General features: G+C 57.8%; 51 protein-coding genes and 1 riboswitch (2 of these 52 cut by a window edge). Of the genes, 35 read left to right on the forward strand and 16 right to left on the reverse strand.

The annotated features are described in order from the left end of the window. The 11 genes from MWU51_RS15670 to ggt form a co-directional block, all read left to right on the forward strand. Window positions 1–870, forward strand: partial view of an ABC transporter ATP-binding protein gene (locus tag MWU51_RS15670; RefSeq protein ID WP_247039031.1) — the 3' portion only. 234 nt of this gene lie to the left of the window's left edge; the window shows 870 of its 1104 coding nt (coding positions 235–1104); its start codon lies off the left edge, out of view; the stop codon is at window positions 868–870. Beyond that, window positions 870–1739 carry a sugar ABC transporter permease gene (locus tag MWU51_RS15675; RefSeq protein WP_247039033.1) on the forward strand — a complete coding sequence of 290 codons (870 nt, stop codon included), beginning with the start codon at window positions 870–872 and terminating at the stop codon, window positions 1737–1739. Before MWU51_RS15670 ends, MWU51_RS15675 begins: the two co-directional genes overlap by 1 nt. 3 nt (window positions 1740–1742) lie before the next feature. Continuing rightward, on the forward strand, window positions 1743–2591 hold the full coding sequence (locus MWU51_RS15680) for a carbohydrate ABC transporter permease (protein WP_247039035.1): 849 nt from the start codon (window positions 1743–1745) through the stop codon (window positions 2589–2591). 24 nt (window positions 2592–2615) lie between these two features. Beyond that, window positions 2616–2888, forward strand: coding sequence for a DUF2160 domain-containing protein (locus tag MWU51_RS15685; RefSeq protein WP_247039037.1), 273 nt, complete (start codon window positions 2616–2618; stop codon window positions 2886–2888). Window positions 2889–2976: 88 nt separating this feature from the next. Next, on the forward strand, window positions 2977–4689 hold the full coding sequence (locus tag MWU51_RS15690) for an ABC transporter substrate-binding protein (protein WP_247039039.1): 1713 nt from the start codon (window positions 2977–2979) through the stop codon (window positions 4687–4689). Window positions 4690–4776: 87 nt separating this feature from the next. Then, window positions 4777–6255: a glycerol kinase GlpK gene (gene glpK / locus MWU51_RS15695; RefSeq protein ID WP_247039041.1), complete on the forward strand. Its 1479-nt coding sequence runs from the start codon at window positions 4777–4779 to the stop codon at window positions 6253–6255. Between the two features lie 15 nt (window positions 6256–6270). Next, the gene (locus tag MWU51_RS15700) at window positions 6271–7422 is read left to right on the forward strand and encodes an iron-containing alcohol dehydrogenase (protein WP_247039043.1); all 1152 of its coding nucleotides are present in this window, start codon (window positions 6271–6273) and stop codon (window positions 7420–7422) included. Window positions 7423–7546: 124 nt separating this feature from the next. Beyond that, complete coding sequence (locus MWU51_RS15705) at window positions 7547–8473, forward strand: LysR family transcriptional regulator (RefSeq protein ID WP_247039044.1); 927 nt, start codon at window positions 7547–7549, stop codon at window positions 8471–8473. Between the two features lie 143 nt (window positions 8474–8616). Then, window positions 8617–9438, forward strand: a complete 822-nt coding sequence (locus MWU51_RS15710; RefSeq protein WP_247039047.1) for a DUF481 domain-containing protein — start codon at window positions 8617–8619, stop codon at window positions 9436–9438. A 268-nt stretch (window positions 9439–9706) separates the two neighbouring features. Next, the gene (locus MWU51_RS15715; RefSeq protein WP_247039049.1) at window positions 9707–10900 is read left to right on the forward strand and encodes a multidrug effflux MFS transporter; all 1194 of its coding nucleotides are present in this window, start codon (window positions 9707–9709) and stop codon (window positions 10898–10900) included. Window positions 10901–11050: 150 nt separating this feature from the next. Next, the gene (gene ggt / locus MWU51_RS15720; protein ID WP_247039051.1) at window positions 11051–12775 is read left to right on the forward strand and encodes a gamma-glutamyltransferase; all 1725 of its coding nucleotides are present in this window, start codon (window positions 11051–11053) and stop codon (window positions 12773–12775) included. 95 nt (window positions 12776–12870) lie between these two features. On the opposite strand, the gene MWU51_RS15725 is transcribed toward ggt, so the two are convergent. After that, a complete protein-coding gene (locus MWU51_RS15725) occupies window positions 12871–13497 on the reverse strand; it encodes a Crp/Fnr family transcriptional regulator (protein ID WP_247039053.1) in 627 nt (208 codons plus the stop codon). 194 nt (window positions 13498–13691) lie between these two features. On the opposite strand from MWU51_RS15725, the gene MWU51_RS15730 reads away from it, so the two are divergent. Further along, window positions 13692–14321 (forward strand): nucleoside/nucleotide kinase family protein, encoded by a 630-nt coding sequence (locus MWU51_RS15730; RefSeq protein ID WP_247039055.1) that lies wholly within the window; start codon window positions 13692–13694, stop codon window positions 14319–14321. Between the two features lie 15 nt (window positions 14322–14336). On the opposite strand, the gene MWU51_RS15735 is transcribed toward MWU51_RS15730, so the two are convergent. Continuing rightward, window positions 14337–14648: a metalloregulator ArsR/SmtB family transcription factor gene (locus tag MWU51_RS15735; protein WP_247039057.1), complete on the reverse strand. Its 312-nt coding sequence runs from the start codon at window positions 14646–14648 to the stop codon at window positions 14337–14339. 201 nt (window positions 14649–14849) lie between these two features. Here MWU51_RS15735 and MWU51_RS15740 point away from each other — a divergent pair, with 201 nt between their 5' ends. Together MWU51_RS15740 and MWU51_RS15745 are read left to right on the forward strand one after the other, a co-directional pair. Then, the gene (locus MWU51_RS15740) at window positions 14850–15764 is read left to right on the forward strand and encodes an efflux RND transporter periplasmic adaptor subunit (RefSeq protein ID WP_247039059.1); all 915 of its coding nucleotides are present in this window, start codon (window positions 14850–14852) and stop codon (window positions 15762–15764) included. After that, window positions 15761–19000 (forward strand): efflux RND transporter permease subunit, encoded by a 3240-nt coding sequence (locus tag MWU51_RS15745; RefSeq protein ID WP_247039061.1) that lies wholly within the window; start codon window positions 15761–15763, stop codon window positions 18998–19000. The genes MWU51_RS15740 and MWU51_RS15745 overlap by 4 nt, the downstream gene beginning before the upstream one ends. Here MWU51_RS15745 and MWU51_RS15750 read toward each other — a convergent pair. Together MWU51_RS15750 and MWU51_RS15755 are read right to left on the reverse strand one after the other, a co-directional pair. Continuing rightward, window positions 18997–20169: an MFS transporter gene (locus MWU51_RS15750; protein WP_247039063.1), complete on the reverse strand. Its 1173-nt coding sequence runs from the start codon at window positions 20167–20169 to the stop codon at window positions 18997–18999. The genes MWU51_RS15745 and MWU51_RS15750 overlap by 4 nt on opposite strands. A gap of 67 nt (window positions 20170–20236) precedes the next feature. Beyond that, the gene (locus MWU51_RS15755; protein WP_247039065.1) at window positions 20237–21145 is read right to left on the reverse strand and encodes a cation diffusion facilitator family transporter; all 909 of its coding nucleotides are present in this window, start codon (window positions 21143–21145) and stop codon (window positions 20237–20239) included. 215 nt (window positions 21146–21360) lie between these two features. Then, window positions 21361–21572: riboswitch (cobalamin riboswitch) on the forward strand. 121 nt (window positions 21573–21693) lie between these two features. Here MWU51_RS15755 and MWU51_RS15760 point away from each other — a divergent pair. The 5 genes from MWU51_RS15760 to MWU51_RS15780 are packed head-to-tail and all read left to right on the forward strand — an operon-like array spanning window position 21694 to window position 25116. Further along, window positions 21694–22479 (forward strand): DUF4198 domain-containing protein, encoded by a 786-nt coding sequence (locus MWU51_RS15760; RefSeq protein ID WP_247039066.1) that lies wholly within the window; start codon window positions 21694–21696, stop codon window positions 22477–22479. A gap of 10 nt (window positions 22480–22489) precedes the next feature. Next, window positions 22490–23107: a cobalt transporter CbiM gene (gene cbiM / locus MWU51_RS15765; protein ID WP_247039068.1), complete on the forward strand. Its 618-nt coding sequence runs from the start codon at window positions 22490–22492 to the stop codon at window positions 23105–23107. Further along, entirely contained in the window at window positions 23104–23694 is a 591-nt protein-coding gene (locus MWU51_RS15770; protein WP_247039071.1) for a cobalt ABC transporter permease, read from the forward strand. Before cbiM ends, MWU51_RS15770 begins: the two co-directional genes overlap by 4 nt. Continuing rightward, on the forward strand, window positions 23691–24479 hold the full coding sequence (gene cbiQ, locus MWU51_RS15775) for a cobalt ECF transporter T component CbiQ (protein ID WP_247039073.1): 789 nt from the start codon (window positions 23691–23693) through the stop codon (window positions 24477–24479). Before MWU51_RS15770 ends, cbiQ begins: the two co-directional genes overlap by 4 nt. Next, window positions 24466–25116 (forward strand): ABC transporter ATP-binding protein, encoded by a 651-nt coding sequence (locus MWU51_RS15780; RefSeq protein ID WP_247039087.1) that lies wholly within the window; start codon window positions 24466–24468, stop codon window positions 25114–25116. Before cbiQ ends, MWU51_RS15780 begins: the two co-directional genes overlap by 14 nt. Before the next feature lie 3 nt (window positions 25117–25119). Here MWU51_RS15780 and MWU51_RS15785 read toward each other — a convergent pair whose 3' ends face one another. Genes MWU51_RS15785 through MWU51_RS15800 form a run of 4 tightly spaced genes read right to left on the reverse strand, consistent with a single transcriptional unit; the run spans window position 25120 to window position 29294 of the window. Continuing rightward, window positions 25120–25752: an ATP-binding cassette domain-containing protein gene (locus MWU51_RS15785; protein WP_247039089.1), complete on the reverse strand. Its 633-nt coding sequence runs from the start codon at window positions 25750–25752 to the stop codon at window positions 25120–25122. Next, window positions 25745–27448, reverse strand: coding sequence for an ABC transporter permease subunit (locus MWU51_RS15790; RefSeq protein WP_247039091.1), 1704 nt, complete (start codon window positions 27446–27448; stop codon window positions 25745–25747). Before MWU51_RS15790 ends, MWU51_RS15785 begins: the two co-directional genes overlap by 8 nt. 8 nt (window positions 27449–27456) lie before the next feature. Further along, a complete protein-coding gene (locus MWU51_RS15795) occupies window positions 27457–28662 on the reverse strand; it encodes an ABC transporter substrate-binding protein (RefSeq protein ID WP_247039099.1) in 1206 nt (401 codons plus the stop codon). Beyond that, complete coding sequence (locus tag MWU51_RS15800; protein WP_247039100.1) at window positions 28659–29294, reverse strand: CDP-alcohol phosphatidyltransferase family protein; 636 nt, start codon at window positions 29292–29294, stop codon at window positions 28659–28661. The genes MWU51_RS15795 and MWU51_RS15800 overlap by 4 nt, the downstream gene beginning before the upstream one ends. A 191-nt stretch (window positions 29295–29485) precedes the next feature. On the opposite strand from MWU51_RS15800, the gene MWU51_RS15805 reads away from it, so the two are divergent. Both MWU51_RS15805 and MWU51_RS15810 read left to right on the forward strand, forming a co-directional pair. After that, window positions 29486–30496 carry a glyceraldehyde 3-phosphate dehydrogenase NAD-binding domain-containing protein gene (locus MWU51_RS15805; RefSeq protein WP_247039102.1) on the forward strand — a complete coding sequence of 337 codons (1011 nt, stop codon included), beginning with the start codon at window positions 29486–29488 and terminating at the stop codon, window positions 30494–30496. A gap of 12 nt (window positions 30497–30508) precedes the next feature. Beyond that, window positions 30509–31273, forward strand: coding sequence for an NAD(P)-binding domain-containing protein (locus tag MWU51_RS15810; protein WP_247039104.1), 765 nt, complete (start codon window positions 30509–30511; stop codon window positions 31271–31273). A 129-nt stretch (window positions 31274–31402) separates the two neighbouring features. On the opposite strand, the gene MWU51_RS15815 is transcribed toward MWU51_RS15810, so the two are convergent. The 4 genes from MWU51_RS15815 to MWU51_RS15830 form a co-directional block, all read right to left on the reverse strand. Beyond that, window positions 31403–31660 carry a hypothetical protein gene (locus tag MWU51_RS15815; RefSeq protein ID WP_247039106.1) on the reverse strand — a complete coding sequence of 86 codons (258 nt, stop codon included), beginning with the start codon at window positions 31658–31660 and terminating at the stop codon, window positions 31403–31405. Window positions 31661–31966: 306 nt separating this feature from the next. Then, entirely contained in the window at window positions 31967–33523 is a 1557-nt protein-coding gene (locus MWU51_RS15820; RefSeq protein ID WP_247039108.1) for a S8 family serine peptidase, read from the reverse strand. Window positions 33524–33536: 13 nt separating this feature from the next. After that, complete coding sequence (locus MWU51_RS15825; protein WP_247039118.1) at window positions 33537–34496, reverse strand: phosphatase PAP2 family protein; 960 nt, start codon at window positions 34494–34496, stop codon at window positions 33537–33539. 22 nt (window positions 34497–34518) lie between these two features. After that, the gene (locus MWU51_RS15830) at window positions 34519–36303 is read right to left on the reverse strand and encodes an SARP family transcriptional regulator (protein ID WP_247039120.1); all 1785 of its coding nucleotides are present in this window, start codon (window positions 36301–36303) and stop codon (window positions 34519–34521) included. Between the two features lie 753 nt (window positions 36304–37056). On the opposite strand from MWU51_RS15830, the gene MWU51_RS15835 reads away from it, so the two are divergent. The 4 genes from MWU51_RS15835 (at window position 37057) to MWU51_RS15850 (ending at window position 42156) form a co-directional block, all read left to right on the forward strand. Continuing rightward, complete coding sequence (locus MWU51_RS15835) at window positions 37057–37323, forward strand: hypothetical protein (RefSeq protein ID WP_247039122.1); 267 nt, start codon at window positions 37057–37059, stop codon at window positions 37321–37323. Between the two features lie 167 nt (window positions 37324–37490). Further along, on the forward strand, window positions 37491–39233 hold the full coding sequence (locus tag MWU51_RS15840) for a type I secretion system permease/ATPase (protein WP_247039124.1): 1743 nt from the start codon (window positions 37491–37493) through the stop codon (window positions 39231–39233). Between the two features lie 3 nt (window positions 39234–39236). Continuing rightward, complete coding sequence (locus MWU51_RS15845) at window positions 39237–40553, forward strand: HlyD family type I secretion periplasmic adaptor subunit (RefSeq protein ID WP_247039126.1); 1317 nt, start codon at window positions 39237–39239, stop codon at window positions 40551–40553. Between the two features lie 202 nt (window positions 40554–40755). Then, a complete protein-coding gene (locus MWU51_RS15850) occupies window positions 40756–42156 on the forward strand; it encodes a TolC family protein (RefSeq protein WP_247039128.1) in 1401 nt (466 codons plus the stop codon). 123 nt (window positions 42157–42279) lie between these two features. On the opposite strand, the gene MWU51_RS15855 is transcribed toward MWU51_RS15850, so the two are convergent. The 3 genes from MWU51_RS15855 to MWU51_RS15865 all read right to left on the reverse strand — a co-directional run bounded on the left by MWU51_RS15855 (window position 42280) and on the right by MWU51_RS15865 (window position 45234). Then, entirely contained in the window at window positions 42280–43677 is a 1398-nt protein-coding gene (locus MWU51_RS15855) for a hypothetical protein (protein ID WP_247039136.1), read from the reverse strand. Between the two features lie 31 nt (window positions 43678–43708). Continuing rightward, on the reverse strand, window positions 43709–44299 hold the full coding sequence (locus MWU51_RS15860; protein WP_247039138.1) for a polysaccharide biosynthesis/export family protein: 591 nt from the start codon (window positions 44297–44299) through the stop codon (window positions 43709–43711). A 245-nt stretch (window positions 44300–44544) separates the two neighbouring features. Beyond that, window positions 44545–45234, reverse strand: coding sequence for a sugar transferase (locus MWU51_RS15865; RefSeq protein ID WP_247039140.1), 690 nt, complete (start codon window positions 45232–45234; stop codon window positions 44545–44547). A 282-nt stretch (window positions 45235–45516) separates the two neighbouring features. Between MWU51_RS15865 and MWU51_RS15870 the strand changes: the two genes are divergently transcribed. The 5 genes from MWU51_RS15870 (at window position 45517) to MWU51_RS15890 (ending at window position 50050) form a co-directional block, all read left to right on the forward strand. Then, window positions 45517–45699, forward strand: a complete 183-nt coding sequence (locus MWU51_RS15870) for a hypothetical protein (protein WP_247039142.1) — start codon at window positions 45517–45519, stop codon at window positions 45697–45699. 63 nt (window positions 45700–45762) lie between these two features. Next, window positions 45763–46701 carry an AAA family ATPase gene (locus MWU51_RS15875; RefSeq protein ID WP_247039143.1) on the forward strand — a complete coding sequence of 313 codons (939 nt, stop codon included), beginning with the start codon at window positions 45763–45765 and terminating at the stop codon, window positions 46699–46701. Window positions 46702–46796: 95 nt separating this feature from the next. Next, window positions 46797–48338 carry a lipopolysaccharide biosynthesis gene (locus MWU51_RS15880; RefSeq protein WP_247039145.1) on the forward strand — a complete coding sequence of 514 codons (1542 nt, stop codon included), beginning with the start codon at window positions 46797–46799 and terminating at the stop codon, window positions 48336–48338. Between the two features lie 40 nt (window positions 48339–48378). Beyond that, window positions 48379–49197 (forward strand): CpsD/CapB family tyrosine-protein kinase, encoded by an 819-nt coding sequence (locus MWU51_RS15885; RefSeq protein WP_247039147.1) that lies wholly within the window; start codon window positions 48379–48381, stop codon window positions 49195–49197. Beyond that, entirely contained in the window at window positions 49184–50050 is an 867-nt protein-coding gene (locus tag MWU51_RS15890) for a glycosyltransferase (protein ID WP_247039156.1), read from the forward strand. The genes MWU51_RS15885 and MWU51_RS15890 overlap by 14 nt, the downstream gene beginning before the upstream one ends. Here the strand turns inward: MWU51_RS15890 and MWU51_RS15895 are convergent. Then, window positions 50047–50712, reverse strand: a complete 666-nt coding sequence (locus MWU51_RS15895; protein WP_247039166.1) for a rhomboid family intramembrane serine protease — start codon at window positions 50710–50712, stop codon at window positions 50047–50049. The two genes, MWU51_RS15890 and MWU51_RS15895, sit on opposite strands and share 4 nt — an antisense overlap. A 139-nt stretch (window positions 50713–50851) precedes the next feature. Here MWU51_RS15895 and MWU51_RS15900 point away from each other — a divergent pair, with 139 nt between their 5' ends. From MWU51_RS15900 to MWU51_RS15920, 5 genes are all read left to right on the forward strand, one after another. Then, window positions 50852–51325 carry a UDP-N-acetylglucosamine transferase subunit ALG14 gene (locus tag MWU51_RS15900; RefSeq protein ID WP_247039168.1) on the forward strand — a complete coding sequence of 158 codons (474 nt, stop codon included), beginning with the start codon at window positions 50852–50854 and terminating at the stop codon, window positions 51323–51325. Beyond that, complete coding sequence (locus MWU51_RS15905; protein ID WP_247039170.1) at window positions 51322–51792, forward strand: glycosyltransferase; 471 nt, start codon at window positions 51322–51324, stop codon at window positions 51790–51792. The genes MWU51_RS15900 and MWU51_RS15905 overlap by 4 nt, the downstream gene beginning before the upstream one ends. 181 nt (window positions 51793–51973) lie before the next feature. Next, window positions 51974–52804, forward strand: coding sequence for a class I SAM-dependent methyltransferase (locus MWU51_RS15910; RefSeq protein WP_247039172.1), 831 nt, complete (start codon window positions 51974–51976; stop codon window positions 52802–52804). Continuing rightward, window positions 52762–53616: a CPBP family glutamic-type intramembrane protease gene (locus MWU51_RS15915; protein ID WP_247039174.1), complete on the forward strand. Its 855-nt coding sequence runs from the start codon at window positions 52762–52764 to the stop codon at window positions 53614–53616. Before MWU51_RS15910 ends, MWU51_RS15915 begins: the two co-directional genes overlap by 43 nt. A 143-nt stretch (window positions 53617–53759) precedes the next feature. Further along, window positions 53760–57671: the 5' portion of a MupA/Atu3671 family FMN-dependent luciferase-like monooxygenase gene (locus tag MWU51_RS15920; protein ID WP_247039175.1), read on the forward strand. It continues 534 nt past the right edge of the window; 3912 of the gene's 4446 nt are visible here — the first part of the coding sequence; the start codon lies at window positions 53760–53762; its stop codon lies off the right edge, out of view.

Genomic DNA, 57671 nt, shown 5'->3' on the forward strand with positions numbered 1-57671 from the left:
GCCGAACGCAACATCGCGCAGGTGTTCCAGTTTCCAGTGGTGTACGACACCATGACAGTGCGCGAAAACCTGGCGTTTCCGCTGAAGAACCGGGGCGCTGACGCGAGCTATGTTGCGCAGCGCGTTCAGCAGATCGGCAAGATGATCGGGATGGAGGCCGAACTGGATCGTAAGGCACGTGGTTTGACCGCTGACGCCAAGCAAAAGATCAGCCTTGGCCGCGGCATGGTGCGCGAAGACGTGAACGCGCTGTTATTTGATGAACCGCTGACGGTGATCGACCCGCATATGAAGTGGGAATTGCGCACGCAGTTGAAATCGCTTCACCACGAATTTGGCCACACGATGATCTATGTCACGCATGATCAGACCGAGGCGCTGACCTTCGCGGACAAGGTGGTGGTGATGTATGATGGCCGTGTCGTGCAGATCGGCACGCCCGAGGAATTGTTCGAACGTCCCGCGCATACCTTTGTTGGCTTCTTCATCGGCTCGCCGGGGATGAACCTGTTAGAAGCCTCGGTCCAGGGTGACAAGGCGGTGATCGACGGGGTCGAGATCCCGCTGGGTGCCGGATACGCGCCACAAAACGGCAAGATCGAGATCGGTGTGCGCCCGGAATATACCCGACTGGTGTCCGAAGGGGGGCTGCCGATCAAGATACGCCGGGTCGAAGATGTCGGGCGCCACAAGATCGTGCGCGCCGAATTCTTTGGCCGCGACGTCAATATCATTGCCAATGAAGGTGAAGAAATCGGCGCGGATATGAACCGCATCACCTTCGATGCTGGTCGTGTCAACGTCTATGCCAACGACTGGCGTGTCACGCCGTCCGGCGTGCAAAATGTAACCTTAGGGGGGGCCGTCTGATGCAGAAAACAGTCAATCAAAAGGCGTGGTTCCTTGTATTGCCCGTGCTGGTTCTGGTGGCCTTTTCGGCGGTGGTGCCGCTGATGACGGTGGTGAACTATTCGGTTCAGGATACGTTCGGCAACAACCAGTTCTTCTGGGCGGGGCTTGAATGGTTTTCGGAAATGCTGGAATCGGACCGGATGTGGGATGCGCTTGCACGGCAGGCGTTGTTCTCGGCGATCATTCTGGCTATCGAGATTCCGCTGGGCATTTTCGTTGCGCTGAACATGCCCAAGGGCGGGTTCTGGTCCAGCTTCTGTCTTGTGCTGATGTCGCTGCCTCTGTTGATCCCGTGGAATGTGGTCGGCACCATCTGGCAGATTTTTGGCCGCGTCGACATTGGCCTTCTGGGCTATACGCTGGACGCGCTTGGGATTTCCTACAACTATACGCAGGACACTGTGGCGGCTTGGATCACGATCATCGTGATGGATGTCTGGCACTGGACGTCGCTGGTGGCGCTGTTGGCCTTTGCCGGGCTGAAGTCGATCCCCGATGCCTATTATCAAGCCGCCAAGATTGATCAGGCGTCGCGCTGGAAAGTGTTTCGTTTCATCGAGCTGCCCAAGATGATGGGTGTTTTGATGATCGCCATTCTGCTGCGCTTCATGGACAGTTTCATGATCTACACCGAGCCTTTCGTCGTCACCGGCGGCGGCCCCGGCAATGCCACGACGATGCTGTCGATCGACCTTGTTAAAATGGCGTTGGGGCAGTTCGATCTTGGACCTGCGGCGGCCTTCTCGATCATGTATTTCCTTGTGATCCTTCTTGTCAGCTGGGTGTTCTACACCGTGATGACCAACCTTGATAAACAGGAGGGCTGAGCGATGACCACTGTGACAGCCACCAAACCCAAAAGCGGTTTCGTCCCGCGCTGGATCAACAGCCGCACTGTGGTGATGACGCTTTACCTCGTCTTCATGCTGCTGCCGATCTATTGGCTTTTGAACATGAGCCTGAAGACCAACACCGAGATCCTGAATGATTTCACCCTGTTCCCCAGCAATCTGACACTGGCAAATTACAAAACGATCCTGACCGATCCGGCTTGGTATATGGGGTATGTCAATTCGATCATCTATGTGACGATTAACACTGTGATCAGTCTGGCGGTGGCGCTGCCCGCGGCCTATGCGTTCAGCCGCTATCACTTCATGGGTGACAAGCACCTGTTCTTCTGGCTGCTGACCAATCGGATGGCGCCGCCTGCGGTTTTTGCCCTGCCGTTCTTCCAGCTTTACAGCTCGGTCGGGTTGTTTGACACACATATCGCGGTGGCCTTGGCGCACACTCTGTTTAACGTGCCGCTGGCGGTGTGGATCTTGGAAGGGTTCATGCGCGGTGTGCCGAAAGAGATCGACGAAACGGCCTATATCGACGGCTACAGCTTCGGCAGGTTCTTCGTGAAAATCTTCACACCGCTGATTGCCAGCGGGATCGGTGTGGCCGCATTCTTCTGCTTTATGTTCTCGTGGGTCGAACTGCTGCTCAGCCGCACCCTGACAACGGTGGATGCCAAGCCGATTTCCGCGATCATGACCCGCACACAGGGCGCGTCTGGCGTCGATTGGGGCGTACTGGCCGCTGCCGGTATCCTGACCATCGTGCCCGGCGCGTTGGTGATTTATTTTGTCCGCAACTACATCGCCAAGGGCTTTGCCCTGGGTCGTGTGTAAACCTGAACCAAGGAGGACCGAACTATGGCATGGATGGCATGGACCTGGCCGACCGCGATTTTTTTCATGGTCATTGCAAGCCTGCTGATCACCTTCACGGTGCTGGCGATCAGATACCCCGAAACCCCGCGTGTGGGTGTTTTGCGGATCGAAACCACAAGGGGCGACCGCCTCTTCATTACCCTTCTCGGCTCGGCCTTTATCAATTTGGCCTGGCTTGGATTGGTCGGCGCAAACCAACCTTTTGCGCTGATCGTCTGCCTGATCTACGCCGCGGCGGTGTTTCGCTGGGTGTGATGATTGGCAAGTGTGACCGGAGAAAGAGGAGATCCGGCCACCACTCTACGCTATTCCTCAGTCATCGGTTCTAAACGGGAGGTAACCTATGAACCTGAATCTTAAATCAACAACGGCTGCGCTTTTGATCCTTACGGGTCCGGCGTTTGCCGATATGGACGCGGCACGCGCGTTCCTTGACGCGGAGATCGGCGATCTTTCGTCGCTTGACCGCGCCGCTCAGGAAACCGAGATGCAGTTCTTCGTCGATGCTGCGGCCCCCATGGCCGGGATGGAGATCAAGGTGGTTTCGGAAACCATCGCAACCCACGAATACGAAAGCCAGGTGCTGGCACCTGCCTTCACCGCTATCACAGGCATCAAGGTCACGCATGACCTGATCGGCGAAGGCGACGTGGTTGAAAAGCTGCAAACACAGATGCAGTCGGGTGAAAACATCTATGATGGTTACATCAACGACAGCGACCTGATCGGCACCCACTGGCGATATCAACAAGTTCGCAACCTGACCGACTGGATGGCTGGCGAAGGCGCGGATGTGACCAACCCCGGTCTTGATATCGACGATTTCATTGGCACGCAGTTCACGACCGCGCCCGATGGCAAGCTTTATCAGTTGCCTGACCAGCAATTCGCGAACCTTTATTGGTTCCGTTACGATTGGTTCAACGACGAAAAGAACAAGGCGGACTTCAAAGAGGCTTATGGATATGACCTTGGCGTTCCGGTCAACTGGTCCGCATACGAGGATATCGCCGAGTTCTTCACCGGTCGCGACCTGTCGCATTTGGGTGTTGAAGGCGAAGTCTTTGGCAACATGGACTACGGCAAGAAAGACCCGTCGCTGGGTTGGCGCTACACCGATGCGTGGTTGTCGATGGCCGGTGCCGGCGACAAAGGCGAGCCGAACGGCTTGCCCGTCGACGAGTGGGGCATTCGTGTGAACGAAAACTCGCAGCCCGTCGGCTCGTGCGTTGCGCGTGGCGGTGCCACCAATGGCCCGGCAGCGGTTTATGCTGTGACAAAGGCGATCGAATGGCTGGAAAAATACACGCCCCCCGCGGCGGCAGGCATGACCTTTGGCGAGGCAGGCCCGATCCCGGCGCAGGGCAATATTGCCCAGCAGATGTTCTGGTACACGGCCTTCACCGCCGACACGGTCAAGCCCGACCTGCCGGTGATGAACGAAGACGGCACGCCGAAATGGCGCATGGCACCGTCACCGCATGGCGCATATTGGACCGAAGGCACCAAGATCGGCTATCAGGATGTTGGGTCCTGGACGCTGATGAAATCGACCCCGGTCGATCGTGCCAAGGCGGCTTGGCTTTATGCCCAGTTCGTCACCTCCAAGACGGTGGATGTGAAGAAAGCGCATGTGGGTCTGACGTTCATTCGTGAAAGCACCATCCAGCATGAAAGCTTCACCGAGCGTGCAAATAAACTTGGCGGTCTGATCGAGTTCTATCGTTCGCCCGCGCGTGTTGCATGGTCGCCGACCGGCACCAACGTTCCGGATTACCCGAAACTGGCCCAGCTGTGGTGGCAGAACATCGGCGACGCAATGTCCGGTGCGAAATCTCCGCAGGAAGCCTTGGACGGTCTTTGCGCCGACCAAGAGCGGGTTCTGGAGCGTCTTGAACGCGCAGGCATCCAAGGTGATATTGGTCCGAAGTTGAACGAAGAGCAGGATCCGGAAGTTTGGCTGAGCCAGCCGGGTTCGCCCAAGGCCAAACTTGCCAACGAAGACGAAGAACCCAAGACGGTCAGCTATGACGAGCTGATTGCATCCTGGAATTAATCTTCCCCGGTCGGGGCCACGCGGCCCCGACCACCCACAGAATTTTAGAAGTTTCACTTGGCTACCATCCAGACGAGGAGACGCGCCATGACCTACATCCTCGCTATTGATCAGGGCACAACGTCCAGTCGCGCACTTGTTTTCGATGCGGACATGAAAATCGTGGCCAGCGCCCAAGAGGAATTTCCGCAACATTTTCCAGCGTCAGGTTGGGTTGAACATGATGCAGGCGACCTGTGGTCGACCACCCTGTCAACCTGCCGTGATGCTTTGGACAAAGCCGGGCTGAGTGCCGGTGACATCACAGCCATGGGAATCACCAACCAGCGTGAAACCACTGTGATCTGGGACCGTACGACCGGCGAACCGATCCACAACGCGATTGTCTGGCAGGACCGCCGCACTTCAGACCTGTGCCAGGCCTTGAAAGAACAGGGCCATGAAACGACTGTGCGCGATAGGACCGGGTTGTTGCTGGATCCTTACTTCAGCGCCACCAAAGTCCGCTGGCTTTTGGACAATGTCGATGGCGCACGCGCGCGGGCCGACGCCGGAGAGCTGGCCTTTGGCACGGTGGACAGCTGGTTGATCTGGAACCTGACCGACGGCCAGCGCCATGTGACCGACGCCACCAACGCCGCGCGCACGATGCTTTACGACATCCGCAAGGGGCGGTGGTCGTCCACGATGTGCAAGATGCTGGACATCCCGATGGCGCTTCTGCCCGAGGTGCTGGATTGTGCCGCTGATTTCGGTGTGACCAAGACCCTTGGCGCACCGATCCCGATACTTGGTGTGGCGGGCGATCAACAGGCCGCGACCGTGGGTCAGGCGTGTTTTGAACCGGGCATGCTGAAATCGACATATGGCACTGGATGTTTCGCGCTGCTGAACACCGGTGATGCGCCGGTTGTCAGCCAGAACCGGCTGCTGACCACCATCGCCTATCAGCTTGATGGCAAACCGACCTATGCGCTGGAAGGCTCGATTTTTATCGCTGGTGCGGTGGTGCAATGGCTGCGCGATGGGTTGAAAATCATCGACAGCGCGCCCGAGACCCAGCCACTGGCCGAAGCCGCCGATCCGGCGCAATCGCTTGTTCTGGTTCCAGCCTTCACAGGGCTGGGTGCGCCGTATTGGAACGCCGACTGTCGCGGCGCTGTGTTTGGTCTGACCCGCAATTCTGGGCCCGCCGAGTTCGCCCGTGCAGCGCTGGAGAGCATTGGCTTTCAAACCCGCGATCTGTTGGAAGCGATGCATGCTGATATGGGCGATGCCGAAACGGCAACGCTGCGCGTCGATGGCGGCATGAGCGCGTCGGATTACACGATGCAGTTTCTGGCCGATATCATCGGCGCTGCCGTCGATCGACCTGAGGTGTTGGAAACCACCGCCATGGGGGCAGCTTGGTTGGCCGGACAGCGCGCCGGGGTTTATCCCGGTCCGGCAGAGTTTGCCCGCAACTGGGCGCTTGAACGTCAATTCACCCCCGCCATGCAAACGGAAAAGCGCGATGCGAAATACGCGGCATGGAAGCGCGCCGTAGCGGCGACACTCTCGTTCTAGAAAGCTGACCATCACATGACGCCCTTCGGGTTCAGCACACCGGGAAAAACCTTGTTCGGCCGCGGAAGGGCCGACGAGGTCTGTGGTCATGTGCAAGGGTTCGGGACACGCGTGCTTCTGGTGCGCGGACGCTCGGTTGATCGGGTTGATGACATCGCGCGGGAGCTTGTTCAGACAGGGGCGGCACTAAAAACTGTCTTCGCGGAAGGCGAGCCAACTGTCGCGCAGGTGAATCAGGTGGTGGCAGTGGGACGCGCCCGGAAGGCGCAGACGGTTTTGGCCATCGGTGGTGGCTCGGTGATCGATCTGGGCAAAGCAGCGGCGGCGCTGATCCCGTCGGACAGCGGTCTGATGGACCACCTTGAGGTTGTCGGGGCAGGGCGGCCTTTGACCGCGCAACCGCTGCCGCTTGTGGCCGTGCCCACGACGGCCGGGACGGGTGCGGAAATGACTCGAAACGCGGTGATCAGCGTACCGGATGCCAGCTTGAAGGTCAGCTTGCGCGATGATCGCATGTATCCGACACTGGCCATTGTCGACCCAAGCCTGACCGACAACGCCCCACGGCATGTCACCGTGTCTTCGGGTCTGGATGCGGTCACGCAGGTGATCGAGCCATTTCTGTCCTGCCGGGCGAACCCATTAACCGATGCGCTGTGTCAGTCTGCCATTGTAATGGGGTTGCAGGCCCTGGCGACGTTGATGAGGCGTGAAGACCCCGATGCGCGGGATGCGCTTTCCTATGTCAGCATGATCAGCGGTGTCGCCCTTGCCAATGCGGGCCTTGGTGCAGTCCACGGACTGGCAGGTGTGATTGGTGGGAAAACCAACCTTGCGCATGGGATGATTTGCGCGAACCTTCTTGGTCCGACGCTGGATGTGAATTTCCAGCGGGTCAAGGCAGATGGGAGCGACCTGAGCCGATATGATTTTCTGAGGCAGACGATCTCGGACATATTCGATGGGTGGGGCGATCAGAACTTCACCGCACTTTCCGATGCGTTTGACTTGCAAGGTGTCCCGGGCATGGACGCGATATTGGCAGATCAAACGCAGGCAAATGCCTTGATACAAGACGCCCTAAGATCCAGTTCGATGAAGGCCAACCCCGTTCATCTAACAGAAGCTGACGCCTTGACGATTTTGCAGAATAGTTTGCCGCGCTAAGCCGCTCAGCTTGGGCGTCTGGACGAATCCTTTTGATCCCGTGCGGGTTTCAAAAGCTGCAGACAAACTGACGAAAACTGGCTACACTCATGGTTTACCGCAGTAATTCTCATGGATGGCTGGCATGGATATCACCCTCGTCCGAACGTTTCTGGAAGTCGCCGCAAATGGCTCTTTCGTGAATGCCAGCGAACGTCTTTTGGTCACACAGTCTGCCGTTAGCTTGCGAATTGCACGGCTGGAAGAAAGCTTGGGAAAGCAACTTTTCCTGCGCTCGAAATCCGGTGCGGAATTGACCCCGGCGGGGCGCGAGTTTGAACGTTATGCTTTGTCGCTGATAAAGATCTGGGAAGAAGCGCGTCAACAGATTGGGGTGCCTGAAGGCTACACCAAATCGCTGAGCATCGCGGCCCAGTATTCGCTGTGGCCGCGACTGGGGTTTCGTTGGATTGATCGTATGCAAGAGGTCATGCCAACGCTTAATGTCCGCGCCGAACTTGGTATGCCTGACCGCATCATGCGGTTTCTTGTCGAAGGCATCGCCCAGATTGGCCTGATGTATAATCCGCAACTGCGGCCGGGACTGTCGGCCCGTAAAATCTATGACGAAGACCTTGTGCTTGCCGCATCTTGGGACGCCGATCTCGATGATCTGGCCGATCACTATGTGTTTGTGGATTGGGGACCCGAGTTTGTCCACGCCCATGCGCTTGAGCTGCCGCAACTGACCAACCCGGGTTTGACACTGTCGCTTGGCGCTTTGGCGGCGGATTATGTCCGGGTACGAAAGGCAGCAGCCTATTTGCCAGCCCGCTATATCAAACGCTTTCTCGATCGGGGTGAATTGCATCTGGTGCCGGATGCGCCGATCTTTCCGTTTCCCGTCTGGTCGGTCTGGCGTGACGACCTTGAAGACGATGTAAGGGCGGTCGCTGAAAGCGCACTTGTTGCAATTCTAACACAGATTGACGCTGATCAAGAGGCTGTCCTGAACGAGCTTGCCGATATTAGCGAGGGCGAAAGCATCGAAGTTCTTGGAAAGACAGAATAAACCTTCAAGTATAAGCTTATATCGTTTTAAGCCTGATTATTTTAAATTTTAGTTAAGTTAAGCGATCCACTATCTGCTTTCTCAGCAGGAATGCTCCCGTCCTTTCAGGTCGGGTCATACTTTTTTGGGGAAAGGATAGACCCATGAACAAACGTAATGTGCTGGCCGCATCGGCCCTGGCGCTTCTCGTGGCTGCCCCTGTATTTGCGCAGGGCGCTTTGGTTGGCGTTGACACTCTTGATGATCGCATCGACGACATTCAGGAAGAGGTCACCGATGATCTGAACAACGCGAACAAACGCGACCGTCTGAGCAACCAATATGCGCAGGGCTGGACCGGCAGTGTCGCCCTTGGTTTCACTGCAACCGCAGGCAACACCGACACGGCTGATCTGGATCTGGCTGGTCGCTTCCGCTATGGCAACGGCCCTTGGAACCATACTTTCGGTTTCGCGGCTGAGTTTGCTGAAGACAACGGCGTGCGCAACAAGGAAGAAATCTACGCAACCTATGACGTAAACCGTTACTTCAACGAACAGTTCTATCTGTTTGGTCTGGGCTCGGTCCGTTATGACAACTTCGACGCCAACAAGATCGACGCGTTCCTGGGCTTTGGCCCTGGCTACCGTGTGATCAACGAACCCAACATGAGCTGGCGTGTTCAAGCTGGCCCCGGCGCGCGTTATGTCGAAAACCAAGCGGGCGTAGGGTCGACCGAAGTGGCCGGTATCTTGTCGTCGCGTTTCTATACCGACATCACCGAAACCGTATCGCTGTCGATGGACACGGATGTTCTGTTCTCGAAAGCTGACACAACGATCAACAACGATCTTGGTGTTAACTTCAAAGTCACCGACCGGATGTCGACACGTGTGTCGTATCGGACGGAATGGAACAGCGACCCGCTGCCTGGCTTCAGCAGTGCCGACAACTCGTTGGGCGTGTCCCTCGTGTACGGCTTCTGACCTAACCAGTTTTCCCTCAAGACTTAGGGCGGAGCAATCCGCCCTTTTTTTATTTAGGAACGCTGAGTGCGCCACCCGTTTGCGATGCCACATGACCACCTGCGTTCGCGCCCACGAATATTCTGACATCATCTTGCCTTCCGGATTCTCACGGGGCAATGTCGCCCCCTTGGTGAAGCGAGTCGGCAGGCCGTTTGATCAAATCAACTTTTATCACCCATCCCGAAACAGGGGATTTTGCGTTTTTGGCGCAAGAAAAGGTTTCGAAATGTCAGTTAGTTTGGTGCGCTCAGCGATTGTTCTGGGAACATTGTCTATGGTTGGTCCCTTTGCGATCGACATGTATCTGCCTGCAATGCCTGCTATCGCGACTGATCTGGGTGTCGGGGAAACGGCCGTTCAGGCGACCATAACGTCCTATTTCATTGCCTTTGGCATCGCCCAGCTGATCTATGGCCCATGGGCGGATCAATCCGGGCGCAAACTGCCGATTTTCGTGGGTGTTGGCATTTTTCTGATCGCCTCAATCGGAGCCGCTATGGCAGGGACAGTGACCGAGCTGACCGCATGGCGGTTCCTTCAGGGGCTTGGCGGAGCCGTGTTGATGGTCGTTCCCCGCGCCATCATCCGAGATATGCACACTGGTGCAGAAGCCACACGTCTTATGGCGATGATTATGCTTGTGATCTCGGTTTCGCCCATGTTGGCGCCACTGGCGGGCAGCGGTATTCTGGCATTCTCTGGCTGGCGTGCCATTTTCGCCGTGATTGCGGTGGCAGCCCTGATCAGCCTGACGATGACAGCAACTCTGCTGCCTGAAACGCTACCTGCTGAACGGCGCACCCGTGCCAATTTGCGCACCATGCTGAAAGGCGCGCGTACGCTTCTGACCGACCCCGGCTTCATGAGCCTGACATTCATCGGCGCATTCGGTATGGCCAGTTTCTTTGTCTTTCTGGCGTCAGCCTCGTTCGTCTATATGAATCAATTCAGCCTGTCGCCCACCGGTTTTTCATTAGCCTTTGCCGTGAATGCGGCAGGCTTCTTCACTGCATCACAATTTGCCGGGCCACTAGCAGGTCGCATCGGGCTTGCCAAGACCATTCGGTTGGGCACAGGCGTGTTTGCAGGCTTTACGCTGGCCCTTCTGGTCATCTCTCTTCTGGGCGGGGCAACCCTGCCGATTGTGATCGGCTTCCTTCTGCTTGGAAACGCAGGGCTTGGCCTTGTGATCCCGACCACAATGGTCATGGCGCTTGAAGATCACGGAGAGCTGGCGGGCCTTGCCTCGTCGCTTGGTGGCACGCTGCAGATGCTGACCGGCGGCGTGATGATCGTCGCGGCTTCGCCTTTCTTTAATGGAACGGCAACGCCAATGGTTGCGGCCATCGCGCTGTGTGGTGCGATTGCGTTTGGTCTGACTGTCATTTCGCTGCGGCGCCAACAGGCCGTGGCGGGATAGCCAGCACTCCCCACATTTTAGAATTACGTATGGTCAATAATCCATCATGGGTTGCGCGGATTTCCGCGTGTGCGTTGCACCCGGCTTGACCCGCCGCTGTGAGTGCCGGACGCTTCCCTTGCTTTCTTTTACATTTTAGGGAGACCGACCGTGAAACGATTTTATGTGGGTGCGCTGTGCGCATCACTTGTCACTGTTCAACCAACCTACGCCCAACAAGCTGCCATCTATTCCGGCGAAGATCGCGTGCATCCGGTCTATGCCGAAAACGGTATGGTCGCGGCGCAAGAAGCGGTGGCTGCACAGGTCGGCTTGGATATTCTTGAGGCCGGCGGCAACGCGATTGATGCAGGCATCGCCGTGGCGTTCGCGCTGGCGGTGACTCTTCCACGCGCGGGCAACCTTGGCGGTGGGGGTTTCATGATGGTGCATGACGCCGAAACTAACGAAACCCGCGCCATTGACTATCGCGAAATGGCCCCCTCTGGTGCGGAACGTGATATGTTTCTGGATGCAGACGGCAATGCCGACAGCGAATTGTCCCGCTTCACCGGTTTGGCCACAGGTGTTCCGGGAACCGTTGCCGGGATGAAAATGGCGTTGGATGAGTATGGTTCGATGTCTTGGGAACAGGTCGTTGCACCCGCCGTTGCGCTGGCCCGTGACGGAATCGCGGTGACGCCCGGACTGGCAGACAGCCTGAAAGGTCTGGAAGATCGTCTGAAGAAATGGCCGTCCTCGCAATCCATCTTCTACAAGGAAGATGGCAGCTTCTATGAACCGGGCGATCTTCTGGTGCAGGCCGACCTGGCCAATACCTTACAAAAGATTGCAGATGAAGGTGTTGACGGGTTCTATAAGGGCAGCGTCGCTGAACAGATTTCCGCAGCCGTGCAAGCATCGGGCGGGCGGATCACCGTGGAGGACATGGCGGCCTATAAGCCCGTTCTGCGCGAACCCGTCATCGGTGAATACCGCGGGTATGAGATCGTTTCGATGCCCCCACCCAGCTCGGGCGGCGCGCATATCGTGCAGATCCTGAACATCCTTGAAGACTATCCGATTGGCTTCCTTGGCCATAACTCGGCCGATACGATCCATCTGATGTCCGAAGCGATGAAACGTGCCTATGCCGACCGGTCCGAATATTTGGGGGACAGTGATTTTGTCGATGTTCCGCTGGCTGAAATCACGTCGAAAGACTATGCCGCCGACGTCAGAAGCCAGATCAGCCTGAATGTCGCCACCCCGTCGGACACCATAAAACCCGGTGATCTTACCCCCTATGAAAGCAACGAGACCACACATTTCTCGATCGTGGATCAATGGGGCAATGCGGTGTCCAACACCTATACGATCAACTTCTCATATGGGTCGGGCATGGTCGCAGATGGCACCGGCGTTCTGATGAATAACGAGATGGATGACTTTTCCGCGAAACCCGGTGTCGCCAATGCCTATGGCCTGATCGGCGGGGATGCCAACGCGGTGGAGCCGGGCAAGCGTCCGTTGTCTTCGATGTCGCCCACCTTGGTGATGAAAGATGGCGATGTGTTTCTGGTGACAGGCAGCCCCGGCGGCTCGCGCATCATCACGACCACTTTGCAGATCATCATGAACGTCATCGACCACGGCATGAACATTGCCGAGGCGTCAGTGGCCCCACGCATCCACCACCAGTGGTTGCCCGATGAAATCCGGATCGAAGATGGGATCAGCAAAGACACCATCCGTATTCTGGAACAACGCGGCCACAGCGTGTCTGAGAAATCAGTGATGGGATCCACCCAGTCGATCATGGTCGATGCTGAAGCCGGTTTGTTGTTCGGTGCATCCGACCCGCGTCGCGTCGATGCGGCGACTTTGGGTCACTGATCTGTCGACGTCTGAATGACAACTGAAAGCGGCCCTCAACCTGCTTGGGGGTCGCTTCGATTATATGTAGGCATTGACTAGTGTAGATTTGGCGGTCAATTGACGCCGGATGCACTGCTTACATCTGCCATCAAACGACGTGTGATCGTTCGCATGATCGCCAACCCAAAACTTGGGTCTTCGAATTGCAGTCGCATGAATTGTTTTTCGTTGATGCCATAAACTTCGGTATCCTCAATGCAACGGGCCGTTGCCGTGCGCGTGGCGGCATCGGCAAAGAATGCAATCTCGCCAAAAACGTCGCCGGGGGCCAGGTCAATACCGAAGTCTTCGATCCCAATCCGGCCTTTTGCCAGATAATAAAGTTGGTCGACCTTATCGCCGCGTTTGAAGACCACCGACCCTGCGTCAAACCGCAACAGCTTGCCATACGTCTTGATCACAGAGAAATCGGACTGTCCGCCGCCCGCGGCCGAGTTTACTTTGTTGCGCAGTGAAAGCACCTGCCAGAACCGATAAAGGTTAATCGGAAGCAAAATGAGTTCCATCGCCAGAAGTGGCCAAAGGTGCAGGATGGAGGCGTAGGTGGCAAAGCAAAGCGACGATGTGATCGCCAGAACCCGAAGTGGCAGCATGGTGCTTACCGAATAGGAAGCGATCGTGATCAAAGAGGCGAGCCAGCCAATTCCTTCGACCCAGTTAAGATTTGCGATCTGATCCATGGAAGTCCTCGCTGGGTTAGGTGCAGCTGGTGGGCAGCGTAGCTTAACTTGCGTGAGTAAGCACGGCATACACGGAAGAGCCAAGCCGCCCACTCTTGACTAGCATATTTGTTTCGAGGTCTGGTCTGAGGAATATCCGAACTCATCATCCGTGTTGATGACGGGTGCAAAGAACCAACGGTCGAGGATGTGGCGTGAGCAACGTAACCAACCTTGCAGCGACGCTGCTGGATCGCATTTTGGCGGCACCACGTGCCGGTCAGCGCAGGCTCGTTGCCTTGGCCGGGCCGCCAGCCTCTGGCAAGTCGACCCTGTCCAGCGTCTTGGCCGATCAGATGAAGGCGGCAGGCTGCAACACGCTGGTGGTTCCGATGGATGGTTTTCACCTCGACAATCGGATTCTGAGCGCGCGCGGGTTGTTGCCCCGCAAGGGCGCGCCCGAGACATTTGATGTGGAAGGTTTCAAGCGCCTTGTTGCTGCGCTGCCCCATTCAGATCTTGTCTATTTCCCGATTTTTGACCGGGATCGCGACATTGCCATAGCCGGTGCGGGCGTGGTGCCAGAGACATGCGACACCATTATCATCGAAGGCAATTACCTGCTTTTTCATGCACCCGGTTGGCGCGATCTGGGCCGTTTCTGGGACATATCGGTCCGGCTGGATGTGCCGGAAGATGTGTTGAAGAAACGTCTTGTGGATCGGTGGCTGGCACATGGGCTGACGCCGGATCAGGCGCGTGCCCGCGCGGCTGAAAATGATCTTCCAAACGCAAACAGCGTTTCCCTGTCTTCACTTAATGCCGACATTACCGTGACCGCCTGACGGCAGGGTCGCCGGTCAATCGCAGAAGCTGGCTTTCAGGTGCCCCAAAACGTCAAGACAGCGGGGATCCGAGATCGAATAATAGATCTGCAGGCCTTCCTTCTCGCCCTTCACCAACCCTTCGGCGCGCATTTTTGCAAGGTGTTGCGAAATCGCGGACTGCGACAGGTCGGCAACCGTGCACAACTCGGACACCGTGGCGCGGCCAGAGGCAAGGCGGCACAAGATCATCAACCGACGTGTGTTGGCCAGTTGTTTCAACAAGGTCGCGACTTCGTCCGCGCGGGCCTGAAGATCGGCCATTGGGTCTGTGTTGGCGAGCGTCATCGTTTCCCTTTGCTTTGGCGGACGTATTCGTATTTGACAATATTTAAGTGTTTACTAAATTAGATTTTGCTAATATGAAAGTCAAGCGCAACCGGTGCTTACCTTCCGGACGCGCGCAGAAAATCGCTCTTACCCGCCCAAACCAAAGGCGCTGCCATGTTTAGACCACTGCTTTTCTCTCTTCTTCTCGCCGGGCCTGTAATGGCCCAAACCCACGAGGTGACGACCAGCGATCTGGCCGACCGAAAGGCCGTCTTCGCCACGGTCGAAAGCGTCGATACCCTGACGGCGCGCACGCGGATCGGCGGCACCATCGTCGATCTGATGGTCGACGAAGGCGATATGGTTGCGGCGGGCGATGTTGTGGCGTGGGTGGTCAACGAACAGATGGCCCCGCAGATTGCCGCCGCCACGTCGCAGGCCGCATCGCTTGAGGCTGAATTGGCACAGGCGCGTGATGATCTGAAACGGGCCGAGGATTTGCTGTCACGCGGCATCATCGCGCAAACCCGTGTCGATCAGGCGCAAACGGCGGTGGCGGTCCTTGAAGGAAGGCTGGCCTCGGCCCGGCAATCGCGCGATGTGTTGGTGCAGCAAGAGCGTGAAGGCGAAGTTCTGGCCCCGGCTGCAGGCCGTGTTCTGAACGTGCTAAGCCCGCGCGGCAGCGTCATGTTGCCGGGCGAGCCTGTGGCAATCATTGCATCCGATCATTATCTGCTGCGGTTGAATGTGCCCGAACGCCATGCCCGCTCGATCGCTGAAGGTAACCCCATAGAAATCGCCGGGGCAGCGCTTGGGGGCGAGGTGGCCCAGACCGGAGTGATCCGGCAGGTCTATCCCCAAATCACCAATGGCCGCATCACGGCAGATGCTGAAGTGGACGGGCTGGGCAGCTTCTTTGTCGGCGAACGTGTGCGGGTCTATGTCACCGTGGACACGCGGCAGGGCATTGTCATCCCGCGCACGCTTGTCACCACGCGGTTTGGCAATGATTTCGTGACATTGCAAACGGCGGACGGCACGCGTGACGTGGTGGTTTTGCTGGGCGAAGATATTGCCGACGGTGTTGAAGTTCTTGCAGGATTGTCCGTAGGCGACAAGCTGGTGCAGCCATGAAGCTGGGCATTTCCGGGCATCTGACCAAGGCGTTCATCCGCTCGCCCTTGACGCCGCTTTTGCTGTTGGCGTCGCTTGCGATGGGGTTGATCGCGCTGGCTGTCATCCCGCGCGAGGAAGAGCCGCAAATCTCGGTTCCCATGGTCGACGTGATGGTGCGCACCGATGGTTTGCGCGCGCCGGATGCGGTCGAACTGGTGACAGAACCGCTTGAGGCCATTCTGGGCTCGATCAATGCGGTCGAACATATCTATTCGCAGACCGAAGATGACAGCGTGATGGTCACTGCGCGTTTTGATGTGGGCACCGACCCGGATGACGCGATCTTGCGGGTGAATGAACGGATCATGGCGAACATGGACCGCATCCCGCAGGGTATCCCGCAGCCCCTGATCATTGGGCGTGGCATCAACGATGTGGCCATCGTGGCGTTGACCCTGTCGCCCACGCCCGAAGTCGCCCAGCACTGGGACGACCGCGCGCTGTATTCTCTGGTCGAGGAGTTGCGCGCCTCGCTTATGTCGGTCGAAGATGTGGGTCTGACCTATATCGTCGGCGGGCGCACCGACCAAATCCGCATTGAACCCGACCCCGAACGGTTGGCCCTTTACGGTGTTACGTTGCAACAACTGGCCGCCCGCGTGGGCGAGGCCAACCAGACCTTTCCGGCCGGGTCAGTCACCGCGCTGGATCGCAGCCTGACGGTGACGGCGGGGCAGACCTTGCGCGGCCCCTCGGACATTGGCCTGTTGCAACTGACCACCCGCGACGGACGCCCCGTCTATGTGCGCGATGTGGCGGATATCGTCGTTGGCGGCGCGCCGGTGGACGCACGAACATGGACCATGACCCGTGACGATCATCATGCCGACTGGACGCGTCTGCCTGCCGTGACGCTGGCGATTGCCAAGCGTGAAGGCGCCAACGCCGTTCTGGTCGCCGAGCATGTGCTGGAGCGGTTGGAGCTTCTGCGCGGCGGCCTGATCCCCGAAGATATCACTGTCGAAGTCACCCGGAACTATGGTGAATCCGCCGATGAGAAGGCGGATGAGCTGCTGTTCCACCTCGGTCTTGCCACCGTGTCCATCGTGCTGCTGGTGACGTTTGTCATTGGCTGGCGCGAAGGCATCGTTGTTGCCATCGTCATTCCGACCACCATTCTGCTGACGCTGTTTGCCTCGAACATGATGGGCTACACGATCAACCGGGTGTCGCTGTTCGCGCTGATTTTCTCGATCGGGATTCTGGTGGATGACGCCATTGTGGTGATTGAAAACATTGCACGACACTGGGCGATGCGCGACGGGCGCTCGCGCGTGACTGCCGCGATTGAAGCGGTCGCCGAGGTGGGCAACCCCACCATCGTCGCCACCCTGACCGTGGTGGCCGCCCTTCTGCCGATGCTGTTCGTGTCCGGCCTGATGGGGCCGTATATGGGACCGATCCCGGTGAATGCTTCGGCGGCGATGATCTTTTCCTTCTTCGTTGCCGTCATGCTGACGCCTTGGCTGATGCTGAAGATCGCCGGGCGGGGCGGGGACAAGGCTGGTGGGCATGACCACGACAGCGAAGGCGTGCTGGGGCGTCTGTTCCGCCGGGTCGCCACGCCCGTGATCGCCAACCGTTGGCGGGCAGGCCTGTTCCTGATCGTGGTGCAGGTTCTGACTGGCGGCTCGATGACCTTCTTTTTCGACCGCACCGTGGTGGTGAAACTGCTGCCCTTTGACAACAAATCCGAGTTTCAGGTCATTCTGGACATGCCCGAAGGCACCAGTCTTGAACGGACCGAGCGTGTGCTGACCGAGGCTGCCGAGCGGTTGGCAGGGCTGCCCGAAGCAACCTCGATCCAGCTTCACGCTGGCACGGCGGCGCCGTTCAACTTCAACGGGCTTGTGCGGCACTATTACCTGCGCGCGCGGCCCGAATTGGGGGATTTGCAGGTCAATCTGGAACCCAAACACCACCGCGAGCGATCCTCGCACGAGATTGCGCTGGCAGCGCGCGAGATGCTGGCGGATATGGATATACCCGAAGGCGGCTCGATCCAGATTGCGGAAATCCCGCCCGGTCCGCCGGTGCTGGCGACGCTTCTGGCCGAGATCTATGGCCCCGACGCCGACACCCGCCGCGCCGTGGCGCGCGAGGTGCGCGAAGCCTTTGCCGCCGTGCCATACGTGGTGGATATCGAGGACAGCTTCGGCCAACCCCGCCCGCGTCTGCGGCTGGCGATTGATCAGGACAGTCTGGAGTTCTTCCGCGTCCGTCAAAGCGATGTCTATGACACGATCCGGGTGCTGTTTGACGGAATGCCCGTGGGCTATTCCCATCGCGGCGAAGGGCGCGACCCGACCGAAATTCGGGTGGCCCTGCCGCGGGGCGAGTTGAACTGGTCCGAGCGTCTGGCCTCGACCCCTGTGCCCGCGAACCTGTTGCCGGGCGACCGGGGCGTAGTTGAACTGGGCGATCTGGTGACGGTGACGGAAGAGGCCGGAAGCTATCCGATCTTTCGCCACAATGGCCGGTTTGCCGAGATGGTGATGGCCGAAATGGCAGGCGATTTTGAAGCGCCGATCTATGGGATGATCGCCGTGCAAGATGCGCTGGACGAGCGGCCTTGGTCTGTGGACGTGCCGAAGCCCGAGATCAGCCTGCACGGCCAACCTGCCAGTGACGCAACGCCGACCCTGTTGTGGGACGGAGAATGGGAGGTCACATATGTCACCTTCCGCGACATGGGCGCGGCCTTCGGCGTGGCGATCCTGGCGATCTATGTGCTGGTTGTGGCGCAGTTTGGGTCGTTCCGGGTGCCCTTGATCATCCTGACGCCCATTCCGTTGACCTTTATCGGGATCGTGTTCGGGCATTGGCTGTTCGATGCGGCGTTCACCGCAACCTCGATGATCGGGTTCATTGCGTTGGCGGGCATCATCGTGCGCAACTCGATCCTGTTGGTGGATTTCATCCGGCATGGGGCTGTGGCGGATGAACCCCTGCGCGAAACCCTGCTGCGCGCAGGCGCTATCCGGTTCAAGCCGATCCTGCTGACTGCGATTGCGGCAATGATCGGCGCATCGGTGATTCTGGCCGACCCGATTTTCCAAGGGCTGGCGATTTCACTTCTGTTCGGTCTGGCCTCATCCACTTTGCTGACGGTGTTGGTGATCCCGGCGATCTATGTGCTGTTTAAGAAAGCGGATCAGCCCTATCGGCCTGCGATCGTGTCTGAGGATGATTAAGGCTTAGGCGGTCTGAGGGCAGGGGCCAGTGTCGCCATCAGCACCGCCAGTACCATCAGCACCGCAAATCCGACGCGGATCGAGCTGATTTCGGCAATGAACCCGATCAACGGCGGCCCCATCAACAGCCCGCCATAACCCAGTGTGGCCAGGCTGGCGACCGCCTTGCCGGGCGACAGGATGGGGTCGATCGTGGCGCGGCTGAAGGCCAGCGGCATGATGACGGCATAGCCCACCCCCATCAGGGCAAACCCGACCAGCGCCGACGGGTAACTGGCGATGCCCACTGCCAGCCCGGCCCCAGTTGCGGCGATGATTCCGGCCAGCCGCGCGGTGCGGGCGGGACCATAGCGAAATGTGACCCGATCCCCGCCCAATCGCATAATGACCATCGCGACCGAGAAGACCGCATAACCAATGGCGGCCGACGCTTCAGTGACGCCGGTCGTGGCCATCAGGAAGATCGCGCCCCAATCGGCCATCGCCCCTTCGCCCAGGGACGCGCACATGGCGACCAGGCCGACCAGCACGAGCTGGCCTTTGGGCAAGGTGAACAGCGGTGCGTGCGGCGCGTCACATCGCGCAGCAGGCGCCCAAAGTGTCGATCTGGAGGGCGGAATGGCCAGCCACAGACAAATCGCGGCAACAATCCCAATCACAATCGCGCCGTGCGCCAAAAGGGGCAGACCCAACTTGATTGCGCCAAACCCGGATGCAGCTCCGATCCCCGCACCCACCGACCACGAAGCGTGAAAGCGCGACATCATCGGGCGTGGCAGATGGCGTTCAACCGCCCCCGCCCAGCTGTTCATTGCCACATCCATCGCGCCATGGGTTGCACCGAAGAAGATCAGGGCAAGCGCCAAGGTGCTGATCGACGGCGCAAGCCCCAAACCAAGGATCGACAACGCGTGAATGGCACCGACCCAAACCGTCGTGGTGGCCGCGCCGTGGCGGTCAACCCAGCGGCCTGCCAGCGGAAATGCGGCAATCGCCCCACCGCCCATCAACAGCAAAAGCATCCCCAATGCACCGGGATCCAGCGACAGCTTGGCCGAGACTGTCGGGATGCGAGACGCCCACAAGCCAAACAGCGCGCCGTTCAGTACGAACATCGCAACCACTGCGTTGCGGGCGGCCAGAATGGCGGGGGCAGGTGTGTCGGACATGGTCGGCCTTCTTTTGTTGAAGCGACGGAGGCGCGGGATACAAGTGACTAGAGCGTGTGTTAGAGGCTTATTGAAGCCCCTTCTTGGGACCGCCGTTCGCGGGGCTGTTGATCTCGACCGTTGCGTGTTCGATCTGAAACACATCGTGCAGATGTTGCTTGACCCGCGCCTTGATCACTTGCGGATCGGTGTCCGGCGTGGGCGTGACTTCCATCGTGACCATGGGGCGTTCCTGTGTGACTGACCAGGCGTGAATATGCGTGACGGCGTCTACACCCTCCAACGCCTCAAGCTGGGCAGCAACCTCGCGCCGGTCAAACCCGTGTGGCGCGGCCTCAAGCAGGATATGGGCGCTTTCGCGCACGACCTTCCACGCCGAGCGCAGGATGATCAGCGCGACCAGCACAGACAGGATGGGGTCAATCGGCGTCCAGCCGGTGGCAAGAATGACCAAGGCAGCCACAATTGCCGCGACAGATCCAAGAAGATCACCCGCCACATGCAAGGCAGCGGCGCGAACATTCAGATTGTCGCCTTCGCCCCGTGTTAGCACCAGAAAGGCCACGATGTTCACCAAAAGCCCCAATACTGCGATAATCAGCATCGTGCCGCCCAGCACCTCGACCGGGGCGGTTAAGCGGTGAATAGCCTCCCACGTGATCCAGGCGGCAATGACGAAAAGAGACAGCCCATTGACGAATGCCGCCAGCACCGAGAACCGATCAAACCCATAGGTGCGTTTCCAATCTGCGGGTCGTCGCGCCAGCCGAAATGCAAACCACGCCAGCATCAGCGATGCAAAGTCGGTCAGCATATGCCCGGCGTCGGCGATTAGTGCCAGCGAACCGGACAGAAGCCCGCCCACCAATTCGGCGAACATAAACCCCCCGGTCAGGATCGCGGCGATGGCGATCTTGCGTTCGTTTTTGGGGATGTGGTCGTGATGGTCGTGGCTGTGGTGATCGTGATCCGACATGTGCATCCTTTGGGTTTCGATGTTCTTTGGACGCGCACAGTGGGGTGAATACGGGCGAAGATCAATCGGGACATGATGCTTGGCTTTGCCATCAAAAAAATGCTTAGAAAAATTAAAAAATTTTCAACAGGTTAAGGGATTTAATGATGCTTTGTCGCCAGTCGGTGACGTTGCGGATTGGGTGCATTTGCTTGACACCTCCCTTGCGCATCTGACATGGAAGTCATGCGATCGGTTCCGTGCGTGCAGAGGCACCACGGTAGTAATAGGGAATACGGTGAGGAGTAGCCAACAGGCGCCAAACCCGTAACTGCCCCCGCAACTGTGAGCGGCGAGCGAAGCTGACAACGTCACTGGAGAAATCCGGGAAGGCCAGCCAAGCATTGACCCGCGAGTCAGGAGACCTGCCGGACGCTGGGCATCTGCCCATTTCCACCGGACGCCGGGGTGAGCGTCTGGCCCGGCGGTCACCAGACCCACCCGAGCCATTATCCCCGTTGTTCCTTCTTTTGTGCAGGCGTTTTGTCTGTGAACTCTAAGAGGACGACATGAAAACTTGTCTATTGGCCACTGCTTTGGCCGCTTTCCTTCCCGCCGCAGCGTCGGCACATTTCCAACTGAACTACACTGACGACATGATGATCGAACGCCCCGGCGAAGTGCCGATGGGTTTGATCTTCTGGCACCCGTTTGAAAACGGCCATGTGATGGACATGGGTGTGCCCGTGGAGTTCTTCATGGTGCACAACGGTGAAAAGACCGATCTGTCAGACCGGCTGGAGCCTGCGACTTTCAAGGGCGCTTCAAATGAAGCCGCAGCATACCGTGCTTCGGTGCCAGTGAAACGATCGGGCGATTATGTGGTCGTCTCTGTTCCCGCGCCGTATTACGAGGAAAGCGAGGATATCTTTATCCAGCAGATCACCAAGGTCGTTTTGAACCGCAACACGCTGCCCACCGATTGGGATCAGCCTGTCGGGCTGCCCACGGAAATCCTGCCGTTGAACAAGCCATATAATGTGATTACGGGGTCCACATTCTCAGGTCAGGTGTTGTCCGAAGGCCAACCCGTTGGGGGGGCCGAAATCGAAATTGAATACATGGCGTCCGAGCCCGATCTGGATGCGTTTTCAACCACCGATCCAACGGTGCAGCCTATGGCGGGCGGGTCGGTGGTGGCGATTGCCGACCAAAATGGCGTGTTCACCTTCGGCATTCCCAAGGCGGGATACTGGGGTTTTGCTGCATTAGGGTCTGGTCCAGCCAAAGAACATGAAGGCAAAGATCTATCACAAGACGCCGTGATCTGGATCCGTGCCGCGGATATGAAGTGAGGGCGCTCCCATGCATATCGTAGACGGCGCGCTATCTAACCCTGTTGTCATCGGCGGTGCTATTGCTGCTGTTGGTGGTATTGCAATGGGTTTGAAACACTTACCGCTGGAGCGTATTCCGGCGGCTGGCGTTCTGTCTGCCAGCTTTTTCGTCGCGTCCCTGATCCACGTGCCCATTGGTCCAAGCTCGGTCCATCTGATCCTGAACGGGTTGGCGGGGCTGGTTCTGGGCTGGGCAGCGTTTCCTGCGCTGTTTGTCGGGTTGCTGTTGCAAGCGGTGTTCTTCGGGTTCGGCGGTCTGACGGTGTTGGGTGTTAACGCAGTGAATATCGCGTTGCCAGCGGTGCTTGCAGGTTTGCTGTTTCGTCCGATGGTGTCGCGCGGATCGCCGATGCAAGGCGCGATCTGGGGCGGGATTGGCGGCGGGGTTGCGATTGCTGCCACCACGCTGGCCGTGGCTTTTTCTCTGATGCTGTCGGGGGACGAGTTTGCGGCCGCCGCCAAGCTGGTCTTTGTTGCGCATATTCCGGTGATGGTGGTTGAGGCCTTGTTGACAGGGGCCGCCATTTTCCTGGCTCGGCGCGTGAAACCGGAACTGTTTCTGGATGCCAAGGGGGGCTGGGCATGATCCGAATATTGCTTCTGTTGGTCACTGTTCTGGCCCCAATGCCTGCCTTGGCCCACAATGTAATTGCGGCGGTCTTTCCGTCCGGCGACGCGATCGAAGGAGAGGTCGGCTTTTCCAATGGTGATATGGCCGCCGATTTGGTCATCGAGGTGTTTGACGACAAACGCAACAAGTTGGGCGAAACACGCACCGATGGAGACGGGTTTTTCTTATTCACACCCAGCCAGCCGGTTACTCATATTTTCCGCGGTGATCTTGGCGCGGGTCATGTGGCCGAAGTTGTGATGCCTGCCGCTGAGGTCGCCGGAATTCTGGGCGAAACCGCCGCCGCTGGCAGCGCGGGTGCCTCGGTTCTGGCGGGGGCGACCCAATCCATGACCTCTCAAATGCCGGGCCTGTCAGATGACACCCGCGCCGAGCTTGCCAAGATGCTGCGCGATGAGCTGCGCCCGATCCGGCAAGAGCTGTCGGCCTTCAAGAACAAATCGAACTTTCAATCTGTTTTGGGTGGAATAGGCTATATTTTCGGCCTGTTCGGTCTGGGCTTCTATATTGCCGCGCGGCGCAAACTGGGGGGCAAGACATGACCTATGTTCTGACCGGCGACGACAAGGCGATTTCCGGGTTTGGCGGGTTTCGCTCTGCGATCACGGCCCTTGATCCAAGGATGCGCATTGTTGTCACCGTGATCTATGCAATCACCGTGGTGGGCCTGTCGGACCTGCGCGTGCTGTCGGGCGCGATGGTGCTGTCGATGTGGCTTCTGGCCATTTCTGGCCTGCCATTTCAGAAGACCCTGAAACGGATGGCGATGATGGACACGTTCATTATATTCATGCTGGTTCTCTTGCCCTTCACGATGCCCGGCACGCCGATTTTCACGGTCTGGGGTGTCTCGGCCAGTTGGGAAGGGCTGTGGCGTGCGGTGGAAATCGGGTTAACTGCAAATGCGGTGATCTTGGCGGTAATGACCATGGTTGGTTCAATGGAGCCTGTGACGATGGGTCATGCCCTGTTTGCGCTGAAAACGCCCGAACGGCTGGTTCATCTGATGATGTTCACGATCCGATATATCGACGTTCTGCGCGAGGAATATCAACGCCTGCGCACCTCGATGAAGCTGCGCGGGTTTCGACCCGGCACCAATTGGCACACGTATCGCAGCTATGGCTATCTGGTGGGCATGATGCTGGTGCGCGCGATTGAGCGGTCTGAACGTATTCTGGCGGCGATGAAATGCCGGGGCTTTTCGGGTCGGATCGTGCTGTTGGACGAATTTCGCTTGACCCGTACCGATCTGGTCTTCGCAGTCGCGTTGTGCCTTGCCCTTGGCGCCCTAATCTGGGCCGAGGTTCTATATGCCTTTGCTTGAGCTGTCGGGTATTCACTTTGCCTATCCCGGCCTTGAGCCGGTGTTGGATGGTGCCACGATGCGGTTAGAGCCGGGCGAGCGGTTGTCCCTGATCGGGCCGAACGGGGCTGGAAAATCAACGCTTCTGAAAATCGTGATGGGGCTTCTGCATCCGGCGCAGGGGACGATCACCGCTTTCGGCAAACCCCGCGCCGAAGAAGCAGATTTTCATGAAGTGCGCCGCCGGATCGGATTTGTGTTTCAGGATGCAGATGATCAACTGTTCTGCCCCACGGTGGCCGAAGACATCGCTTTCGGCCCCCTTAATCTGGGCAGATCGCGGGACGAGGCGGTTGCGATTGTCGATGACATTCTGGCCCGCCTCAACCTGACCCATCTTCGGGACCGCGTGACGCACAAGCTGTCGGGGGGCGAAAAACGTCTGGTGACGCTTGCGACGGTGCTGGCGATGGAGCCGGAAGTGTTGATATTGGACGAACCGACCAACGCGCTGGACCCTGACAACTATGCGAGGCTTGTGACCATTCTGAAGGCGCTTGGTCAGGCGATTCTGCTGGTCAGTCATGATCCCGACTTCCGGGCCGACATCGCGCCAGATGGGTATCGTTTGGAAAACCGAATTCTGACGCGGATATAGACCCTATTCCAGCACAATCACTGGGCCACCTGCCGCTTTTGCATCTGCTTGGTCATGGGTGACCAGAAGCACCGGTAAGGCCCGTACTTTGGCGTGGTCGAAGACCAGTTGCCGGACTTGATCACGCAGTTCTGCGTCCAGACCTGAAAATGGTTCATCCAGCAACAACGCGTGCGGTTCCGACAGTAACATCCGCATCAATGCCACGCGCGCGCGCTGCCCGCCAGACAGGGTGGCTGGGTCGCGGTTGGCGAAGCCGCCCAGCCCGACCTCGGCCAGGGCCGCGTTTATCCGCGCGCGACGGTCGGCTTTGGTGCCGCCCTGCGCCAGCCCAAAGGCAAGGTTCGCGCCCACATTCAGGTGCGGAAACAGCAATGCGTCCTGAAACAGGATGCCGACACAGCGTTCATCAGGCGGCAGTGCGGTCAGGTCGCGCCCGTTCAGATGGATCTGTCCGGACAGCGTAAAATCGGGTGAAAGAGTGCCTATTATGGCGGAAAGCAGGGTAGATTTGCCCACGCCCGACGGCCCCATAATGGTCACGACTTCGCCGGGGGCGACATGGGTGTTGATCGACATTAGGGGGCGGCCCGAATGGGTGATCTTAACCTTGTTCAGGTGCAATCCCTTAGCCATGCAAAAGCCCCTTTCGGTTGCGCCATATCAGGGCGGGCAGGGCCAAAGCCAGCGCGAACGGCACCAAAGCGGCGGCGGTTTGCATCAGGCCAAACACCCCGATTGCACGACGATCACCGCCTGAGGCCAGCGCGACGGCTTCGGTCGTCAGGGTTTCAATGCGCCCGCCACCGACCAAAAGCGTGGGCAGGTATTGCCCGACCGACACCGCGACACCAACCGCGATGGCCGTCAGAAGCGGGGACAGCAGCATCGGCAGACGGATGCGCCACAACACGCGATCAGGGCTTGCCCCAAGGGCGGCGGCAACGGTGGCTTGGCGCTTGTCCCATGCCTGCCATGGCCCTTCAAGCGACAGGCGCAGATAGGGCAGGACGAACACCAGATGCGCCAGCACCACCGGTGCGCGGCCCATATCCAGCCCAAAGCCTAGAAACAGCGTTTGCAGCCCCGGCAGAAACGCGGTTTGTGGCACGATCAGGGGCAGATAGATCAGCCACATACCGCGCTGGGTCAGGCGCAGGTTGCGGCGATGCTCGGTTTCAAGGCAGCCGATGGTCAGGGCCATGCCGATTGCGACGGCAATGCCGGCGATCAGCATGGTTTCGACAAAGGCATCCAGACTGCCGGATTTGTGACGCATCCAGTTGCGGGCGGACAGTTGGTCGGGGGTCAGGTCCGGGAAGCTCCAGAATCCCGCGACTGACCAGATGGCAAGGCTGAGCAGTCCCAAAAGAAGCGCGACCGAGATCGCGGTGCACGTGGCAAATCCTAAAAGCCGCAGAGGGCGGTCGTGATGGCCGCGGTGGCCCATCTCAATGCGTTTGCAGGCAAGGTGGGCGACCAGTTTTTCACCCGCGAACCACAACCCGACTGCACCGATGACCAGCGCCAGTTGCACCAGCGCGGCGGCGGCGGCTTGCAGGCGGAAGAAAAGGTCAGGGTCCGACATCCAGCGCACGATCTGCACTGACAGGGTCGGGGGCGTCGATGGGCCAAGGATCACTGCGACATCCACGACTGACATCGACCATGTCAGCACCACCAGCACCGGCAGACGGATTCGCGCATAGACCGCCGGGAAGATCGCGAACATCCACGCCGAGATGCGGCCGTAGCCCATGCTTTGGCTCAGCGCCATGCGGCGTCGTCCGTCGATCTGGCCCAAGGCCGCGATGGACATGAGCAGCAGGAACGGCACCTCTTTCATCACCATTCCGGCAATGAGGGACAGGCCCCATGGGTCGTTCAGGATCAACAGGTCAGGAGGGCGGTCCCAGCCGGTCAGCCACGGGGAAAACAGGCGCGCGATCCAGCCTGACGGCGCGATCAGGAAGGCCAGCCCAAAGGCCGCGGCAGCGTGGGGGACGGACAGGAAGGGCGACAGCAAGCGCTCAAGGACGCGAAAGCCGCGTGTGCCTGCCCAGCCTGCGAGGATCAGCGCGGTGATCGCCAGCGACAGGATCGCAGCGGCCAGCCCCGTTGTCACAGACAGCCGCACCGCCGGACCAAAGCCGGGCCAGTTGATGAGCGCGCGGAAGGCGTCCAGCGATGGGCCGGACAGCCCCGCGGCAGGCAGATGGCCAAAGGCAGGCAGCAAGGTGCCCCAAAGCCCTGCTGCAACAGGCCCCAACAGCACCAGAACGGTCAGTGCCGGAAACAGCGGCAGTCGGGGAAATCTGCGGGTTTGGGCCATGTCAGGGTCTATTGCACGCCGTATCGGGTCTGCCAGTCATCAGAAATCCGGGTCATCCAGCTGGGGTGCGGTTCGTCCTGCACATCGCCCAGTTGCTGGGGTGTCAAGGTGGCGATGCCAAGGTCCAGCGCGTCGAACTGCGCGCGATCCTCGGGCGGTAGGGCGCCGATATGCAGGACGGTGCCATAGCCCAACACCTCGGGGTCTTGCGCATGGGCTTGTGCCGTGGGCGACATCAGGAAATTGGCGACGACCATCGCGCCTGCCTTGGACCCGGAGTTATACGGGATCGCCACGAAGGACGCATTGCCGATGGTGCCTTTGTCCAGCACGAAGGTGCGCACGGTGGCGGGCAGTTCGTAGTTGGCTATGGCGGTCGAGGCCTCGGACGGTGAGAAGCTGATCGCCAGGTCGATCTCGCCATCATTCATCAGCTGGATTTGACGCGGCCCGTTGGCGGGATAAGCGCGGCCTTGGCGCCACAGGGTCGGGGTAAGGTCCTCGAGGTAGTCCCACAGCGGCGCGGTGACGGTGGCGTAGGTGTTGTCGGACACGGGGACGGCCAGCGCGGCGGGATCATCTGCCAGCTCGACCAGCATTTGTTTCAGGAACGTCGTGCCAAGGAAATCGGGCGGCTGAGGATAGGTGAAGCGGCCGGGGTTCGCCTTGGACCATTCCAGAATCGCGTTGGCCGAGGGCAGGGGGGTTGGAATATCCGCCGTGTCATACATGAACACGACCTGCGCCATGGCCCAGGGGGCTTCATAACCTTCGACAGGAACGGTGAAGTCGGTGCGCACGGTCTTGCCTTCGACATCAACATATTGCCAGTTGGGCAAGTCTTCCGCGAAGGGGCCAAACAGCAGATCCGCGTCCTTCATCGCGGCAAAATTAGCGCCGTTTATCCAGATCATGTCGACCGCGCCGTCATCATCCTTGCCGGCCTGCTTTTCCGACAGCACGCGGGTAACGGCATCGGCGGTGTCGGTCAGTTTCACATGTTCAAGCGTCACGCCGTAACGACCGCTAACCTGATCACCCACCCAGTCGATGAAGGCGTTTGTTGTGGGCGAGCCGCCCCATGCGTTCCAGTAAACGGTTTGACCGTGGGCCGCGGCCTCGACAGATGTCCAGTCGGCGGGATTAGGGTCTGATACAGCCGGGGTGGTCAGCAGGGTGGTGGCCAAAATGGTGGCAAGGGTGAGGTGATTCATAAGATCTCTTTCAGGTCGGATGGGCTTTCGGCGAAGGCTTGATACGCGCCCCAGACGCGTAAGGTGGCGGTGGCAAAGCAGAGCGCGCCGAACAGGTAGGCGAGCGGCGCGAAATATGTGGGCAGAAGGCAAAGCAGGACGAAGAGGGCGATGGTCTCGGTGCCCTCCAGCAGCCCGTTTGAGTAATACAGGGACTTCACGCCTTGCGCGCGGGTGGCCATGCCTTTTCTCTCGGCGAAGATTGCATAGCCCAGAAAGCTCGCGCCGTTCACATAGAAGGACAACAGCAGGAACGCACCTGCGACCCCGTTGGCCGCCGGATCAAACAGCACGAACCCGAAGGGCACCGCACCGTAGAAAAAGAAATCCGACGCGATATCGAGGTAACCGCCGAAGTCGGTTTTGTGCGTTGCGCGCGCCACTGCGCCGTCCAGCCCATCGGCCAGCCGGGACAGCAGGATTAGACACAAACCCACCAGAAAAGCGCCCAAAGCAATCGACACAGCCGCCGCCAACCCGAAGGCCAAGCCCGTCAGCGTCACCGCATTTGCGCCAACCCCCAGCCGCGCCAAACCGCGCCCGGCCACGTTCAGTGGCGGGTCAATCAGTTTGCGTGCATGTGCGTCCAACATCGTCGAACCTTTCCCTTTCCCCTTGCCCTGTGGTCGGGCATTTTTGCCATTTGGCCCGGATGCGGCCCCTTCGTCCATCCGGCAAACGCAATCGTGAGCATTCGTCAGCAATCGGTGTTTCCACACGCCCCCCTTGCACCTGCCCCCGCTTTCGCGTTCTGTGGACCCATCATCCACATGACGAGGTTCCGATGTCCCCCTCTTCCCCGCACAAGACGCGCATTGGTTTGAATGGTTTTGGCCGCATTGGCCGGTCGATCCTTCGCATCCTGTCTGCCGCGCCGTCGGAGTTCGAGGTCGCGTTCATCAATGATATCGAATCCTTGGACACCTGCGCTTATCTGTTCAAATACGACAGCGTGTTTGGTCCTTTTCCTGGGCAGGTCGACGCGGTGAAGGATGGGCTGTCGATCAACGGCACGGTGATCCCGTTTCACGGGCTTTCCGACATCAGCACAATGGATTTGTCAGAGGTGGATGTGGTGCTGGAATGCACTGGTATGGCGGGCAAACGCGCGGTGGCAGAGCGTGGACTTCAAGCCGGGGCGCGCAATGTGTTGATTTCCGGCCCGTCGAACGAGGCGGACGTGACCATCGTACTGGGGGCTAATGACGAAGTGTTGGCGGGTCAGAAGATCGTGTCGAACGCATCCTGCACCACCAATGCTCTGGCACCTTTGTTGAAGCTGTTGGATGACGAATTGGGCGTGATTGGCGGACATATGACCACGGTGCATTGTTACACCGGCAGTCAGCCGACAGTGGACAAGCCGCGCGCCGAACCAGCGCGGTCGCGGGCGGCGGCCTTGTCGATGGTGCCAACCACCACCAGCGCGCACGAATTGGTGGGCGAAGTGCTGCCGCATCTGGTGGGCCGTATCGAAGCGCGTGCGATCCGCGTGCCGACCGCCAGTGTCTCGGCGATTGATTTGACGGTGCGCACCCGACGCGACGTGACGGTCGACGAGGCGCGCGCGGTTCTGAAAGCCGCCGCCACCGGGAAAGTTCTGGGCTGGACCGAGGAGCCGTTGGTGTCCAGCGACCTTCGAATGCGACCCGAAAGCCTTGTATTGTCAGGGCCGGAAACATCGGTGTCGCAAGGCGGGATGCTTCGCGTTTTTGGCTGGTATGACAATGAATGGGGCTTTTCGCATCGGATGCTGGATGTGGCGCGAATGATCGTGCGGGGCTCTGCTGCCTAGAAAGGACGTTGCATGGAACGCATAGGGTTCATTGGCACGGGCGAAATTGCGGCGGCGATGGTGGCCGGTCTGACCGGGCGTGGGCATCAGATCTCTGTATCCGAACGGAACGGTGCAATGGCCGCGGCGTTGGCCGCACAGTTCAGCGATGTAACCATCGCGACCAATGAACAGGTCGTCTCTGACAGTGATACCGTCTTTCTGTGTCTGCTGGCTGACGTGGCGCGAGAGGTTTTGCCTGATCTGCCCTTCCGCGACGATCAGCGGGTGATTTCGGTGATGGTTGATGTTGCGCTGGCCGAACTAAGGACGCTCTGCGCCCCGGTGAACGAGATCGCGATTACGATCCCTCTGCCGTCTATTGCTGTGGGTGGTTCGGCCTTGCCTGTTTATCCTGACAGCATGGCGTTGCGGTCGTTGTTTGGGGATACCGATATGATCATTCCCTGTGGCTCCGAAGACGCGTTGAACGCCCATTTTGCGGCCACGGCGCTGGCCTCGCCGATCCTTGACCAGATGTGCGAAGGGGCGCGATGGTTGGCGGCTTTGACCGGCGACCAGACAGCATCCGAGCAATATGTGGTGACGGTGTTTGCAGGCTTCCTGCGCAGCATGATCGAGAACCCGGAAACGTCATTTGAAGATCTGCTGGACAGTTTGGCGACCGAGGGCGGGTTGAACGCAACTTTGCGCACCCATATGCGCGACACCGGCGCGGTTGACGCGCTAAGCGAGGGGCTGGACGCGTTGAAACCGCGCCTTCGTCTGGCGGATTAGACCCACATAAGGATTTTCAAACATGAAAACGGGTCGGCGGGAGAAACCGACCCGTTTTTGTGTATTCCATCCCCAGCGTTGTGCGGCCCACCGGCACCGGCATTGCCGGTGACACCCCCGCAGCGCAGGTTACTGGAACACGCTACCATCATCGTCCAGCGCAATCTGGGCGACCGTATCATGGTGAAGCAGGTCCTCGATCTGGCGTGAGGTCAGATCCGCGACGAGCAGTTGGATTTCGGCCATGTTGTCATCGACCATGACGCCGTTCTTGTTCAGGTGATCCATCAGAAGATCGCAATCATCGTTGCAGGTGATCAGCACGGGATGAGAGTTCCTGGTCAAGCTTTCCATGCGGTCTTTCAGTTTCGGGTCCAGTTTTTGCATAGTCGCACCTCGGTTCATCAGATCGGTTGTCGGGTTGTCATCATCTGGTCTTGGGTTTGTCTCTGGTGCGAACTGAGGAACCAGTTTGGGGATTGGAAAGGAACAGGTGATAAAATGGCTTTCACCAAACTGGCTACTCAGAACGCCCTTTCAATATGACTCAATCGCATAAACGTGGCGAAAGGGCGGCGTGAATGTTGCGTTATTTAAGGTGAATTTTGGGCAGATTTGCGTGAATTCAGATGGGGTGGCGCAAGAAAAAGCCGCCGGGGAATAACCGGCGGCGTCTGCAGTTTGGTCTGGTGTTTACTCCAGCGCGGCGGTCACGGCGGCTTTGGCGTCGATCAGGCCCGCGCCGAAAAACGTCCCGAATGCGTCGGCGTCTTCGTTGGCGACGTTCATGCAGTCGGATTTCAGGGACAGCGTCGCGCCCATCATCGGCATGTCGCGGCGCGCAGTGGACATCAGAAAGGCCTTCAGATCGCACCCATCGCGTGGGTGTTTGCCGCTGGCTGATAACCGTTCGGCACGGCGCACCAGCGCGATCACGCCTCCAACCAGCGCCGAGGCGCCCGAGGTGCCGCCAAATTGGGTGTAGAACCCGCTTTGCGCCACATCTGCTGGCAGGTCATGATCATCATCGCCCGCCCCGTCATATCCGAAACTTCCGGGAATATCGGTGCTGAGCAAGCCTTTGCGGCTATAGGGCACCGCCATGGCGCTGTCAGGTTTCAGATACCCGATTTTGTCCAGCTGTTTCGGTGTTTCGCGCAATTGGTGGCGGTTGAAGACCTCCATATCATCGGATGGTGCAACCAAAGTCAGCCCGTCGCCGTAATTGGAGTAGCCAGAGCGATAGCCCTGACCCGACACTGCACCCACAGCGATGACACCGTTTTCGCGATTGGCCAGATTGGCGGGGAACAGAAGCTGGCTTTCGCCTTCGTTCCCGGCGGCACAGACGATGGGCACATGTTTGCTGATCGCGATAAACAACGCACGCACCACGCGCCACAGATGGCGTCCGGTTTCAGAGACCTGTGGAGCGGTGGGGTCGTGCGGCGATGCTTTTTCGGCCAACATCGCGATACGGTGCAGAAGATCGGCGGCCTCGCGATTGGCCCAGCTTTGCAGCTCGGCCTTAAAGTCGTCCTTAGGCGTCACGATCGACGCTTCAGGGTCCGGCAACCCGCGCGGCATGACGATCACGTCGGGTTTCTGGTGCCAGGCGTAAAGAAGCGCCGCGATGAATTGCAGCGGGTCATTGTCAAACCCGGTGCGCAAAGAGATCAGGTGCGAGAACGGATCAACCCCGAAATAAGGGATCACCCCCTTCGATGGTTCATGATCTTTGCCACAACAGTTTTCCGGCCCGCCGACAATCAGCCCGCTGACCGCAGTGCCGTGTGAGGCAAACTTGGCCTCGGTGTCGCCATGGGCGCGTAATTCGCCGGTGCTTTCGGCAAGATGTTGGACCACCTCGTCAAACATTGCCCGTTCGTCAGCCTCGAGCCCATCAAGGTGCAAGCCATCGATGGACAGCCCGGCAAAGTTCTTCCGTTCCTCATCCTTGTCCGTCGCCAGACGTGCACCATAGGGCGTGCCGGTGAAATCGAGCGACCGGGACGGATCAACGCGGTCTTTCAGGTTCGGGTGGGCAAAGCTGCATCCGACGTCGATCAGAACGACGGTGGACGGCATCGCTTCGGCCTTTGCGGCCAACGTATCCCAGAGCGTGTCGGAAAAGCCTGTCTGGGTGTCGTCGGGCGTCAGAACCCCCAGCGACACGAGGTGCCACAGGTAGTAGTAATTGCTCTCGTCCACATGCTCGGCCTGGACGCATTTTGAGTTTGCGGTGTTCATATCCCTTGCCCCCTCAGATCCATTCTTGCTGCACAGACTGATAGCGGTCGGCGAAAGCCTCGGCGAACAGGGGTGCAAATTGTTTCGCCAGTAGCTGCCCGGCAGCTGTGTCGCTGGGATAGTGTAGCCCGGCCCACTCGCGGTTTTGCGCCACGTTCAGGGCGGCTTCGGACAAGATCTGCGTGGCCGGATGTTCGGGCAGGATCGTGTTGAAGGCGAAGGCCAGCGTGTGACACTGGAAGGAATGGTTGCTGGGATAAGCTTCGTGCGCCGGGTTAGGCAGGACCGGACGCAAGCGCGGTTCAATCTGGTTGGGTCGAAGCCGTCCAAACAGACCCTTGTAATAAAGCCCCACATATTCGGTGACGGTCAAAAGCTCCAGAAACAAGGCCTCGGTGTTTTCAAAGCCTGAAAGCCCATCAATGCCCAAGGGGCGGGTGAAGGCGGTCAGGTCCAGTGTAGCTTCTTGCAGGATATCGGGGATACGCAGTTTGCGTTCGTCGATATTGCGCTGCATGGCCAATAGAAGCTGCGTTTCCAACCGACTGTGATCGGGGCCGGGTGGTGGTGGCAGGGCGACGTTGGTCCATTCATTCGGCAATCGCGCACCCAGATCCGTGGCGCCTGCACGGTGCAGCCGCAACAGGGCGTCCGTGGGCATCAGGGCTCCGCTGGCCCCTTGGGCGCTTGGAGCCTGAAGCTTGTTCTTATTTTTGTTTTTGTTTTTGTTTTTATTCTTATTTTTGTTCTTGTTCAGCGCCGATTTGTTGAACGCGGATTTGTTCAGCACCATCCTGACAGCACTGACGCCGCCCGCCCCTTGCGCACCGGTGCGGCTATCGACCGAGATTTCGGCGATCTTGTCTGTCGCGTCGTCAAACTGAAGGCCGGTGGGGCTAACCGTGATCCGGCCAAGGCTTAAAAATTCAGCGATAGAGCCACATTGACGTATGGTATCGGCCCGGTCTTTCATAATGTCATCCCCTGTAATTGCTCTAATCTCGGTCAAATCCGGCTTTGCTCAATCCCAACAGGAATTGTCGCCCGCCTTCGGTGGCCAACCCCGGATAGCCCGATCCGCGCAGCACTTCGGTCGAGAAATCGGGCTCGATCTCGGCCAGTTTCTGGCGCAGGCTTTCGACCATCTGGACATTGCCAAGATGCGCGTGGCTGGAAATCAGATAGCGCAGGATCGAGTTGAATTTGGGCCGTTGCACCAATGCCTTTTCACCGGCTTCGATCGCTGCGGTGTGATTGCCGGCAAGGGCGGCTGCGATACACTTGGTGGTGTCGAAATAGTAACTGATCGGCGTGTTGGACCCTAAATGCTGTGCCCAGGATGCCATCGCCAATGACTTCCGCGTGTCGCCCGCATAGGCGCTCATCGTGGCGTAAAGATCCCAGCCAATCGCCTGTTCCGGGTCGATCTTCAGCGCGCGTTCAAACAGTGATGCGGCCATGTCAAACTCGCTGAACAGGTAAGAATGGATATGCGCGGCAAGGGACAGAACCAATGGGTCGAACTCATCTTCCTCCAGCGCGCGGGTCGCGTAATACTGCGCCTCGGAAATCTGCGCGGCGGCGTCCGGGGTGAACCTTTGGCCCACCTGAAAGGACTTGGCAAAAGCCATCCAAGCATAGGTTTGCGCGTTGGGTTGCACCTTCAGAAGATGCGCCAGCTTGTCTTCGGCGCTGGACAGCTCGTTCACTGACAGGCCGAACATCTGATAGATACATTCGATCAACTGCCCGGCCCCTGCCATTTGCGGGCTGGTGGCTTGCCGTTGCAGATGACGCCCGATCTGGATCACGGCATGTGACACAAGCCCGTTCAGGGCCGGGCAGGCGGGCTGGGCAAAATCGTCGGGGCCAAATGCCTGACTGGATGACCATACGGTCACGCCATCATTTCCGGTCAGAAGCTCGACCGACAGGCGCACCGATGGGCCTTGGTTCAGTTCGGTCACACGCAGAACCAGTGGGATTTCAACCCGGCCAAATTCGCTGCGCATTTGCGACAGAGGTTGATTTTCAAATGTACGTACGCTGGGCACCCGGCCCATTTCGCGCAGGTTTCGGGTCAGCTTGTCGATCAAAAGCCCTGCATGTGCGTCCCCGGCCATGCCGCTTTGCACCCCGATGGCCCAGGTGGCCGCCTGTGTGGGCTGGATCGGTTCCGAGACGTTCATTTGCGCGCTTATCACAGGATCAGGTGAAGACGGACCACGCGACAGCCCCAAAGCGTCGGGTGACATTTCAGGCGTCGTTTCGGCATCGCCATCACGTCCGTGATCCACCAGTCGTTGTTCCCAAATCTGGCGCTCTAACGTCAGCCAGCTTTCAAATTCGGGATCACAGATGTCGAACCCTTCCAGAAAATGCTCGGATATCGCATCTAGGCCGATCGGCGGGGCGACTTCTCCGTGCTCGACCTTGTTCATCAGGTCGATGGCGTCGACACGAACACGGGACAGATCCAGCGAGACTGAATATTTGTCGGCGCTCAGGATGTCTTTCATGTCAGCGCCAAAGCATTTGCGAATGTCCAAAAGCGCTTGCCGGAGACTAGCGGACGCCTGATCCTCGCCCCGGTCGCTCCACAGTTTGTCGCGCAGCCAAACGCGCGACCGCGACCCGCGCGGGGCCAAGGCCAACATGGCCAGAACAGCCTTGGATTTCTGGTTTTTCGGCGTGAACTGATTGCCTGCGCCATCCTGCACGGCAAGAGGCCCGAACAGAAAGATGTCGAGGTCATGTTGTCGGGAATGATTAGCGTCCATTGGCAATCCTTCGGAAACCTTCGCGTTAAACGCAAAAGATTGTTTCGAAATACTACCCAAAACTGGCATTTCTTGCAAAATATGCTCTGCAAACAATTGCGCGTTTCCTTGATGAACATCCCTGCTCTCTGTCTATGCATCGCCTGTTATTACTGCGTGAAGCGAGCGTGAATGCAGCGGGGCTTAACTATCTAACGGTTGAGTGCAGCCATGTTTTGGGGGTGAAAAGCGTCCATCCTGACATATTTTTGTTGATCCGGGGTCGCTGGACTTGGCCAAAAGGACCACTTTTGGGCGCTTCAAATCAGCGAAGTGATTCGTTTTTATTCGAACGTCTTGTGCGACACAGGCTTTCCGTTCTTTTAGGTGTCGCCGCAAAACAACATAGGTACTTGTCAGATTGCTGCCTGAACGCCGGTCAGTTACCCGACTTAAACTCTTTGAAAAAAAATGCTTAGAAACAAACACTAGCCCGAAGGGGGCTTATCCTTTCGAATATTATTGCGAGCGGGTCAGGTGAGCCTTGGTCTAGGCATCCGAAGTGCAACGTCGGCGTTGTCTCGCTAGTTTATAAAATTCTGCTCGGAGAGACTCGCGCATTGGTTGATTTCATGTATATTGGTAGGACCACTCAGGCCGGAACAATGTGTGATGTATCGTGACCCCATCGATCACAGACAGTCGTTTTGCAACCCTGAATAAACGGCGTTCGCGCCTTAATTGTGCCACGAATCCTCCGCAGGCTAGAGGAAAGTGGAATCAAAGGATGATCTCTGCGACGTCGCGCGCGATGGCGATCGGTCGTTTGGACTGGAGTTGAACATGGTAATTGGTGTCCTTGGTCTTGGAATGCTTGTCGGGCTTGGCACCGCGATCGCCGCCCTTCTGAATGGCTATTCGATCTGGATGGCGCTGTGGTTCTACAGTTCGGTCGGAACATTTTCGGCCCTGGTCAGCATCGCCATGTTGCGTCTGATCCGTGATCACATCCTGAACGGCACGGACGAACCGCAGAGCTGACTGTCTAACCCCATACCCTGATACACGCGCGCCCGGACGATCCTGTGGCGCGTTTTTGTTTCTGTGCCAGACAAATTTTCGACGGTCATTGTTCAGTCCTTGCATCGTGGGGCACATGTGAACAAACTGTGCGCATTATCGACGCAGATATCTATGGGGAAAATTGATTGTCACAACAGCTTTCGGTGAAACCCAAGAAAAACCCATATAAGAAAGAGCTTTCGCATCTGCGCCGGGCGTTTCTGACAGTTGGTTTGTTTAGTGCCGCGATCAATCTGCTGATGCTCACAGGCCCGCTTTACATGCTTCAGGTCTATGACCGCGTGCTGTCCAGCGGATCGGTGGCCACACTGCAAGGTCTGTTTGTGATCGTTGTGATCCTTTACGCCTTTCTTGGCATTTACGAATTTTTGCGTGCCCGGCTGTTGTCGCGGGCGAGTTATCGGTTGGATCAGGCGATTGGTGCCGACGCGTTTGGCTTCTGGCTGCGGTCAGGCTTTGTCGACAACAAGGAGCACTACAACCCTGTGCAAGATCTTGGTGTGATCCGTGCCTTTCTGGCCAGCCCGGCCATTCTGGGTCTGTTTGATCTGCCGTGGATCCCGATTTTTCTGGCGGTGGTGTTCTTCATTCACCCATGGTTGGGATGGCTGACTGTGGGTGGGGCGATCATTGTGATCATTGCAGCGGTCATCAACCGCTTTGCCACAGGCGCGCCGATCAAAAACGCCGGGAACAGTGAAGGGATTGAGCGGTCGTTCGTTGAACGCACCCGTCGCAATGCCGAGGCCGTTATGGCGCTGGGGATGCTGGACAAGGTGACCGATCGGTGGCGTGGGCTGCATCAGAATAGTCTGGGCCATTACCAAACCGGTGGTGATCGGTCTGAGATTGTCGCGGCGTTTTCCAAGTCATTCCGTCTTCTTTTGCAATCGACCTTGTTGACGGTCGGGGCCTATTTGGCGCTGTCACAGGAAATCTCGGCCGGAATGATCATTGCAACCTCGATCGTGGCAGGCCGCGCGCTGGCGCCGGTTGATCAGGTGATTGGCCACTGGCGCACCATCGGGCGCGCAGGTGACGCGCATCGCCGATTGAAAGAGGCGATGGATTACATTCCCGACCCGCAAAGTGGTTTTGATCTGCCCGATCCCAAAGGCCATTTGGTTGTGAAGAATGTCACCAAACTGACGCCCAAGGACTCTTTGGTAAGTGACCGGCCCCGCATTCTTGAGCGGATCAGTTTCGAGCTTGAGCCGGGCGACGGGCTGGGCGTCGTTGGCAGCAGCGCGGCAGGCAAATCCAGTCTGGCACGTCTGCTGGTGGGGCTGTGGGAGCCTGATCATGGCGAAGTGCGTCTGGACGGCGCGACGCTGAACCAATGGCACACCGAAGATCGCGGCGGCCATATCGGCTATCTGCCGCAACGGGTCGAGATGTTGCCCGGCACCATTGCCGAAAACATCGCGCGGTTTGATCCAGAAGCGCGGGACGAAGATGTCATCGAAGCGGCGCAGATTGCGGGCGTTCACGATATGATCCTGAAGATGCCGCAGGGATACACGACGTTTGTGGGCACAACCGAACAGCCTTTGTCGGGTGGGCAGACACAACGTCTTGGTCTTGCGCGCGCGCTTTACGGTAGTCCGCGCTTGCTGGTGCTGGACGAGCCGAACTCGAACCTCGATGCAAAGGGGGACGAGGCGTTGGCCAGCGCGGTGATCGGGATGCGTAAAAAGGGTTGCACCGTATTGGTTATGGCGCACCGCCCCAGTGTCATTCAGGCCGTAAACAAGATCCTGATCCTGCATGAAGGCAAGGTTGGTCGCTTCGGTTTGAAAGAAGAGGTGTTGCAACACGCCACGCCGCAGCGTCCCACTGCCGCCCCCAGTTCCGTGTTCGAGGTATAAGTGATGGCCAATCCTGCATCCGCTTCCCAAAACCTGATCAAGACCGGATTGGCGACCCCCGTCTATCTGGGCGCGCTGGCCAGTTTGGCGTTGCTCGTGTCCGCCTTTGTCTGGATGTCCACGACATTGATCACCGGGGCTGTGATTGCGCCGGGTAAGGTGGTGGTGCGCGGTTTGCCCAAACAGGTGCAAAGTCTGGATGGCGGCGTGGTGCAGGAAATTCTGGTCAAAGATGGTGATGTCGTCAGTAAGGGCGACGTGCTCTTACGGCTGGATCCCAGCCTGTTGCAGATCAATCTTGAGATTTATCGCAACCGCCTGTCCGAGGTTGTCACCCGCGAGGCCCGGCTGGATGCCGAGTATCAGGAGCTTGACGCCCCCGTTTTCAACATCGACAGCCCGTATCTGCCTGGTATCGACCTGACCCAGCATTTCAAAGGTCAGCGCGAGATTTTCGTGGCCCGGCGTGAAGTGTTGAGCGGCCGCAAGGAGCAACTGGCGGAACGTATCCTACAATTTCGCAACCAGATTTCCGGGGTTGAAGCGCTGATCAGCGCCAAGCAGGATCAATTGGCGTATGTCAGTCAGGAGCGTGAAACCAAACAGGGGTTAAGCGAACAGGGGCTGGTGCGCGAGAGCGAATTGCTGGAGCTACAGGGGCGGGAATCATCGCTTTTGGGGCAGATTGCCGAGCATCAGTCGGAACTTGCGCGGATCTACAACTCGATCCGCGATACAGAGCTTGAGATCCTGCAAGCGGATCGCGAGTTCAAGGAACAAGTGGTGACCGAGCTGCGCACCACCACCGCCGAACGCGAGGAACTGATCCTGCAAATCGTGACTGTCGAAAAGCAGTTGGAGCGGATCGACATACTTGCCCCAACTGATGGGATCGTACACGAGCTTCAGGCCACCACCGAAGGTGGTGTTGTCGCGCCCGAAGCGACGATCACCCAGATCGTGCCCTTGTCGGACGGGGTCGAGTTCAAGTTACAGGTGGACCCACAGTCGATTGATCAGGTGTTTGTGGGGCAGGTTGCGAAGGTGCTGTTTCCGGCCTTCAACCAGCGCACCACGCCCGAGCTGTTTGGCACGGTATCCGGAATCTCGCCCACATCGGTTGACGACCCGCAGACAGGACTAAGCTATTTTCGCATTGATCTGACTTTGCCCGTCGAGGAAATCGCGCGGCTTGGCGATGTCGAACTGATCCCCGGAATGCCGGTTGAAGCATTTCTGCAAACCGGCGAACGGTCAGTTCTGACCTATCTGACGGAACCGCTTTTGCAGCAGCTCAGACGCGCATTCCGCGAAGGATAGACGACAGCATATCTTTGCCTGTTGTGGTTTTTCGGTCATCCTGCCCCCGCAGTTTCACGAAAATCTCAGTATTTCTTGGTGAAAACAGGGTTCTGTGCCAGTCTGCCCCCAATAATAACCGTAAACATAACAGTCGCACAGACGGCTGACGAGGCAGACGGGTAGCAATATGAAACAAATGAACAGGCGCAAAGCGCCAGTCTTGGGACTCGTTCTTACCGCGACAATCGGGCTTTCCGGATGCGCAACGGACGAGCCTTACAAACTTCCATTCTTCAAATTCGCCAAATCGTATTCCAGCGTCTCTTCGCACGCGGTGCCAGTGCCTTTGGCCAATGATACGTGGTGGATGGGGTTCAAGGATCCGGTCTTCAACAAGCTGGTCGAACGTGCGCTGGCTGGGAACTATGATCTTGAGATTGCCCGCGAAAAGGTGATCGAAGCACGGGCGAACCGTGATGCGGTGCCGGGGCTTGTGAACCTGTCGCCGACTGCCACGCACCGTTATGCGCAATCGCCGGGTGGCACAGCAGCCCATAACAGCCATGCACGGCTGAACCTAGACTGGATGCTTGACCCTTATGGCTTGCGTCGTCAGCAGATTCAGGCAGCCGGTGCTCGGATTGACATTGCAGACGCCCAAGAAGACGCAGCCCGTCTGACAGTGTTGCTGAACTTGTCCAACGCTTATGTGGACCTGCGCTATAATCAGCGCTTGTTGAACTTGCGCCGTCAGCAGCTGGCCTCGCGCCGGAATGCCGTGACGCAGACCAAGCAGCTGTTTGACCGTCGCGCCGCAACCAAGCTGGATGTTGTGCAGACCGAAGCGCTGGTGGCCGAAACCCAGACGCAGATTCCGGCTCTGATCGCTGCAATCCGTGCGGGCAAGACCGAGATTGCAGTTCTGACAGGTGTCGAGCCCGGCCGCCTGGGTGTCAATCTGGATAGCAATGCCAGCCAGCCGCGCCCTTCGAAAACCCTGAAAACGGGTGTACCAGCAGATATTCTGCGCAACCGCCCAGACATGATGATTGCCGAACGCAGCTATTATGAAGCGGTCACCAATGTTGGCATCGCACGGGCGGATATGTATCCGTCACTGTCGCTGACCGGCATGATTGGATTTGGAAAAACCAGTTCCGGGGACGGGCTTGAGTATTCTATCGGGCCAACGCTGAACCTGCCGTCTTTGCCGATGAAAAGTGACAAGTCACGTGTTGCCGCTCGACAATCTGCGGCCCGTCAGGCCTATGCAGGCTGGCAGTCTGCTGTCCTGAGTTCGGTCAGTGAAGTGGAAAGCGCGCTTGCCGCGTATCAAGGCAGCCGCAGTGCGGTGGTTGAATCGCAGCGCCGCGTGCGTCTGAATGGCGAAGCACGTGACCTGACCCAAGAGCTTCTGAAACAGGAAGGCGCGACCATCCGTGACCTTATCAGCGCCGAGGAACGGATTGCAGATGCCGACACCACCCTAGCCGACAACCTGCGCCTGCTGGCTCGCAACTATGTGCGCCTGAACATCGCATTGGGCGCTGGCAGTCAGTTTGGCGAACCGGAAAAGGAAAAGGTCGTCGAGGTGAAATCTGCGAGTTCGGTATCCAACTAAAGCGGAATACACCCGCCGAAACGCCGCCAAGACAAACCCATCAAAAAACCCACCCGGCTGTTACGCTCGGGTGGGTTTTCTTTTTGTGTCATTGCCGCCGCGCTCAATTGCGTGGGGTGGGGATCAACGGATGCTGAATTCGCGTTCCAGAGTAACAAACAGCTCGTTGGATTCACGATCCGTAGAGCCAGTTTCCTTGCGCTTGCGATATTCATAACCGGCAGTCAAACCCCAATCTGCCGTCAGGTCGCGTGTATAGGTTGCGCGGAACCCTGAGACGGCGGTGGTGCTGTCGGTCACGACATCTGTCACCTCGGCATAATCCAGTTCGAACCCGATGGACGCATTGGGTGACACTTCAGTGTCAAAGCCAAGCGACGCGGTGGTCGACCGGTTTTCAATGCCGCCGTCTGATGTGTCATAGCTGCGTTCAAGTGCTGCGGTGACGGTGCCCATGGCCAGCTCGTTGGTGTAGCCTAGGCTGCCGATCATATTCACATCGCCCGCATTTGATCGTGTGGCACCGATGCCCGCGGTGATGGAACCACCGGGTGTTTCAAACTCGCCACGCAGTTCGATTGTGTCGCGACGCCCTGTGGTGCTGATTCCCGTTGAATATTCTGCTGTGACGTTGCCGGTCGGGAAATCGCGGGTTACAGACAGCCCGCCGGTCACGCCGTCTTGCAACGTGGTTCCGATCAGGTTGGTTTCCTCGATCTCGGTATAGCCAAGGCTGGCGGTCATGCGGGTGATCGCGTTGATTTCGTAGGTCAGGCTGGCTGTTGCGCCAACCGTGCGGCGCGAGGTGCGGACGGTGTCCATCGCGTCATACTGTTCCCAGTCCAGCGCGATCCGGCCTTCCATCACGGGCGAAAACTGCAGACGCGCAAAGACTTCGGCGGCTGTGGTTTCGTCGTCATAATTGCCGGGGTCGGTGGTGTCCCAATATTCGGTTTTATCGTATTCCAGAACGGTGCCAAAGCCAAAGGGAGCGGTGCGTCCGGTTTCGAATGCGACGCGCGCACTGTATGTGCCACGCACGCCATCGGTAGGGACAAGGTCGTCCGCCTCCAGCCCATCTTCGATCAGATCATCAAGCCCTGCCAGCGGGTCTTCGAATTGAAGTGACACCTGCTGATAGGCCAATTCAGCTTCAAGCAAGCTGTCGGCGCTTTCCAGTTGATAGCCCAGAACGATGGATGGATCGTCAAAAGTCGTATCGGTCGATTGACCGGGCAAAGCCGCAGTGCGGATGGTGCCGGCCAGATCAGCAGTGAATCGGGCAACGCCGGTTTCGCTGAGCAGCCCGAAGGTTACGGTGTTGTCCCAGAGGGTCGATGTGCCTGGGGATGGATCGCTGAAGCTAAGGTTGTCATTAACCCGTAAGGTCGATGCGATCCCCAATGTCAGGGCGAACCCCTCGGTCGGGGCGACTGCGTCTTGACCTGTGGCGGGAACCAACCCTGTTGCAAGAAGGCTGGTTCCGGCCAGGAGGGCGGCGATTTTGTTTTTCTGTCCCACCTGTTTTCCTCTGCTCGTTTTGCCGTCGCGCTTATTCGAAAAGTCGGCGCTGTGGCACGATGATCACGTCACCTTTTTGCAGGCGAATGTTGCCGGCGTTGGTGTCGTAGTTATAGCCATAGATCTTGCTGCCACGACGCACCTGAATACGCTTAGAAGCAGCAAAACGGGTCAGGCCGCCACCTTGGGCGATGGCTTGCAAAACTGTCATGCCGCGACGGCCTTCCAGTTTGCCCGGGCTGTTGATCTCACCCGTGATGAATATGTCTTGCGTGGCGACAGCGCGTGTGGTCGTGCCGGTGCTGGTGGAACGCCCAATTTCACCGACCGACACATAGACGTTCGGGGTTGCAGCAAAATTCGACGCCATTGCACTGGCAAGGGCGGAAGCGACCTGTGCGGTTGTGCGACCGGCAGCGCGCACGCCATCGGCGAACGGGAAGCTGATCGATCCATCGGGAAGCACCAGAACCGACCGGTTCAGATTAGCGTCTTCGACCACTTCGACATTCAACGTGTCGCCGGAGCGGATTTTGTAGCCGTTCTGGGCCTGCGCATCGCTTGCCGAAAAAAGGCCGAATGCAAATACTGCCGTAAGAAGTGTGAAAAACTGTTTTAACATGGTGAATCCCCTAGCTGCCAAGTGGCATAGATAAGAATAGCCCTGTCTGGCTTGTAATCAAACGATAAATAATGAGGCTTTACTCGTCGAAGCAGATTTGTCGCGCGATTGCACCCATTTCCTGAGAAATTCGACCTATGGGTAAGGTGTGCACGAAGAAATCACGCTTGCGTTGATCGTGGCGGGTTATCAGGTCCGTGAGAAAAACAGCGCCCGACCAAATGGCTAGGCGCTGTTTGTTGGTTTCAGTGGCCAGTGCAGCGCAGAACAACGCCGACGGTCTGGCCAAGAATCTCGAAGTCTTTCTTCAGCGAAAGCTCGTAATAGTATTTCGTGTCGAACGTCGCACGCTGGGCGAATGTCGTCTCGTTGCGGTCAGACACTTGCCACGGACCGGTGATACCGGGGCGCATGGCATAATAAGCAGCGCCCGGATACAGGGTCTTCTGATCTTCCATCATGGGGCGCGGGCCAACGATCGACATGTCGCCGACCAGCACATTCCACAGTTGCGGCAGTTCATCCATCGAAGATTTGCGCAGGAATTTCCCGATCTTGGTGATCCGCGGGTCATTTTTCAGCTTTTGTGTGCTGTCCCATTCGGCGCGAGCTTCTGGATTGCTGTCCAGATAAGCCTCAAGCCGTTGGTCGGCATTCATGACCATCGAGCGGATCTTCACCATGTTATAGATGCGACCGTCTTTACCGATGCGCCGCTGACGATACAGCGGCTTGCCACCATCAAGAGCAGCCAACAGCAGCATGATTCCGATCAGCGGAATCGCAATCGGTGCCGACGCGACGACAAAGGCAATGTCGAGCAGACGCTTAAAGCGATCACGATAAGGACGGACAGAAGAATCAGCTACGTAGAATTTTTGTCGTTTCACCAGCTTGGTGCTGGGACCTGAAAAGTCTTTAAAATGGGTCGTCATTTTCCTTACACCTCAAATAAAAAAGCAGCAGCCTGACACGGGAAACCCTCGAGACGAAATAATCTCTATGTCTTGCAGGCACAGCAGCTTGCGAACCAACCGAGAAGTCGAAATAACCTTCGGCTCTCCTTAACCCCGTAGGCACATTAACACATTATTGCCCAATTTGTAGCACATTTCCGCCCACCTTGCGGTATGATGCATTAAGTAATTGGAAACTTATAATTTTACAAGCATTCTAACGGCTCTTTTTAATGTTTTATTGTTCTGTCTAAGTATACAATGAAGGACACTTTTCCATTTTTATTGATTTTTGATTTCGGTCATTTGCACAAATCACGATTCTCGGCGTTGGCTGATTCTTTTGACCATGCAGGAAAGGCGTTTAGGCCCGAACAGCGGCTGGACAAACAGGTTCAAATTTGTTGTGCAGGCCGTTATATGCAAGAAGCCAGCGCGTTTTGACATTATTTGGCCACAACCGCGCATTAGTTGTTAAGGTATTAAACCGGAAAGTCAGATAGGAATATGAATTCCAACGAACTCTACACTGGCCATTTCGGATTGACCGAACGGCCCTTTACTCTGGTGCCGGACCCAAGCTTCCTGTTTTGGTCCAAGCAGCACAAGCGCGCCTATGCCGTATTGGAGTTCGGAGTTTTGTCGCGTGCCCCGATTACGCTGATCACTGGTGAGATCGGTTCGGGCAAGACCACCCTTGTGCAGAAACTTCTAAGCCAGATGGACGAAAGTGTGCGCGTCGGGCTGCTGTCAAACGTGCAGGGCGACCGGGGCGAGCTGCTGCAATGGGTGATGAACGCGCTGTCCATCCCGTTTGAACCGACAGAAAGTTATGTCACGCTGTTTCAGCGGTTTCAGGAAAGCATCGTCAGCGAATACGCTGAAGGTCGTCGAGTCGTGCTGATCATCGACGAAGCGCAGAACCTGTCCAGCGAAGGGCTGGAAGAGATGCGGATGCTGACAAACATCAATGCCAATAAAGACGAACTGATCCAGCTGATCCTTGTTGGGCAACCCGAACTGAAAACCATCGTACTGAGTCCCGGAATGCGCCAATTGGCACAGCGGGTCGCTGCCAGCTTTCATTTGGACGGCATGGATGAACCCACTGTGCGTTCGTATATCAAGCACCGTCTCAAGGTTGCGGGCGGAAAGGGCAGCGAAATTACGCCGCTGGCCTGTGCCGAGATATTCAGGGCCACTCACGGCATACCGCGTCTGGTCAACCAGCTGTGTGAACTGTCCTTGCTCTATGCCTGGAGCAGCAACAACAAGCGTGTTTCAGTAAAGGCCGTGCGCAATGTTCTGGATGATGGAGTGTTTTTCGCCAGCAATGTGTCAGATGACGACCAGGAATTGAACGAAGCGCCAGAGGATGACACGACCAAACCTTTGTTCTTGCGCCAAGGACGGCGGGTTGACATTCCCAAGAAGAAAACAGGATAGCTTCAATAGAATTAATAGCATGTTACTATCCCCGGCCAGATTGCTGATACGAATTTCGCGAACCAGCGGGTCTTGGGGAAAGGATTAAAGAGTCAATGGCTTCAACGAACCTAAGATATTACCGATCTATTTTCATACGGCGGCTTCCGTATTTCCTGGTGGTCGCCACAGTTATTTCTGCGGCATCGATCATCATTGGGATGTCGCTACCGCCGTCTTATGTCTCGCGGATGACGCTGATCGTGGAATCGCCGCAGATCCCGGATGAATTGGCGGCCTCGACTGCGCGGACCCCTGCGCAGGAACAGTTGCAGGTTGTCGAACAAAAACTGATGACGCGCGCCAATCTGCTTGAGATCGCGAACAAGTTTCAGGTCTTGGAAGGTCAGGATGAGATGACGCCTGACCGAATTGCACAGGCGATGCGGTCGCGCACCTCGATCCGAAGCTCGGGGGGGTTGGACCAAGCAGCGTTGATGACGATCAACTTTGAGGCACCCACAGGCCAGAAGGCGGCCAGCGTGCTGAACGAATACCTGACCCTCATCCAGAAAGAGGATGTGCAATCGCGCACCGGGCGTGCCACGCAGACGCTTGAGTTCTTTGAGCAGGAAGTCTCGCGTCTTAATCAGGAACTGGCCGAGCGCAGCGCGCGTATTCTAGCATTCAAGACCGAAAATGTGTCGGCCTTGCCGGAAAGCTTGGATTATCGGTTAAGCCAACAGTCCCTGATGCAAGAGCGTTTGGCGCAGCTGGAGCGGGAAACAGTCAGCTTGCAGGAACAGCGCCGTCGGCTGGTGCGGATCTTTGAGACGACCGGACAGGTTGGCGGATTGCGCGGCCCGGCCCTAACGCCGGAACAGAAACAACTGGAAGAGCTGCGGTCAGAGTTGAATAACGCGCTTGCCGTCTATTCTGCTGACAATCCGCGGGTGAAGATGCTTCAGGCACGGATCACCGTTCTGGAAGATCAGGTCAGAACAGCACCGACGGGCGACGAAGGTCAGGAAGTGACCGGAAACTCGCTTCTGGATGTGCAGTTGGCCGAAATCTCGGCCCGGCAAAAAGTGTTGGATGAACAAAAAGACAGCGCTCGCAAGCAGTTGGCGCGACTTACCGAATCCATCGAGCAAACGCCGACAAATGCCATCCGTCTGGACGAGCTGCAGTTGGACTACGAGAATCTTCAGTTGCAATACAACACGGCCGTAGATCGCCTGTCGCGCGCCAGCACCGGCGAACGGATTGAGGTGATGTCGCGTGGGCAACGGATTTCGGTGATCGAGCCGCCTGCCGTCCCAAGTCAGCCCGACAAACCCAACCGCGCGCTTATCGCCGGGGGCGGCAGCGTTTTTGGCATTCTGGCGGGGCTTGGCCTGATCTTGCTGTTGGAAATTTTGAACAAGTCGATTCGCCGACCTGAAGATTTGGTGTCCAAGCTGGGCATCGCGCCACTGGCCACGATCCCTTACATCACCGTCGATGGTGAAAACTCGCACCGGCGCACGTTGCGCATTCTGGGTGTGATCATCATTTTGATTGGCATTCCCGTCGCCGTGTACGCAGTGCACACGTTCTATCAGCCGCTTGATCTGCTGGCTGACCGGATCATGGACAAAATTGGCGTGCGCTGGTGATGGCGCGGAAACAGAACTGTTCAGAGAGGATCTGATCGCAATGGAAAAGCTTCAGGCCGCCATCGAAAAGGCACGCAGACAACGCGACGGGAAATCCCCGGTGCGCCGGTCTCAGGAAAGACCGGCCAAACCACCTGCTTCGATGTCCGAGGCGTGGGCCGAACTGGAACCCTTTGAGCTTTCGTCGTCAGTTGCCCGGAAAAACCGGTTGGTGTCGTTGAATGGCGGGTCCAGCGCTGGTCCGTTCGACATGCTGCGCACGCGGATATTGCAGCAAGCCATCAACAATGGCTGGAAACGCATCGCGCTGGTATCGCCGCACAGTGATTGCGGCAAAACAACGACCGCTGCCAACCTGATTTTCAGCTTTGGTCGTCAAACGGACTTGCGGACGATGGTTCTGGATCTGGATTTGCGTCGGCAGGGGTTGGCCAAAGTGCTTGATCTGCAATGTGACGGCAATATGGGGGACGTGCTACAGGGCAAGAAAAGTTTCGCTGACCATGGCCGCCGGTTTGGCGAGAACGTGGCGGTCGGGCTGAACAGCGGCGAGGTCGTGAATGCCTCGGAAATCCTGCAAAGCAGCCAGACCAAGGTTGTGTTGGACGAGCTTCAGGACGATTACGAGCCGGACGTTATGCTTCTGGACATGCCGCCCCTGATCGGAGCGGACGACAACTTCGGGTTCCTGCAAAACGTCGATTGCGCCATTCTGTTGGCCGAGGCCGAACGCTCGACGATTGAGCAGGTTGATGTCGCTGAACGCCAATTGTCCGAGCTGACCACCGTCATGGGCGTCGTGCTGAACAAAAGCCATTTCAGCGACAGCGCATATGGATACGGATATGGCACCGCCTGACGCCGCGATCATCATTCCCCACTATAATGACCCCGAACGGCTGGCGCGGTGCCTGACGGCACTTTCGCGCAATGACCTGTCACGGGTCGAGGTTTTGGTGGTGGACAACAATTCGCCCACGCCGCCGACCGAGGTTCAGGCGCGGTTTCCCGATGTCAGATTTGTGGTCGAGAGTGAAAAGGGGGCCGCTGCCGCCCGAAATCGCGGCGTGGCAGAAACAGACGCGCCGCTTCTGTTTTTCATTGATGCCGACTGCGTTGCCGCCGATGATTGGGTTGCCAAGGCGCATGAAGTTGCGCCTACCGCTGATTTGATCGGCGGTCGGGTCGATGTGTTCGACGAAACTCCGCCACCGCGGAGCGGGGCCGAGGCATTCGAGGCTGTCTTTGCCTTCAACTTCCAGAACTATATCGAGGTTCAGGGGTTCACAGGCTCGGGCAATCTTGTCACGACCCGCGACGTCTTTGAAGATGTTGGAGGGTTTCGCGGGGGTGTCTCGGAAGATCTGGATTGGAGCACGCGAGCGGTCTCAAACGGGCACAAGCTGATCTATCGCGAGGATCTGGTGGTCAGTCATCCGTCACGATCTGATTGGGCGGCCCTGCGCCACAAGTGGCGGCGATTGACGCAAGAGCTGTTCGGCGTGAACGGAAACACGCCGCGTGACCGTGCGAAATGGGCGCTGCGGGCTTTGGCGATGCCGATCAGCGCCATCGTACATACCCCGAAGGTTTTAGGCAGCGACAAGCTGAATGGGTGGGTTGAGCGGTTGCGGGCCGTGGGCACTTTGTTCCGGCTGCGGTTTCAGCGGATGATCTGGATGCTGCGGCAAGCGTTGGGTCAGGATATCTAGCGCGCTGATCTGCGTCGTGCGCGACGCTTCTTTCTGAAAAATGCCAGGGCCGCGGCCGCCGACCATCCGGCGACAAAGCCGCCCAAATGGGTTTCCCACGCCAGCAGCCCGCCCATTAGAAGCCACAGCAGCAGGTTCAGGACACCAAGGATCAGAACGGTTTTCAGAACCGGCCACTGATCCAGCCCCAACCGCTGCCGGTCCGTCCACCGCCAATACAGAATCGCACCGACCAAACCGAACAGTGCCCCCGACGCCCCAACCATAGGTCGCGCCGACAGGGTCAGGATCCCGAACAACAGCGCGCCGCCTATGGCGGACAGCACATAGATCAGCACGAACCCTTTTGGACCTGCGCGCACAATCGCCATGCGCCCGATCAGCCACAGCGTCAGCATGTTGCCCAGCAAATGTGCCATACCGCCATGCAAAAAAGCATAGCTGACGAACATCGTCCAAGGTTGCGCGGCATAGTTCGGGCGCCAATTGTGCAAAAGCCCCGCCCAGAACGCGGCGTTCTGATATGCCAACGGGCGCCATTGCTTGGTGCCGACAAGCCCCAGATCGGCAGCAAACAACACTGCCTCGATCACCACATTCAGGGCGATCAGGCCGAGGATCAGGGCCTTGGCGGGCCGGGTCAGGTGCGGGTGGGCGATCATGATGCAGAATTGCCCGCTTGCCCGGCGATGCACAAGGCTCAAATACGTCTGACCGCTGGTGATGCGTGTCGGAACTTGTTATAAGTGGGGCATAGTTTACGTTGTTTTTTCCAAGCAGTTCGATCCGGGTTTTGCGTTTATGACATCATCAAATTCATTCGGGTCGGCCCCGCGTATTCTGGCCGTTGCATCTGCTGGCGGACATTGGCACCAATTGGGGCAGGTTTGCGCTGCGTTTGACCCGACGGATGTGACCTATGTGACTACGTTGGATGGGCTACCGCAGAAGTCAGGGTTTGCGCGGTTTGAGCTTGTACAGGACTGCAACAAGAATGCCCCGTTTAAGGCTCTGATCTGCACCGTGCAGATGGCTGGCGTGCTGATGCGCACACGCCCGGACGTGATCATCACCACCGGGGCTTTGCCCGGTGTGATCGCGCTTGTGCTGGGTTGGATGATCCGTCGCCGTACCATCTGGGTGGACAGCATCGCCAACGCGGAAGAGGCATCATCCTCGGGCAAACTGGCGAAACGATTTGCAACACTGTGGCTGTCGCAATGGGAAAGTGTCGCGCAGGCTGAAGGCGGTAAATACGAGGGGTCTTTGCTATGATCTTCGTGACCGTTGGCACGCAATTGCCGTTCGACCGCATGGTGTCAATCATCGACGATCTGGCGGACGAGATGTCGTTGGAGGTGTTCGCACAGACCGCCGATCCGGCCGCGACCTACGACCATATCAAACACGCCCCGTTTTTGACGCCGGATGAATATGACGACATCATCGCGCGCACGACCGTTCTGGTCGGTCACGCCGGGATTGGCACCATCCTGACCGCGAAGCAAATGGAAAAACCGGTGATCGTGATGCCGCGCAAGGCGTCGTTGGGTGAACATCGCAACGAACACCAACTGGCCACTGCCCGCCATCTGGAAGGGCACGAAGGTGTCTATATCGCCCATGACCGAACCCAGCTTGCCACGTTGTTGCAGGCGCCGGACCTGATACCAGCCAGCTTCCGCGATACGCCGGAGAAAACGCGATTGCAGACATATTTGCGTGACTTCGTCTATGGCTGAACCGTGCGATAGGTCGTGATCTTGCCAAACTTGTGAACAAGTTAAACGCTCGTTTTTTTGTTGAGATAATGCTATGCTCGTGTCTGCGCGGTAGCCCTTGGCCAAAAATTTCGGTTGGTCAGTCAGGTCCGCGTAAAGATTTGAAGAGCATTATTACTTCAACATAAAGGAGAGGGTCGCTATGAGCCTCCTCAAGAAGCAAGCCAAGGTTTTGGTTGGGCGGTTGGGTGAAACACTTTTTCCACGCGTCGTCGAGGATCTCGAGACAGGACGACACAGCGGGCGCGACATTCGACTGAAACGCGCGATTTTATATGCGCGCAGTCAGCGGGCGAAGAAACTGGGGAACGAAGAGCAAAGCGAAAGCACGTTGCACCAGTACTGGAAAACCGATACGGCCAATGATTTTTACGTGCTGTACGGGCATCGGTTTCAAGATTGGTTTTTAGGGCCGCATCTGAAGCTGATTGATCAATTGGAAGCATACGCGCAAGAAAACCCCATCGAACACATGATCGAGGTTGGATGCGGCGATGGGCGTGTGCTGGATTATTGCTCGAAGCGACTGACTGGGATCAAACGGTTCACCGGGTTGGACATCAATCCAATGATCATCGACGCCAACAAGACCCGCTATGCTGATAACCCCTCGCTAAGTTTTGTGTCCGAGAATGCACAGGACTGGGTGCCAGAGCATACCGGACCTGGGACATTGCTTTTCACCTATGGCGGTGTGTTAGAATACTTCTCGCAACACGGGTTGGAAGCATTGATAAAGCGCCACACGCAGCAACCTGACAGTGTGATTGCCATCGTCGAACCCCTTGACCCGGCACATGATTTGCAAAATGATCCAGACAGCCATATTTTCGGCCAAGAGAATTCGTTCTCTCATAACCATAGACGTATATTGGAAAAATTTGATTACCATGTTCGATTTGAAGAAGAACACCAAATGGGTCCGATCCGATGGATCATGATGATGGCAACCAACAAACCGCGCAATACATGACCACCGATACGGTGTCAGAATCCGGTTTGCTTGGCACCTTGCGCCGCCATGAAGTCTGGGTCTTTCTGTTCGGAATCGTCATCCTGAATGCGTGTTTCATCACCGCGATCGCGAACGGGATTTTGCCGCGCGGTTTGTATAACTGGGGCCGATTCCTTCTGCTGGCCTCATATCTTGTCTTCGTCGTTTATCTGGCGCGCCAAATGGGTGGGGTTTGGTCCTTGATCAAACCCATGGGCGTGTGGCGTGTACCTTTGAAATGGTTCCTTCTGGCGGCCATTTGGGGCGCGATGAACGCGATAATTGTGCTGGTGTTAAAAGGACTGATCCTTGGCACCGGATTGTCCGAAATTCACGCCAGCTTCGAAGTTATCTCGCGCCCGCGGTTGATACTGGTGATTGTCATAAGTTCCTTCGTTGGAGAGATCGTCTGGATCGGCTATGCGGTTCAGAAACTTTCGGTGCGGTTCACCCCTTTCGTGTCAGCGCTGATTGTAGGGTTGTTCTGGACGGCGTGGTGGACCCCGATGGTGTTCATGCAGATTGGAATCGTCCCCGAACTGCCTCTGGGTGGGCTTTTGTTGAATCAGACGGGCATCGCGATCATGTGTGCGTATTTCTATGCGCGCACAGGCAGCGGGCTGGTGGTGCTGACGATGCAGATCTTTTTTAACAGTTCGATTCTGGTGTTCCCCATTGCCCCGACGACAGGCGGGGTGGCGACCTATTGGGGGTTTGCCATGTTCTATTTTACACTCAGCGCGGCATTTTTTGCGCGATATGGGCCCAAACCATTGTTTGCTAAAGACTAAATCGGCGCGTTGGTTCGGATCTATTTTCACCGACGCACCTGTTGTCTTATGGGCAACAATGTCGTTGACTAAACCATCCAGACCGCGCGCGATAAGCTGGCCATAGTGGGGCCGGTGGTAATACCTGTTGTAGGAGTTCGATCGTGAAGGCTGTATTCTGTGGGGATGGGACGCTTCTGGCGCAATGCGCGGATGTGTTCGCAGAAAAAGGGCATCAGATCGCGGGGATTATGACCGACGATCCGGGCTTGCGTGCCTGGGCCGATCAGAACGGGCATCGCTGGGTTGGCACGCTGGACGATCCGCAGATGTCAGGGGTCACATGCGACTATCTATTCAGCATTGCGAACACCCGCCCCATTCCAAATGATCTGATCAACGTTGCAAGCCGTTTTGCCATCAACCTGCATGATGGTCCTTTGCCAGCGCGGGCTGGTGCCAATGTTCCATTCTGGTCGGTTTGGGAAGGGCAAAACACCCATGCGGTGACGTGGTACAGGCTGGGCACAGGCATGGTCGCCGAAACCGCCCTGAAGACCGTAAGTTTTGATATTTCCGAGGGCGAGACCACTTTCAGCCTGAACACAAGGTGCTACGAGGCTGCGCAGGAGTCGTTTGTCGATCTTCTGACCATGCTTGAGACTGGAACCGAACAGCAAGAGCCTTTGGGCGCTGCCGGCCGCGTTTATGACCGAACGGATCGTCCGACTTCGTTGGGTATTCTGGATCTCTCCCAATCGTCCGAGGCGCTTGGCCAATGCGTTCGTGCGTTGGATTTCGGCACAATGGCCAACCCGATCGGACGGGCCAAACTGTGGACGGGTCAACAGGTGGTGCTGGTCACGGGGTTTGAGGTTGGCGATGATGCCACTGCACCTGCAGGCACGGTCCTGGATACAAATGCCGACAGTCTGACCATTGCCACGGAGGATCATGAAGTGACGCTGTCCGGGCTGACCGATCTGGCGGGCGGATCGGTGGACCTTGCGTCATTGAAGGGTGCGCTTTTGCCAGTGGTTGAAGACCTGTCCGAAGACCTGTTGTCAGCCGTGGCAACGGGCGAAGATATGTGGCAGGCCGCCCTGCAAACCTGTGCACCTGCTGCTATCCCACCTTATCCGCGCGCACATCGTGCAGGGCAGGGGATGCAGATTGTGCCGCTTGAGGCCGCGCCTGTGGATGCCGATACTCTGCTTGCTGCATGGGCTGGCTGGGTTGCTGGGCTGACAGGGCAAGCGGCCGTGTCGTTGGCTTTGCCGACCCGTTCGCCACATCCCGCGCTTGCACAGACTTTGCCGATCACCCTTTCGGTTTCCGAGAGTATGAGCGGCACCGACCTTGTCGCGCGTGTGCAGGCAGCGCGACTGCAACATGAATCTTTCGCCCCGATGGCTGCCGATCTTCCTGCGCGAATGGGTGATGCTGCCTTGCGGGAAAACATCGCGCAGGCGTTGTCAGTGGCAGGTTGCGAAACGGATGCCATCCCTGAAGGTGCGGCGGTTGCGCTGACCGCTTCTCCGATGGGGCTACATTTGCGCGAAGGTCTGTTTGACGCCGATGTAGCAACCGCAATTGCCAAGGATTTCTCGGTTTTTCTGAGCACGTTTCAAACGTCGCCCGATGCGAATTTGACGACCCTGCCATTGGGGGCGCCCACACCTGCATTGCGGTTGGGTGAAGCGTTCGACAATACCAATCGTGTACACGAAGCCTTTGCCGCGCAGGTGATTGCGACGCCTGATGCCCCCGCGCTTGAGGTTGGCGAGGCGCAGTTTACCTATCGCGAACTGGATCACGCCGCCGACACGTTTGCAGCCGCCCTTGCCGAGCGTGGGGCAGGGCGGGGCAAGATTATCGGGCTGTGCCTTGAGCGATCTGCTGATCTGGTGATTGCGATGCTGGCGATCCTGAAGACAGGTGCAGCATATCTGCCGCTGGACCCGTCTTATCCAGCCGACCGCATTACCTATATGGTCGAAGACAGCGAGGCGCATTTGATTGTTGCTTCCGCGTCGGCTGCCGCGCGGCTGGGGCTGGATTCGAATAAGACGATCTTTCCGCAGGCCACCAGTGATCGTCCGTTTGACCTTGCGGGCACGTCGGAAGACCTGTTCAATCTGATCTATACCTCTGGCTCGACCGGGAAACCCAAGGGCGTGATGATCCCGCACAAGACGGTGATGAACTTCTTCACCGCGATGGATGAGGCGGTGCCGCTCACTCCGCAGTCGCGCATTCTGGGTGTCACATCGGTGTCATTTGACATTTCGGTGTTGGAAATTTTCTGGGTGTTGTCGCGGGGTGCGACGCTGGTCTTGCAAAGTGACGGGGCGAGCGAGACGCGCCTGCCTGATTTCTCGCTGTTCTATTTCGCGTCCGAGGCATCGGGGTCCGGCCATCACGCCTATCGCTTACTGCTGGAGGGTGCGCAGTTTGCGGATGAAAACGGGTTTCATGCAGTCTGGACGCCGGAACGTCATTTCCATGCTTTTGGTGGGTTGTATCCCAACCCAGCCGTTGCCGCCGCTGCGGTGGCAGGGATCACCAAAAACATCCAGCTGCGTGCTGGGTCTTGTGTTGTGCCATTGCACCACCCGGTGCAGATCGCCGAAGATTGGGCGCTGGTTGACAACCTGTCCAATGGGCGGGCCGGGGTCGCGCTGGCGTCGGGTTGGCAGCCCAATGATTTCATCCTGAATCCCACCAACTTCGCCGACCGGAAAGAGTCGATGCTGGAAAGCGTCGCGACTTTGCGCAAGCTGTGGCACGGCGAAACGATGAGTTTTGATGGCCATGACGGAAAACCTGTCGCGCTGGAAATCCACCCGCGCCCGGTACAGAAAGACATTCCGCTGTGGCTGACCGCCGCCGGCAACCCCGAAACCTTCGCTGCCGCCGCCAAGCTGGGCTGTGGCGTGCTGACCCACCTTCTGGGCCAAAGTTTTGAGGAGGTTGCCGAAAAAATCCGTGCCTATCGCGTGGCGTGGCGCGATGCGGGGCATGAGGGGAACGGCCATGTCGTTCTGATGCTGCACAGCTTTGTTGGTGAGGATGAGGAAACCGTGCGCAAGTTGGCACGCGAGCCGATGAAAAGCTATCTGCGCAGCTCGGTCGATCTGCTGAAAAAAGCTTCTTGGACGTCGCCTTTGATTGCGGAACGGGCAGAGGGCAAGGGCCTGACCCCGCAAGAGATGTTTGAGAAGGAAGAACTGTCGCCGGAAGACCTTGATGTGCTGCTGGATCACGCTTTTGACCGCTACTATCGCACCTCGGGCCTATTTGGCACACCCGACAGCGCGGGCGAGATTGTGCGTCGGGTGGCGGAAATGGGCGTGGACGAGATTGCCTGCCTGATTGATTTCGGCATCGACACCGATGTCGTTCTGGAAAATCTGCCCAACATCAAAGCACTGATGGTCAATTTGGAAAACGAAGGTGGGGTGGATCGCAAGGCGACGGTGGCCGAAGAAATCATGGAGCGTGATATCACCCACCTGCAGTGCACGCCGCCCATGGCGACTTTGCTGGCGGCGGATGATGCTGGCAAGATGGCGCTTCGGCATCTGGAGGTGATGATGGTGGGTGGCGAGGCGTTTCCACCCGACCTTGCCCGCACCATCCGCGACGCGATGTCCGGCACGCTTTTGAACATGTATGGCCCGACCGAAGCGACGATCTGGTCTTCGGTCGCCAAACTGGATCAGGTGGGCGACCGCATCCCGCTGGGTGATCCGGTCACGAACACAGTCCTGAGTATCCGGTCGCCTGGAGGACGCGAGTTGCCGGATCTGGTCGAAGGCGAACTTTGGATCGGGGGCGAGGGGTTGGCCGTTGGCTATTGGAAACGCCCCGACTTGACCGAAGAACGCTTCGTCGAAACGCCAGAGGGGCGGTTCTATCGCACCGGCGATCTGGTCCGGCGGCGGTTGGACGGCACGCTGGAATTCCTCGGCCGCATGGACACGCAGGTCAAAGTGCGTGGCTATCGGATCGAACTTGGCGAGATCGAAGCGACGCTTGCAGCCCAGCCCGGCGTACAGGACGTGGTGGTGAAG

It is taken from the genome of Aliiroseovarius sp. F47248L, from assembly GCF_023016085.1.
Classification (GTDB): Bacteria; Pseudomonadota; Alphaproteobacteria; order Rhodobacterales; family Rhodobacteraceae; genus Aliiroseovarius.

Bases quoted from the DNA above. Each gene is read 5' to 3' on its own strand.
- MWU51_RS15675 (WP_247039033.1), top strand. From the start codon at position 870: ATGCAGAAAACAGTCAATCAAAAGGCGTGGTTCCTTGTATTGCCCGTG.
- MWU51_RS15680 (WP_247039035.1), top strand. From the start codon at position 1,743: ATGACCACTGTGACAGCCACCAAACCCAAAAGCGGTTTCGTCCCGCGC.
- MWU51_RS15685 (WP_247039037.1), top strand. From the start codon at position 2,616: ATGGCATGGATGGCATGGACCTGGCCGACCGCGATTTTTTTCATGGTC.
- MWU51_RS15690 (WP_247039039.1), top strand. From the start codon at position 2,977: ATGAACCTGAATCTTAAATCAACAACGGCTGCGCTTTTGATCCTTACG.
- glpK (WP_247039041.1), top strand. From the start codon at position 4,777: ATGACCTACATCCTCGCTATTGATCAGGGCACAACGTCCAGTCGCGCA.
- MWU51_RS15700 (WP_247039043.1), top strand. From the start codon at position 6,271: ATGACGCCCTTCGGGTTCAGCACACCGGGAAAAACCTTGTTCGGCCGC.
- MWU51_RS15705 (WP_247039044.1), top strand. From the start codon at position 7,547: ATGGATATCACCCTCGTCCGAACGTTTCTGGAAGTCGCCGCAAATGGC.
- MWU51_RS15710 (WP_247039047.1), top strand. From the start codon at position 8,617: ATGAACAAACGTAATGTGCTGGCCGCATCGGCCCTGGCGCTTCTCGTG.
- MWU51_RS15715 (WP_247039049.1), top strand. From the start codon at position 9,707: ATGTCAGTTAGTTTGGTGCGCTCAGCGATTGTTCTGGGAACATTGTCT.
- MWU51_RS15725 (WP_247039053.1), bottom strand. From the start codon at position 13,497: ATGGATCAGATCGCAAATCTTAACTGGGTCGAAGGAATTGGCTGGCTC.
- MWU51_RS15735 (WP_247039057.1), bottom strand. From the start codon at position 14,648: ATGACGCTCGCCAACACAGACCCAATGGCCGATCTTCAGGCCCGCGCG.
- MWU51_RS15740 (WP_247039059.1), top strand. From the start codon at position 14,850: ATGGCCCAAACCCACGAGGTGACGACCAGCGATCTGGCCGACCGAAAG.
- MWU51_RS15745 (WP_247039061.1), top strand. From the start codon at position 15,761: ATGAAGCTGGGCATTTCCGGGCATCTGACCAAGGCGTTCATCCGCTCG.
- MWU51_RS15750 (WP_247039063.1), bottom strand. From the start codon at position 20,169: ATGTCCGACACACCTGCCCCCGCCATTCTGGCCGCCCGCAACGCAGTG.
- MWU51_RS15755 (WP_247039065.1), bottom strand. From the start codon at position 21,145: ATGTCGGATCACGATCACCACAGCCACGACCATCACGACCACATCCCC.
- MWU51_RS15760 (WP_247039066.1), top strand. From the start codon at position 21,694: ATGAAAACTTGTCTATTGGCCACTGCTTTGGCCGCTTTCCTTCCCGCC.
- cbiM (WP_247039068.1), top strand. From the start codon at position 22,490: ATGCATATCGTAGACGGCGCGCTATCTAACCCTGTTGTCATCGGCGGT.
- MWU51_RS15770 (WP_247039071.1), top strand. From the start codon at position 23,104: ATGATCCGAATATTGCTTCTGTTGGTCACTGTTCTGGCCCCAATGCCT.
- cbiQ (WP_247039073.1), top strand. From the start codon at position 23,691: ATGACCTATGTTCTGACCGGCGACGACAAGGCGATTTCCGGGTTTGGC.
- MWU51_RS15780 (WP_247039087.1), top strand. From the start codon at position 24,466: ATGCCTTTGCTTGAGCTGTCGGGTATTCACTTTGCCTATCCCGGCCTT.
- MWU51_RS15785 (WP_247039089.1), bottom strand. From the start codon at position 25,752: ATGGCTAAGGGATTGCACCTGAACAAGGTTAAGATCACCCATTCGGGC.
- MWU51_RS15790 (WP_247039091.1), bottom strand. From the start codon at position 27,448: ATGGCCCAAACCCGCAGATTTCCCCGACTGCCGCTGTTTCCGGCACTG.
- MWU51_RS15795 (WP_247039099.1), bottom strand. From the start codon at position 28,662: ATGAATCACCTCACCCTTGCCACCATTTTGGCCACCACCCTGCTGACC.
- MWU51_RS15800 (WP_247039100.1), bottom strand. From the start codon at position 29,294: ATGTTGGACGCACATGCACGCAAACTGATTGACCCGCCACTGAACGTG.
- MWU51_RS15805 (WP_247039102.1), top strand. From the start codon at position 29,486: ATGTCCCCCTCTTCCCCGCACAAGACGCGCATTGGTTTGAATGGTTTT.
- MWU51_RS15810 (WP_247039104.1), top strand. From the start codon at position 30,509: ATGGAACGCATAGGGTTCATTGGCACGGGCGAAATTGCGGCGGCGATG.
- MWU51_RS15815 (WP_247039106.1), bottom strand. From the start codon at position 31,660: ATGCAAAAACTGGACCCGAAACTGAAAGACCGCATGGAAAGCTTGACC.
- MWU51_RS15820 (WP_247039108.1), bottom strand. From the start codon at position 33,523: ATGAACACCGCAAACTCAAAATGCGTCCAGGCCGAGCATGTGGACGAG.
- MWU51_RS15825 (WP_247039118.1), bottom strand. From the start codon at position 34,496: ATGAAAGACCGGGCCGATACCATACGTCAATGTGGCTCTATCGCTGAA.
- MWU51_RS15830 (WP_247039120.1), bottom strand. From the start codon at position 36,303: ATGGACGCTAATCATTCCCGACAACATGACCTCGACATCTTTCTGTTC.
- MWU51_RS15845 (WP_247039126.1), top strand. From the start codon at position 39,237: ATGGCCAATCCTGCATCCGCTTCCCAAAACCTGATCAAGACCGGATTG.
- MWU51_RS15860 (WP_247039138.1), bottom strand. From the start codon at position 44,299: ATGTTAAAACAGTTTTTCACACTTCTTACGGCAGTATTTGCATTCGGC.
- MWU51_RS15865 (WP_247039140.1), bottom strand. From the start codon at position 45,234: ATGACGACCCATTTTAAAGACTTTTCAGGTCCCAGCACCAAGCTGGTG.
- MWU51_RS15870 (WP_247039142.1), top strand. From the start codon at position 45,517: ATGAAGGACACTTTTCCATTTTTATTGATTTTTGATTTCGGTCATTTG.
- MWU51_RS15875 (WP_247039143.1), top strand. From the start codon at position 45,763: ATGAATTCCAACGAACTCTACACTGGCCATTTCGGATTGACCGAACGG.
- MWU51_RS15880 (WP_247039145.1), top strand. From the start codon at position 46,797: ATGGCTTCAACGAACCTAAGATATTACCGATCTATTTTCATACGGCGG.
- MWU51_RS15885 (WP_247039147.1), top strand. From the start codon at position 48,379: ATGGAAAAGCTTCAGGCCGCCATCGAAAAGGCACGCAGACAACGCGAC.
- MWU51_RS15890 (WP_247039156.1), top strand. From the start codon at position 49,184: ATGGCACCGCCTGACGCCGCGATCATCATTCCCCACTATAATGACCCC.
- MWU51_RS15895 (WP_247039166.1), bottom strand. From the start codon at position 50,712: ATGATCGCCCACCCGCACCTGACCCGGCCCGCCAAGGCCCTGATCCTC.
- MWU51_RS15900 (WP_247039168.1), top strand. From the start codon at position 50,852: ATGACATCATCAAATTCATTCGGGTCGGCCCCGCGTATTCTGGCCGTT.
- MWU51_RS15905 (WP_247039170.1), top strand. From the start codon at position 51,322: ATGATCTTCGTGACCGTTGGCACGCAATTGCCGTTCGACCGCATGGTG.
- MWU51_RS15910 (WP_247039172.1), top strand. From the start codon at position 51,974: ATGAGCCTCCTCAAGAAGCAAGCCAAGGTTTTGGTTGGGCGGTTGGGT.
- MWU51_RS15915 (WP_247039174.1), top strand. From the start codon at position 52,762: ATGGATCATGATGATGGCAACCAACAAACCGCGCAATACATGACCACC.